61 protein-coding genes and 3 pseudogenes (1 of these 64 running past the window's edge) are annotated in these 54,574 nt (G+C 59.3%); 31 read left to right on the top strand and 33 right to left on the bottom strand.

All coding sequences use genetic code 11. The features are described 5' to 3' along the window. Positions 1-79: 79 nt before the first annotated feature. From CAI21_RS14825 to CAI21_RS14850, 7 genes are read right to left on the bottom strand one after another with little or no spacing between them, the layout of a single operon-like run. Complete coding sequence (locus CAI21_RS14825; protein ID WP_147305133.1) at positions 80-508, bottom strand: hypothetical protein; 429 nt, start codon at positions 506-508, stop codon at positions 80-82. Beyond that, a complete protein-coding gene (locus CAI21_RS14830) occupies positions 436-1,098 on the bottom strand; it encodes a response regulator (RefSeq protein WP_116303002.1) in 663 nt (220 codons plus the stop codon). The genes CAI21_RS14825 and CAI21_RS14830 overlap by 73 nt, the downstream gene beginning before the upstream one ends. Continuing rightward, entirely contained in the window at positions 1,079-1,267 is a 189-nt protein-coding gene (locus CAI21_RS26055; RefSeq protein WP_116303003.1) for an ATP-binding protein, read from the bottom strand. Before CAI21_RS26055 ends, CAI21_RS14830 begins: the two co-directional genes overlap by 20 nt. Next, a complete protein-coding gene (locus CAI21_RS23240; RefSeq protein ID WP_181919453.1) occupies positions 1,224-1,373 on the bottom strand; it encodes a hypothetical protein in 150 nt (49 codons plus the stop codon). The genes CAI21_RS26055 and CAI21_RS23240 overlap by 44 nt, the downstream gene beginning before the upstream one ends. A gap of 20 nt (positions 1,374-1,393) precedes the next feature. Next, positions 1,394-4,144, bottom strand: coding sequence for a coiled-coil domain-containing protein (locus CAI21_RS14840; RefSeq protein WP_116303004.1), 2,751 nt, complete (start codon positions 4,142-4,144; stop codon positions 1,394-1,396). Then, positions 4,141-4,731, bottom strand: a complete 591-nt coding sequence (locus tag CAI21_RS14845; RefSeq protein ID WP_116303005.1) for a condensin complex protein MksE — start codon at positions 4,729-4,731, stop codon at positions 4,141-4,143. The genes CAI21_RS14840 and CAI21_RS14845 overlap by 4 nt, the downstream gene beginning before the upstream one ends. Further along, a complete protein-coding gene (locus tag CAI21_RS14850; protein ID WP_116303006.1) occupies positions 4,724-5,947 on the bottom strand; it encodes a hypothetical protein in 1,224 nt (407 codons plus the stop codon). Before CAI21_RS14850 ends, CAI21_RS14845 begins: the two co-directional genes overlap by 8 nt. A 155-nt stretch (positions 5,948-6,102) precedes the next feature. On the opposite strand from CAI21_RS14850, the gene CAI21_RS14855 reads away from it, so the two are divergent. The 3 genes from CAI21_RS14855 to yfbR are packed head-to-tail and all read left to right on the top strand — an operon-like array spanning position 6,103 to position 7,753. Continuing rightward, the gene (locus tag CAI21_RS14855) at positions 6,103-6,654 is read left to right on the top strand and encodes a permease (RefSeq protein WP_116303007.1); all 552 of its coding nucleotides are present in this window, start codon (positions 6,103-6,105) and stop codon (positions 6,652-6,654) included. Then, complete coding sequence (locus CAI21_RS14860; RefSeq protein ID WP_181919454.1) at positions 6,651-7,148, top strand: hypothetical protein; 498 nt, start codon at positions 6,651-6,653, stop codon at positions 7,146-7,148. The genes CAI21_RS14855 and CAI21_RS14860 overlap by 4 nt, the downstream gene beginning before the upstream one ends. A gap of 14 nt (positions 7,149-7,162) precedes the next feature. After that, positions 7,163-7,753, top strand: coding sequence for a 5'-deoxynucleotidase (gene yfbR / locus CAI21_RS14865; RefSeq protein ID WP_116303008.1), 591 nt, complete (start codon positions 7,163-7,165; stop codon positions 7,751-7,753). 51 nt (positions 7,754-7,804) lie between these two features. Here the strand turns inward: yfbR and CAI21_RS14870 are convergent, their stop codons facing one another. Continuing rightward, complete coding sequence (locus tag CAI21_RS14870) at positions 7,805-8,608, bottom strand: DUF3014 domain-containing protein (protein WP_116303009.1); 804 nt, start codon at positions 8,606-8,608, stop codon at positions 7,805-7,807. 169 nt (positions 8,609-8,777) lie between these two features. Between CAI21_RS14870 and CAI21_RS14875 the strand changes: the two genes are divergently transcribed. Beyond that, positions 8,778-9,017 (top strand): DUF2795 domain-containing protein, encoded by a 240-nt coding sequence (locus CAI21_RS14875; RefSeq protein WP_116303010.1) that lies wholly within the window; start codon positions 8,778-8,780, stop codon positions 9,015-9,017. A 43-nt stretch (positions 9,018-9,060) separates the two neighbouring features. Here CAI21_RS14875 and CAI21_RS14880 read toward each other — a convergent pair whose 3' ends face one another. After that, entirely contained in the window at positions 9,061-9,960 is a 900-nt protein-coding gene (locus CAI21_RS14880; RefSeq protein ID WP_116303011.1) for a DMT family transporter, read from the bottom strand. 407 nt (positions 9,961-10,367) lie between these two features. Here CAI21_RS14880 and CAI21_RS14885 point away from each other — a divergent pair, with 407 nt between their 5' ends. Continuing rightward, a complete protein-coding gene (locus tag CAI21_RS14885; protein WP_116303012.1) occupies positions 10,368-11,234 on the top strand; it encodes an NAD(P)-dependent oxidoreductase in 867 nt (288 codons plus the stop codon). 17 nt (positions 11,235-11,251) lie between these two features. Next, the gene (locus tag CAI21_RS14890) at positions 11,252-12,046 is read left to right on the top strand and encodes a TIM barrel protein (protein ID WP_116303013.1); all 795 of its coding nucleotides are present in this window, start codon (positions 11,252-11,254) and stop codon (positions 12,044-12,046) included. Between the two features lie 277 nt (positions 12,047-12,323). On the opposite strand, the gene CAI21_RS14900 is transcribed toward CAI21_RS14890, so the two are convergent. Beyond that, positions 12,324-13,244: a nucleotidyl transferase AbiEii/AbiGii toxin family protein gene (locus CAI21_RS14900; protein ID WP_116303014.1), complete on the bottom strand. Its 921-nt coding sequence runs from the start codon at positions 13,242-13,244 to the stop codon at positions 12,324-12,326. Continuing rightward, positions 13,241-13,978: a type IV toxin-antitoxin system AbiEi family antitoxin domain-containing protein gene (locus CAI21_RS14905; protein WP_116303015.1), complete on the bottom strand. Its 738-nt coding sequence runs from the start codon at positions 13,976-13,978 to the stop codon at positions 13,241-13,243. Before CAI21_RS14905 ends, CAI21_RS14900 begins: the two co-directional genes overlap by 4 nt. A 172-nt stretch (positions 13,979-14,150) precedes the next feature. Between CAI21_RS14905 and CAI21_RS14910 the strand changes: the two are divergent. After that, positions 14,151-14,343, top strand: a pseudogene (locus CAI21_RS14910) (MutS N-terminal domain-containing protein); the annotation flags it as partial. Positions 14,344-14,404: 61 nt separating this feature from the next. On the opposite strand, the gene CAI21_RS14915 reads toward CAI21_RS14910, so the two are convergent. The 10 genes from CAI21_RS14915 to CAI21_RS14960 form a co-directional block, all read right to left on the bottom strand. Next, positions 14,405-14,584 (bottom strand): hypothetical protein, encoded by a 180-nt coding sequence (locus CAI21_RS14915; RefSeq protein WP_116303016.1) that lies wholly within the window; start codon positions 14,582-14,584, stop codon positions 14,405-14,407. Continuing rightward, positions 14,581-14,718 (bottom strand): hypothetical protein, encoded by a 138-nt coding sequence (locus tag CAI21_RS14920; RefSeq protein ID WP_220348412.1) that lies wholly within the window; start codon positions 14,716-14,718, stop codon positions 14,581-14,583. The genes CAI21_RS14915 and CAI21_RS14920 overlap by 4 nt, the downstream gene beginning before the upstream one ends. A gap of 273 nt (positions 14,719-14,991) precedes the next feature. Further along, the gene (locus CAI21_RS25055) at positions 14,992-15,117 is read right to left on the bottom strand and encodes a hypothetical protein (RefSeq protein ID WP_258868133.1); all 126 of its coding nucleotides are present in this window, start codon (positions 15,115-15,117) and stop codon (positions 14,992-14,994) included. Continuing rightward, positions 15,114-15,323, bottom strand: a complete 210-nt coding sequence (locus CAI21_RS14930) for an addiction module protein (RefSeq protein ID WP_116303017.1) — start codon at positions 15,321-15,323, stop codon at positions 15,114-15,116. Before CAI21_RS14930 ends, CAI21_RS25055 begins: the two co-directional genes overlap by 4 nt. 321 nt (positions 15,324-15,644) lie before the next feature. Then, positions 15,645-16,355: a hypothetical protein gene (locus CAI21_RS14935; RefSeq protein ID WP_116303018.1), complete on the bottom strand. Its 711-nt coding sequence runs from the start codon at positions 16,353-16,355 to the stop codon at positions 15,645-15,647. A gap of 107 nt (positions 16,356-16,462) precedes the next feature. After that, positions 16,463-16,816 (bottom strand): hypothetical protein, encoded by a 354-nt coding sequence (locus CAI21_RS24055; RefSeq protein WP_220348422.1) that lies wholly within the window; start codon positions 16,814-16,816, stop codon positions 16,463-16,465. A 38-nt stretch (positions 16,817-16,854) separates the two neighbouring features. After that, positions 16,855-17,547, bottom strand: a complete 693-nt coding sequence (locus CAI21_RS24060) for a hypothetical protein (protein ID WP_220348424.1) — start codon at positions 17,545-17,547, stop codon at positions 16,855-16,857. Positions 17,548-17,674: 127 nt separating this feature from the next. After that, positions 17,675-18,022, bottom strand: a complete 348-nt coding sequence (locus tag CAI21_RS14945) for a hypothetical protein (RefSeq protein WP_116303019.1) — start codon at positions 18,020-18,022, stop codon at positions 17,675-17,677. A gap of 59 nt (positions 18,023-18,081) precedes the next feature. After that, positions 18,082-18,273, bottom strand: coding sequence for a hypothetical protein (locus CAI21_RS14950; RefSeq protein ID WP_116303020.1), 192 nt, complete (start codon positions 18,271-18,273; stop codon positions 18,082-18,084). 450 nt (positions 18,274-18,723) lie between these two features. Then, positions 18,724-19,638 (bottom strand): HEPN domain-containing protein, encoded by a 915-nt coding sequence (locus CAI21_RS14960; RefSeq protein ID WP_116303021.1) that lies wholly within the window; start codon positions 19,636-19,638, stop codon positions 18,724-18,726. Positions 19,639-19,972: 334 nt separating this feature from the next. On the opposite strand from CAI21_RS14960, the gene CAI21_RS14965 reads away from it, so the two are divergent. The 4 genes from CAI21_RS14965 to CAI21_RS25060 all read left to right on the top strand — a co-directional run bounded on the left by CAI21_RS14965 (position 19,973) and on the right by CAI21_RS25060 (position 22,911). Then, entirely contained in the window at positions 19,973-20,890 is a 918-nt protein-coding gene (locus CAI21_RS14965) for a DMT family transporter (protein WP_116303022.1), read from the top strand. Between the two features lie 88 nt (positions 20,891-20,978). Continuing rightward, positions 20,979-21,512: an SMI1/KNR4 family protein gene (locus CAI21_RS14970; RefSeq protein ID WP_116303023.1), complete on the top strand. Its 534-nt coding sequence runs from the start codon at positions 20,979-20,981 to the stop codon at positions 21,510-21,512. Positions 21,513-21,560: 48 nt separating this feature from the next. Next, positions 21,561-22,160 carry a Crp/Fnr family transcriptional regulator gene (locus CAI21_RS14975; RefSeq protein ID WP_116303024.1) on the top strand — a complete coding sequence of 200 codons (600 nt, stop codon included), beginning with the start codon at positions 21,561-21,563 and terminating at the stop codon, positions 22,158-22,160. Positions 22,161-22,239: 79 nt separating this feature from the next. Continuing rightward, positions 22,240-22,911, top strand: coding sequence for a cysteine hydrolase family protein (locus tag CAI21_RS25060; protein WP_258868134.1), 672 nt, complete (start codon positions 22,240-22,242; stop codon positions 22,909-22,911). Positions 22,912-23,139: 228 nt separating this feature from the next. On the opposite strand, the pseudogene CAI21_RS26060 reads toward CAI21_RS25060, so the two are convergent. Then, positions 23,140-23,982 (bottom strand): annotated as a pseudogene (locus CAI21_RS26060) (LysR family transcriptional regulator); the annotation flags it as partial. 136 nt (positions 23,983-24,118) lie between these two features. Between CAI21_RS26060 and CAI21_RS14990 the strand changes: the two are divergent. From CAI21_RS14990 to CAI21_RS15000, 3 genes are all read left to right on the top strand, one after another. Further along, complete coding sequence (locus tag CAI21_RS14990) at positions 24,119-24,334, top strand: hypothetical protein (protein WP_116303025.1); 216 nt, start codon at positions 24,119-24,121, stop codon at positions 24,332-24,334. A gap of 97 nt (positions 24,335-24,431) precedes the next feature. After that, complete coding sequence (locus CAI21_RS14995; RefSeq protein WP_116303026.1) at positions 24,432-25,133, top strand: type 1 glutamine amidotransferase domain-containing protein; 702 nt, start codon at positions 24,432-24,434, stop codon at positions 25,131-25,133. 281 nt (positions 25,134-25,414) lie between these two features. Then, positions 25,415-25,957: a trimeric intracellular cation channel family protein gene (locus CAI21_RS15000; RefSeq protein ID WP_220359388.1), complete on the top strand. Its 543-nt coding sequence runs from the start codon at positions 25,415-25,417 to the stop codon at positions 25,955-25,957. A 52-nt stretch (positions 25,958-26,009) separates the two neighbouring features. Here the strand turns inward: CAI21_RS15000 and CAI21_RS15005 are convergent, their stop codons facing one another. Continuing rightward, complete coding sequence (locus CAI21_RS15005) at positions 26,010-26,426, bottom strand: ester cyclase (protein WP_181919455.1); 417 nt, start codon at positions 26,424-26,426, stop codon at positions 26,010-26,012. Positions 26,427-26,534: 108 nt separating this feature from the next. Further along, positions 26,535-27,389, bottom strand: a complete 855-nt coding sequence (locus CAI21_RS15010; RefSeq protein ID WP_116303028.1) for an SDR family oxidoreductase — start codon at positions 27,387-27,389, stop codon at positions 26,535-26,537. Between the two features lie 283 nt (positions 27,390-27,672). Between CAI21_RS15010 and CAI21_RS15015 the strand changes: the two genes are divergently transcribed. The 6 genes from CAI21_RS15015 (at position 27,673) to CAI21_RS15035 (ending at position 31,062) form a co-directional block, all read left to right on the top strand. Next, complete coding sequence (locus tag CAI21_RS15015) at positions 27,673-28,425, top strand: HEPN domain-containing protein (RefSeq protein ID WP_116303029.1); 753 nt, start codon at positions 27,673-27,675, stop codon at positions 28,423-28,425. Then, positions 28,422-28,562 (top strand): hypothetical protein, encoded by a 141-nt coding sequence (locus CAI21_RS23245; protein WP_181919456.1) that lies wholly within the window; start codon positions 28,422-28,424, stop codon positions 28,560-28,562. Before CAI21_RS15015 ends, CAI21_RS23245 begins: the two co-directional genes overlap by 4 nt. Before the next feature lie 6 nt (positions 28,563-28,568). Then, positions 28,569-29,030, top strand: a complete 462-nt coding sequence (locus CAI21_RS15020; RefSeq protein ID WP_258868142.1) for a glyoxalase superfamily protein — start codon at positions 28,569-28,571, stop codon at positions 29,028-29,030. Between the two features lie 115 nt (positions 29,031-29,145). Then, a complete protein-coding gene (locus CAI21_RS15025) occupies positions 29,146-29,784 on the top strand; it encodes a glutathione S-transferase family protein (RefSeq protein WP_116303031.1) in 639 nt (212 codons plus the stop codon). A 125-nt stretch (positions 29,785-29,909) separates the two neighbouring features. Continuing rightward, positions 29,910-30,278, top strand: coding sequence for a DUF3703 domain-containing protein (locus tag CAI21_RS15030; RefSeq protein ID WP_116303056.1), 369 nt, complete (start codon positions 29,910-29,912; stop codon positions 30,276-30,278). Positions 30,279-30,378: 100 nt separating this feature from the next. After that, positions 30,379-31,062, top strand: coding sequence for a hypothetical protein (locus CAI21_RS15035; RefSeq protein ID WP_181919457.1), 684 nt, complete (start codon positions 30,379-30,381; stop codon positions 31,060-31,062). 86 nt (positions 31,063-31,148) lie between these two features. Here the strand turns inward: CAI21_RS15035 and CAI21_RS15040 are convergent, their stop codons facing one another. The 5 genes from CAI21_RS15040 to ptsJ all read right to left on the bottom strand — a co-directional run bounded on the left by CAI21_RS15040 (position 31,149) and on the right by ptsJ (position 36,903). Further along, the gene (locus CAI21_RS15040; RefSeq protein WP_116303032.1) at positions 31,149-32,336 is read right to left on the bottom strand and encodes an efflux RND transporter periplasmic adaptor subunit; all 1,188 of its coding nucleotides are present in this window, start codon (positions 32,334-32,336) and stop codon (positions 31,149-31,151) included. A 198-nt stretch (positions 32,337-32,534) separates the two neighbouring features. Further along, positions 32,535-33,635, bottom strand: a complete 1,101-nt coding sequence (locus tag CAI21_RS25070; RefSeq protein ID WP_258868136.1) for an ABC transporter permease — start codon at positions 33,633-33,635, stop codon at positions 32,535-32,537. Then, positions 33,614-34,702 carry an ABC transporter permease gene (locus CAI21_RS25075; RefSeq protein WP_258868137.1) on the bottom strand — a complete coding sequence of 363 codons (1,089 nt, stop codon included), beginning with the start codon at positions 34,700-34,702 and terminating at the stop codon, positions 33,614-33,616. Before CAI21_RS25075 ends, CAI21_RS25070 begins: the two co-directional genes overlap by 22 nt. Positions 34,703-34,707: 5 nt before the next feature. Further along, positions 34,708-35,442 (bottom strand): ABC transporter ATP-binding protein, encoded by a 735-nt coding sequence (locus CAI21_RS15050; protein WP_258868138.1) that lies wholly within the window; start codon positions 35,440-35,442, stop codon positions 34,708-34,710. Positions 35,443-35,604: 162 nt separating this feature from the next. After that, positions 35,605-36,903 (bottom strand): MocR-like B6 salvage transcription factor PtsJ, encoded by a 1,299-nt coding sequence (gene ptsJ, locus CAI21_RS15055; protein WP_116303034.1) that lies wholly within the window; start codon positions 36,901-36,903, stop codon positions 35,605-35,607. A 63-nt stretch (positions 36,904-36,966) separates the two neighbouring features. On the opposite strand from ptsJ, the pseudogene CAI21_RS25080 reads away from it, so the two are divergent. From CAI21_RS25080 to CAI21_RS15075, 4 genes and pseudogenes are all read left to right on the top strand, one after another. Then, positions 36,967-37,620 (top strand): annotated as a pseudogene (locus CAI21_RS25080) (YggS family pyridoxal phosphate-dependent enzyme); the annotation flags it as partial. Positions 37,621-37,744: 124 nt separating this feature from the next. Next, entirely contained in the window at positions 37,745-38,635 is an 891-nt protein-coding gene (pdxK, locus tag CAI21_RS15065) for a pyridoxine/pyridoxal/pyridoxamine kinase (RefSeq protein ID WP_116303035.1), read from the top strand. Beyond that, a complete protein-coding gene (locus CAI21_RS15070) occupies positions 38,632-38,898 on the top strand; it encodes a cytoplasmic protein (RefSeq protein ID WP_116303036.1) in 267 nt (88 codons plus the stop codon). Before pdxK ends, CAI21_RS15070 begins: the two co-directional genes overlap by 4 nt. A gap of 34 nt (positions 38,899-38,932) precedes the next feature. Then, positions 38,933-39,799, top strand: a complete 867-nt coding sequence (locus CAI21_RS15075) for an AraC family transcriptional regulator (protein ID WP_220348436.1) — start codon at positions 38,933-38,935, stop codon at positions 39,797-39,799. On the opposite strand, the gene CAI21_RS15080 is transcribed toward CAI21_RS15075, so the two are convergent. The 4 genes from CAI21_RS15080 to CAI21_RS15095 form a co-directional block, all read right to left on the bottom strand. Beyond that, positions 39,785-40,378 carry a LysE family translocator gene (locus CAI21_RS15080; protein ID WP_116303037.1) on the bottom strand — a complete coding sequence of 198 codons (594 nt, stop codon included), beginning with the start codon at positions 40,376-40,378 and terminating at the stop codon, positions 39,785-39,787. The genes CAI21_RS15075 and CAI21_RS15080 overlap by 15 nt on opposite strands. A 211-nt stretch (positions 40,379-40,589) precedes the next feature. Further along, complete coding sequence (locus tag CAI21_RS15085) at positions 40,590-42,344, bottom strand: methyl-accepting chemotaxis protein (protein ID WP_116303038.1); 1,755 nt, start codon at positions 42,342-42,344, stop codon at positions 40,590-40,592. 272 nt (positions 42,345-42,616) lie between these two features. Then, a complete protein-coding gene (locus CAI21_RS15090) occupies positions 42,617-43,429 on the bottom strand; it encodes a metallophosphoesterase family protein (RefSeq protein WP_181919458.1) in 813 nt (270 codons plus the stop codon). Further along, entirely contained in the window at positions 43,426-44,394 is a 969-nt protein-coding gene (locus CAI21_RS15095) for a diacylglycerol/lipid kinase family protein (protein ID WP_181919459.1), read from the bottom strand. The genes CAI21_RS15090 and CAI21_RS15095 overlap by 4 nt, the downstream gene beginning before the upstream one ends. A 233-nt stretch (positions 44,395-44,627) precedes the next feature. Here CAI21_RS15095 and CAI21_RS15100 point away from each other — a divergent pair, with 233 nt between their 5' ends. The 7 genes from CAI21_RS15100 to CAI21_RS15130 all read left to right on the top strand — a co-directional run. Next, positions 44,628-46,859 (top strand): NADP-dependent isocitrate dehydrogenase, encoded by a 2,232-nt coding sequence (locus CAI21_RS15100; RefSeq protein WP_116303041.1) that lies wholly within the window; start codon positions 44,628-44,630, stop codon positions 46,857-46,859. A 344-nt stretch (positions 46,860-47,203) separates the two neighbouring features. Beyond that, positions 47,204-47,599, top strand: a complete 396-nt coding sequence (locus CAI21_RS15105; protein ID WP_116303042.1) for a GFA family protein — start codon at positions 47,204-47,206, stop codon at positions 47,597-47,599. Positions 47,600-47,798: 199 nt separating this feature from the next. Beyond that, a complete protein-coding gene (locus CAI21_RS15110) occupies positions 47,799-48,401 on the top strand; it encodes a biliverdin-producing heme oxygenase (RefSeq protein ID WP_116303043.1) in 603 nt (200 codons plus the stop codon). Then, the gene (locus CAI21_RS15115; RefSeq protein ID WP_116303044.1) at positions 48,398-50,620 is read left to right on the top strand and encodes an ATP-binding protein; all 2,223 of its coding nucleotides are present in this window, start codon (positions 48,398-48,400) and stop codon (positions 50,618-50,620) included. The genes CAI21_RS15110 and CAI21_RS15115 overlap by 4 nt, the downstream gene beginning before the upstream one ends. 124 nt (positions 50,621-50,744) lie before the next feature. Further along, on the top strand, positions 50,745-51,458 hold the full coding sequence (locus CAI21_RS15120) for a response regulator (RefSeq protein WP_116303045.1): 714 nt from the start codon (positions 50,745-50,747) through the stop codon (positions 51,456-51,458). Between the two features lie 10 nt (positions 51,459-51,468). Further along, complete coding sequence (locus CAI21_RS15125) at positions 51,469-52,863, top strand: ATP-binding protein (RefSeq protein WP_116303046.1); 1,395 nt, start codon at positions 51,469-51,471, stop codon at positions 52,861-52,863. Positions 52,864-53,042: 179 nt separating this feature from the next. Then, positions 53,043-54,574 carry the 5' portion of a TonB-dependent receptor plug domain-containing protein gene (locus tag CAI21_RS15130; RefSeq protein WP_116303047.1) on the top strand. 757 nt of this gene lie beyond the right edge of the window, so the window shows 1,532 of its 2,289 coding nt (coding positions 1-1,532); the start codon lies at positions 53,043-53,045; its stop codon lies beyond the right edge, outside the window.

Below are 54,574 nucleotides of genomic sequence, written 5' to 3' on the forward strand. Positions count from 1 at the left end.
CGATGGTGGCCGATCGCCTTTCACTTTGCCTGCGGGAGTACTAGCTCGCGAAACCGACGATATGGCAGCCACCGCCGCCTTAATCCGCGTGAGCTGCCGCGTCGAGCCAGTCTAGATACTCCGCATAACTGGCAAGCCGCACCATACTATTCCTGATCGGGGCGCTTAAACCGAGATAGTAGCGACGATGGCCTGCAATCGCTTCCGCCGGATGCAGGTAACGCTGCCACTGGCCGAACTCAGGCCGGTAGAACCCGTCCTCCGAGGGAAAGGCCGGCACGACCTTACGCTGCTGCAACTGCTCGGCCAACTCCGACGGGCAGTTTTGATCGGTGGCAATCTCCCACTGCGCTTGCATATCCTCTTCGGTGGCCACCACCAGCCGTCGTATCTCGCCCTCCGCCGTCAAGCAAACAAAACCGGTCGGCTCCGTGGTTAGATAATACTCGACCAGCGCCTGGCGCCGGAGTAAATCCTGAAAGTACGCCTGAAAGGCAGGGTCAAGCAAAAGCCGGCCGGCTCCGCTTGCAGGGTACGCGCCATAAATCGAGAGGTGGCACGCAGATACTCGTGCTGTAGCTCGCGGACGGTGGCGTTGATAAGCGCAGGCGCATTGTCGGCATTCTTGCGGATAAAGCGGTCGATCAGACCTTCGTTAAACGCCTGCACGGCAACTTTCTCGTCGACCACCCCGGTGAACAGTACCTTTTTCACTTTCGACGCGCGCAAGCGCCGGCAGAACTCCAAGCCGTCCATTCCCGGCATATCGTAGTCCACCAGCACCACCGACACTTCGCGAAAACGATCCGGGTTGGAAACCTCCCGCTCTAGACGGGATACGTCGCAGCGAATCAGATGCTCGCACCTCGCCGCATCCTTACCCTCGTAAGACAGCGAGAAGCACCGCCGGTACAGCGGTTCGCGCTGCTCCGACTCGGCCAGGAAATCCAGCGCCAGGCTAGGCGAGCTGAACAGGCGGTAAGCAAGGTCGTCGTCCAGCTCCAGGCTGATCTTGGCAAGAAAATCCGCATCGTCGTCCACCAAGGCAACCGTGGTAGGAAAATGATACGGCAGCACATCATCCGTTTTGCTCGACATCGGCGACCCTCGGCAAAGTCAAAGTAAACTCGGTGTATTCGCCATAAACCGATCGGCAAGCGATGTTACCACCCAGAGTCTGCATCACCATCTTCGAGAACGACAAACCGACACCCGCGCCCTGCTCAGCGCTCAAGCTCGGAGGGTTTAAGACGCGGCTTACCCGCATTCATCAGCAGCATATCGATCATGCAGGTGGAATAACGCGCTTCGCGGTCGACCCGCTCCAATAACCCGCGCAACAGATCGAGATGCGCCTGCCGTACCCGCTTCACCGGCAACCCTTCGCGGCGCGTTAAGCCTCGGCGACTTCCTCGCGGCTGATTTCGATGCGGTGCTCCGGACCGACCACGAGTCGCCCGTTACTGCCTGGGCGCAGCTCGTAAATGACTTCCGCCGCATCCATCTCCGTGGGGCTGGCGAGAATCGGCACGAAATTCAACGAACGGGCCAAATCCACGATCCGCCTTGCATTGCGCTCGTCCAGCGCGGAAACCTCGTCCAGGTAAAACGGCAGCGATACCTCCTGCCGACTCTGGAATAAACCGCGCAGTAGCAACACAAACAGTACGACTTTGATGGTGATGGTCGTCCCGTTACTCTCGACGCCCTCAAGCTGGTGGTACAGATCTTCCCGCCCGTCCTGCCGTACCACCCAGAAGGAAACGGTAAACAAATCGGTCAGCGACAAGGCGGCCTGTTGGCGTAAAATCTCGCCGATCCGCTCCTGCGCCTCTAGCAAGGACAGCGTGTTGCCCTCGCCGAAGCTTAACATGCCCTGCTCCGCCGTCTGCTCCGCCAACACCTCCAAGGGCACCAGGCGATCTCGCTCGGCATTAATCTCCACCCGCAGCTCGCGCAAGTTGGAAATCGGCGTGCTGCCGATTTGCTGGTTCAACTGCGCGACGCGCCGCTTCAAGGCCTCAAGCCCGTCAATCAAGCGCTTGATTTCATGGCTGATATGCTTAACCAAGCCCTGCCAATCTTCCTGCACCGACTGGCGCCAGGCTTCCGCCGCTTCCAAACGCTCGGCAAGGGCGGCAAGAGTGGCCGCCTCGTCGTCGAAATCGCCCATGAACTGCTCGTGGTACGGGCTTTCCCGCAGCAAGCGCAGGCCGTTGTGAATGTTCTGCGTCAACTGCATCTCGTCGAGCAGCGCCTGCTTCAAAGCCGCTTCGGCCGACTCCAACGTCTCCGGCAGATCGCCCTCGCCGTTCGGCTGCCAGTCGAACATTTCCCGCCGCCGCTGACACAGTTGATCGATTTCCTGGTTACGGCGATTTAAAGCCGTCAGGCGGCCCTCATGCTCTTTCACCGCCGCACCCAGCTCGGCGCGGTGTGCAAAGGCTTGATTGCGTTGCGCCTCCAGTGCCTCAATGGCCGCCTTAATCGCGGCTTCCTGCTCGCGCAAGCCCTCTAACTGCTCCTGCCACTGCGGCGCCTGCGCTAAATCGGCCTGCAAGGCTTCGTACTGGCGTAACTGTTCCGCCTCGACGTCGATGCCCGCTTCCAACTCAGCCACTTCCTGCTCCAGCGCTTCTCGCCGCTCCGCCGCTTCCAGCGCTTCGCGATCCCGCTGCACGGCCTGCTCCAGCTCGGCGATTTCCTCACGGATAATCGCCGGATCGCTATAGCGGGCAAGATCGGGCGCTTCCAGATCGGTGAGCGAAACACTCAACACCTCGTCGCTGTAACGCTCCGCTTCGATGCGCGCTGCCAGCGCCTCGACACGAGCAGTCAGCGCCGCCTCATCGTGCAGCTCCAGCGCTCCGTCGGTAACGCTTTGCCCCAGCAGATCGGGGTTGGCGAGGGTAAACACGCGAGCGAGCGTTGCATCGTCGAAACGCTGCCGCAAGCGGCTCGCGAGCGTCGAGCTGACCTGGTTTAAACGTTTCTCCGACTCGGCCAAACGCCGCTCGTTCTGCGTCAAGCGGCGGCCGACACTGGCCGCGCCTTCGCGCTTGCCCACGGCAATTTGTTCCCGCAACTGCAAGGCTCGCGACTTCATATTGGCAAGCTCTTGCTTGACCAGCTCGACGACAAAGTGCTTAAAGCGCTCCCGCCGCTCGGCAAGCCCGGCCAGATCTTTCTCCACCGGCCCGAGTTGCCGGCCGATTTCGGTCAGCCGACCCTGCTGAGCGGTAATCTCCCCGCCCAAGCTCTCGATACGTTCGCCCACGGCAGCCAGCTCGGCCTCACGCTCGGCGATACGCTCATATAACAAGCCGCGCGCTTCTTTGTACTTATCGACGTAGCGCTCCCACAACAGCGGCACCCGCCCGCGCACCGCCTGCCGCCGCCGCTCGTCTTCCAGCACCGTGAGCACCTGCGGCCGGGCGGCCTCAAATTGGCGCAGACTCTCGCTGCGTTTGCGCAGTTTGTCGTAAACGCCGGCATAGTCGCGATACAGGTCGATGCGCGGCACCGGGATTTCGTCCCGGTTCACCTCAATCAAGAGGTCCTTGAACTCGGCCTGGGTCATTCGCTCCAGATTGATCAAATAGCCGAATAACTGAATAAAGTGCTCGTACTGCTTCGCCTCGCGCACCGGCACGATACCGAGCTTGGGCAGTTCGCGCCGATTACCGACGCCGGTGAGCACCTGGCGGTATTCGTTCGGCTCCAGCTTACGGACATTACGCTCGGCCAGCGCCGCCTTAATAAGCTTCGGATCGCGAATCTGCTTGCCGTCGAGAAAGTCCTCCGGGCGGTATTCGCCGTCGAACACCCAGCGCTCGAAGTCGTAGCCCTGCATCTTGCCCAAACCGCGGATAGCTACCGTCTTGATACCTTCCGAGGTCATGCACTCGAAGATGACGAACGAGCGATCCGTCGTGAAGTAAAAGCGTCGCGTCTCCTCGCGGCTTTTAGAAAAACTCCACTTGGTTTGGCGGTCGATGTAGAGAAATTGCAGGGTCGCGATCAGGCTGGTTTTCCCTGCGTTGTTATGCGCCACTAAGTGCCCCGAACGCCAGAGATCGATCTCGGCGTAGTCGTACACCCCGCTATGGATCAGAATCAAACGCAGCGGCCCGTTGATCGTCATGCTTCATCCTCCTCGGCCAACTGCGCCTCGATCGCTTCCACATCGGCTTCCCGATCCGCCTGGTCGGCCGCTTCGGCGACTTTCAGGCAATGGTCGAGGAAGCGATAGGCCGGCGCGAGGTACTGAAACCGCTCCCCTTCGAGCTTTCGCACGAACCCAAAACGCTCCAGGCTGTTGACGATACTCGCCAAACCCTCCCGCGTCAGCTCGATGTCGAGCTGTTTGAGGTAGCCGATATAGCGCTCGCGCTGCAAATGCGGCAATTGATCCAGCACCCAGCTGCGCTCGAAAAATTCGCTCTCGACGTTATCCACTTCTTCCGCCAGCGCTTCGACAATAATGAAGGTAAATACCGCCAGCTTGCGCACCTGCGGAGTCAGCGGCTGATCGGTCTGCCCCTCGAAGTAGTAAAACCCGCGGGAATCGGACACCAGCCGAAAACCCAGGTGTCGAAACAAGTCGACAAAGGCGCGCTCATGCTCGCGCAGCGCCTGATAAAGATTGCCGCTATCGGCGGTAATATGCCCGCCCCGCGCCAGGCGCGGAAAAATCTGCTCGAGATGGGGCAAGGCGAAGGGGCTATCCATGTGCAGCCTCCTTTTCTAGGTTGATCTTCCAGGGCACCGCCTTGAAGACGGTTTGGCCGTGTCGGTATTCGCGCGGCGCGGTTTTCGGCTCGCTATTCAAATACCGCACCACATCGCCAAAGCAGCGCAGCACCTCGGCGGTACTGGCATCTTCCAAACGCTGTAGCAGCCAGTCGAGCGCGTCCTCCACCGGCGCTTCGGCCGCCAATTCCTTGCGGATCGCCGCCGGGCTGATCCGCTCCCGCCGGGCCGCCGTGTCCGCCTCGCCGAGCTTGATTTCCTCGGCCGCATCGTGCTGCGACACTTCCCATAAGTAGGCTTCCAGCTGAACTTGGTTAAACTCGGCCTCACGCCGAAACACCGGAATCGCGAACTGCTCGACCAGCGCCAACGCCGTCACGCCCTGGCGGCCGACCTGCTCTAACAACAGGCTCGCGCCTCGCGCTAGCCGGCTTTGCCGCTGGTAATGCTGATGCAGCGGTTGCAGCTCGTTCATCGCCTCAAAAAAGTGCTGCGCGATCATACCGCGCATGCGGTTAAGGCGCTTGCGCGTCTGCATAAACCGCTGTTCCACCAAGGCATGCCCCTGCGCGGCCGCCTCGCCGCGCAACAACACCGCGTTGAGCGCATCGAACTGATGCTGAATCGGCTGCGTGGTATCGATGAGTACGCGCATCGGCACCAAAAAGCGCTCCCACAAGCGCAGAATCGTGTCATAGCGCTCTTTTAACGGCGTTTGTCCGTGATTGGCCCGATGCCGCATGACTTCGTTAACAATCGCTTGCTGGTTACCGGCAACGTCCTGACGGATCTGCTCGATCTTGCGCGCAGTTTCGTCGAGCAACGGCAAACTGCCGCTCAAGCGGCCGGCTTCGATCAAGCCATCGATCTCCTGCCGCAGGCCTTCCAGCTCCGTCACGTAACCCTGAATCTGCTGCACCGACGTCAGGTGATGCTCGCGCCGCACCCAACGCAGAAAATCGGCGACCGGCAGCGGCACTTCCAAGCCGGAGCCGTCCGGTAGACGCTCCAGCAAACCGTACTCCAGCAACTGGCCGGCCAAGTACTCGGTCTGCGGCGTATGCTCGGTGCGGTGCCGCTCGATCAAGTTCACCAGTTCCGGCTCATGCAAATCATCCGCCGCCAGGAGATCCTCCAACAAGCGGTAATGCTCGGCCACAAACCGAAAGAACGACTGGGGATTGCGAACTGCCATTAACGACTACTTATAACTGTGTGGGAACAGAAGAATATCTAATGTTAACGAATACTGCAGTTTCTCGCTGCGCGGACTTCCGTGTTCGTGATCGGCTTGACTCCACCGCCCCGGCCTAACACCATCGTTTCTTTCTCTAGGCAGTAAGCAACGCGATGGCAGACACCTCGGAGCGCAGCGACTCGCCGTCGCGGCCGCGACTGATCGACAAGACAACGGTCTTCTTCACCCTGATCGCACTGGCCTCCGGGGCCGGGGTATGGTGGGTACACGGCCCATCGACCTTTCAAGCCACGCTTAACGAAGGGCTTATTCTACTCGCCTTAATCCTGCCGGTAATCGCTGCTGCAATGCTGATCGGCAGTTACGTGCAACGGTTGATTCCGCAAGCGATCATCGAACGCTGGCTTGGCAGCCGCAGCGGCCTGCGCGGTTACCTCGTCGCCACCCTGGCCGGCGTCGTCACGCCCGGCGGCCCGTTCGCGGCCTTCCCCTTGGTAGTGGCGTTGTATCGCGCCGGCGCGGCCTTCGAGATCTGCATCGTCTACCTTACCGCCTGGGCCTTGCTCGGCATCCACCGCATTCTGATTTGGGAAATCCCCTTGCTGGGCTTCGACTTCGTTGCCGTGCGCGTTATCGTCTCGCTGCCCTTACCGCTGGTTGCCGGCTTGCTTGCCCGCCGCATCGTCCGAGGGCCACGCCCATGATCACGGCTTATGTGACTGTTTTTATCGTCCTCGGCCTGTTAATCGTTGCCGAACAACGCCGCCCCGCGCCGGATCACCGCGCTGCCGTCCACGACGGCTGGCGGCAAATGCTACCGATCTTGCCGAAGCTGCCGCCGGCGATACTCGCCGGCATGTTCCTCGGCGCTTTATTGCCCGAGGAATATGTCGGCGCGGTATTGGGCGAGAGCAGCGGGCTGCTCGGTATCGTCGTGGCGACGATTATCGGCGCGGCGCTACCCGGCGGCCCGATGATCTCTTTTCCGCTCGCAGTCGCCCTGTTTAGCGCCGGGGCCGGTATGCCGCAAATGGTGACACTGATTACCGCCTGGTCCGTCCTGGCGCTACATCGGGTGCTCGTCTTCGAACTACCGCTCATGGGCGGCGCCTTCGTCAAGCAACGCCTGCTGGCCAGCGTCTTACTGGCGCCGCTAGCCGGCCTATTAACCGAACTCATTATCCGCTTAATGCCATAACCGAGAGACATCGCATGAGCAGCCACTTTTTCGCTTATTTAAGTAAACTGCGCTGGATTCGCCGTTGGGGTCTCAAACGCAATGCCATTGACGAGAATGTCATGGAGCACTCCTGGGAAGTCGCCACCCTTGCCCACGCTTTGGCGCTGATCCACAAACGCGACTTCGGTGGTCAGGTCGATCCCAATGCAGTCGCCACCGCCGCGCTCTACCACGATGCCTCGGAAGTCATCACCGGCGACCTGCCAAGCCCCGTCAAATACCACAACCGCGACATCACCCAAGCCTACAAAGCACTGGAGCGCGCCGCCGAGCGCGATTTATTGAACTTACTACCCGAAAGGTTGCGGCAGGACTACCGCGAACTGCTACTGGAGGATGAGCTTCCGGCTTTGCACCACAAGCTCATAAAGGCCGCCGATACCTTAGCCGCCTATATCAAATGCCAAGCCGAATTGCGTGCCGGCAACCCGGAATTTGCCGACGCCGCCGAAGACCTTCGGCAACGCCTGAGCGCGCTGGACATGCCAGAGGTACACGTCTTCCTCGACACCTTCCTGCCAAGCTATCAGCTGACCCTGGATCAGCTCCTGAATCGGAAATAAGCCGACACCTACGGCGGCAAAGCCAATCCGCCGCCGTAGGCTTCGCTACTATTAATAAGCCGCCTCCGGCGCCGGCTGCCGAACAAGCTCAGCCCGCACCTCGCGGAGCTTGGCCTTAATCCGCTCGGCGTTCTCCGGCCCCATGCGCAACAACACCTTCTGCCCCGCCGAGAGCGATTCCAGCTCCCGGTCCGCAAAACGAAAGCGCACACTCGGCTGCACCAACCTCAACTCGCCTTCCGGCAGCGGCGTTTCCAGCAAATGATCGATAACCTCGATCAGCCGGTTGTTGAAATACGCCTCGGGGAAGCCGATTTCCTCATACGCTTTTTGAAACAGCGGGTAGTACCGCACATAAGCCGCCACCAGTTGCTCGGTATCCAGGGCTTCTAGATTTTCCACCACCGGCCGGTAACGCTCGAAGTTAGCGGAAGCGATACGGAGGGTTTCATCCTCGCCCGCGGTGGCAAATTCGCCTTCCACCGGACGCGCGGGCAGAAACCGCTGCGGCAGCTGATCGTTCGGCAGGTTATCGACCGTCACCACCACTCGACGGACGAAACCGCGCAACACCAACTCCAAGGAGCCGTCGCCCACTAGCTTCGCCAGCGCACGCTCCATCTCCGGGTCGCTCTCATCGAGCTCCGGTAACGCCTCCTCCTCTTCGCCCGGCGCCTGGGCAAGCTCCGGGACCGGATGACGAATCTGCGGCACCGGCTCTTCGGCCGGCACTATCACTGCCCCGCGTGTGGGCACATAGTCAATAAGATCCTCGTCCGAGTCGGAAGGAAACAACCACCAGCCGACACTGACCAACAATACAACTACAACGACGGAGAACAGGCCTTTTTTCATGGTGACCCCACCGTAGATTTAACGCCACAACTACTCAGCATACCTCAGACCAACGATACAAACGGTGCGGCAGCAATCACAGTTTGAACAAAGGCGTTGAGAAATGCCGACCGACACCTAACTGTAAGAAACCTCTGAGCAAGCCAACAGGTAGAGGAGTAAGGACGCCATGTTCGGCAAAGACACCGATCTGGGCACAGATTTAACCAAGGCCCTGCAAGGAATGAGCTTTCCGGCGAACAAAGACGACGTCGTCAAACAGGCCGAGTCGAATCATGCCGACAACGAGCTAATCAACATGCTCAAGCAATTGCCGCCCGACGTTTACCAAAACATACCGGACATCGTGAAGCGGGCGGCCAGCTCCGATGCGGCGGGGTCGATAGCCGGCAAATTCACCCGCCATTAAGGGGACACCGAGGGGCGGCTAGAACAGCCTCCCCTCAGGCCTGTCAGGCGCGCCGCAACAAACGGCTTTTAATCAGCTTACGGACCCAACTCCAGCGGTTAATCACCAATGCCAGAAAAATCAGCAAACAGCCTCCGAATTGCGCCCAGCTCATCACCTCGCTGAACCAAACGGCCGCCAGCAGCGCCGTCCAAATCGGCTCCAGCATCATAATCACCGCCGCGTGGCTAGGCGTCGTCAAGCCTTGCGCGTACACCTGAATGAAAAAACGCAGCGTCGTCGCCAACAACGCGCTGGCCAACAACCAACCAACCACCGCCAACGGCACCTCCGCCGGCCAGGTTTCCACAAACGCCGACACCAGCAAGGCCACCACACCCACCACCAACAACTGAATCGCCGTCAGCGGCACAGCCGGCACCCGCGCAGCTACCCGTGAGTTGATATTGAAAAGAAAGGCGAACATCACCGCCGCGGCAAGGAAAAACGCCTGCCCCAGCTCAATCCGAAACCCCTGATTCAGTGACAACAACCCGAACCCTGCCACCGCCACCGGCAGCGCGACCCAGGTACTCGTCGGCGGCGTATCGCCATACACCCAACGAGCAATCACCGGCACCAGCACGATCCCCAAGCTGGTGATAAAGGCACCCTCCCCCACATGCGTGGCGAAGAACAAGCCCATAATCCAGCACATCATCGCCCCGGAGAACAAGACCCCAACGGCGAAGGCTTCCAACAACGTTCGTCGCGGCAACGCCCGCAACGCCGCCCAACCAAATGCCACCAACACCACACCGGCCAGAAGAAAGCGTAAGCCGAGAAACAACAAAGGCGGCATGCCAAGCAACGCCTCCTTCGAAAACACCCAACCGGCCGCCGCCAATAGCGTGACGACAAGCAGCAACACGTCGGCCTTAACGTGGCGATCCATGGTTGGCATAGAGACTCCCGCCCTTTCGCAGTAGAGGCAGTACCTTACCGCATTCTGCGTTTCGAAAGATTAAATACCCGATTCAACGTAGGCGAATTACCTACAAGAAGATCATCCATTGCTTACAGACTAATTCTCGGGCCGGTGCCACACTTGCCAACATGAATGGTGACCCGAAGGACCGGGAAAGGAAGCGCACCGCCAAGGCTGGCTTAGGGACAGGAAGCCCACAGGGAATCGATCAACAATAAGAAGCGGTGGGGTACTGCCGCCGTTCTTTCAGGCCAGGGTGTTTTACACCCTGGCCTTTTTTATGTAATCCGGCCGCAGCTACTTTTCTATACTTGAGGCTCCATAAGCGAAGGGGCAAGATAACCGCCTTACGGGTATTCTGCCAATCGTAAGGAACAGCAAGCATGACTAGCCAAGTGGCTTTCCTCGGCTTAGGCGCCATGGGTGCGCCCATGGCCAGAAACCTCGCCAATGCCGGCTTCGCCACAAGGGCCTGGAACCGAACGCCAAAGCCTGTCGAACACCTCGAAGCAAACGGCGTCGCCGTCACCGCCGAACTGGCCGCAGCCGTTGCCGGGGCCGAGTTCGTACTTATGTGCGTGCTCGACGACGCCGCCTCCGAAACCGTGCTCTCTCAAGCCCTGCCCCACCTGCAGGCCGACACGATCGTACTCGACCACAGCACCATCGGCGTCGATACCGCCCGCCGCCTCGCCGCGCAAGCCGCCGAAGTCGGCGTTCACTATTTGGATGCACCCGTCAGCGGCGGCACCGCCGGCGCCGAAGCGGGCACGCTCAGCATCATGCTCGGCGGTGCCGCCGCCATCGTCGAACGTTGCGACGCCGTCCTTAACGCCATCGGCGCCCGCTACCAACGCATGGGTCCAAGCGGCAGCGGCCAAGCCACCAAACTCGTCAATCAACTCCTAACCGCCGTCCACTCCGCCGCCGCGGTCGAAGCCCTGAACCTCGGTCGCCAACTCGGGCTGGAGCTCGACGCCTTGCAGGACATTCTCAGCCGCTCCTTCGGCGCCAGCCGCATGCTTGAGCGCACCGTACCGGAATTACAAAAGGGGCAATTCCAATCTGCCTTTACCGTCGACGTACTGAGTAAAGACTTAGGCTTGATCGAACGACTCGGCAAAACCACCGGCACCCCGCTCCCCTTTGGCGAAACGGCCTACCGCCTCTACCGCTCCGGCCAGCAAGCGGGCCTCGGCGGCCTGGACGCAGCCGCCCTCGTGCGCTTACTGGAACCGAAGAAAACTTAAGACCTATAGAGACCCCCATGCCGCACCTCATCGCCAACCTCAGCCTGCTGTTTACCGAACATCCTTTTCTGGAGCGCTTCGCGGCCGCCCGCCGCGCCGGGTTCGATACCGTCGAGGTGCAATTCCCCTACGAATTCCCCCTCGACGACGTGCGCCACGCCCTCGCCGACAGCGGCCTTCGACTGCACTTGATCAACCTCCCCGCGGGCGACTGGGCAGCGGGCGATCGCGGTATTGCCGCCGACCCCAACCGCATCGAAGCATTCCACCAAGGCGTCGCGCTCGCCCTGCTCTACGCCGAAGCACTCGGCGTCCGCCACCTCAACTGCTTAGCAGGCCGGCAGGTAACCACTCCCAGCCGCAAGGTGCAATGGCAAACCCTGCTCGCCAACCTACGCCATGCCGCCACCGAGCTGGCCACCATAGACGCCACCTTACTTGTCGAACCCATTAACCGCCGCGACATCCCCGACTTCTTCCTCGGCACCAGCCAAGAAGCACTGCAACTCATCGCCGAAGCCGAGGTCGACAACCTCCGCCTGCAATACGACATCTACCACATGCAGCGCAGTGAAGGAGAACTCGCCGAAACCCTACGCCGCGCCCTCCCCCGGCTCGGCCACATCCAGCTCGCCGACAACCCCGGTCGCCACCAACCCGGCACCGGAGAAATCAACTTTCGGTTCTTGCTAACGGAACTGGACCGGATGGGCTACCGAGGCTCTGTATCGCTGGAATACAACCCGCTAGGCGACACGGAAAGCTCCCTGAGCTGGATCGCAGAACACGGCTTTGCCCTGCCGGGCAACTGAAACCGGCGCGAGATACGCCGTTTATCGATCCGCTTCCTTCCGCCAGCGCTCAAGCTCCTGCTCGCACAGCACTGCGGAATAATTTCGGTATCGGCTTAGCTATTTCCGCCGCCCTCTGGTTCTGTGGCTGGCTTCAAATTTGGACAAATCGTGCGTTCACACAGCTTGCGGCAAAAAATCTCGACGTCCTAAGTTTGGTTGCGCGGTGACGGTTTCCAGGCAATATTGGAACGTCACAGAATCAAGCAGATATGTTGTCTGCTCGCATGGTGCCCAATTAGGCGACAATGGCTAGCCGGGAGGCCAACCTATCGGCCTGCTCAGCGAATTTCTTCGCATTGGACTTCCGCAACTGCGCCAGATTGTGCAGCTTCCAACGGATGCCCGGCAGTTGCTCAAGGTGCGTAACGCCCATCAACGGCCAATCCGGCTCGCCGGAAACCAGCGAAAGCAGGAATTGCCTTTCGTTCTCATCCAGCCCTTCCGGAAGTTCGCGCATCAAGCGCTCGCGTGTGGCAAGCAAGGCATCGAGCGGTACTGGTTCGGCGGTCATGCCCTCGAAGTTGCGCCGGTAGTCATGCCGGATATCCCGCAGTTGCGGAAACAGCACCTCGTGCACGGGCCGGTTGTGACTGACCAGGTAAACGACGAAGGCACGCCGGATACCGGGCGTGATGCCCTCGTGCTCGAAGAGCTGCATCACGTCAAACAAATCGCGCGGATGCTGTCGGTCCAATGCGGCGACCAGCTTGCCGCCATAGAGATCCTCCAGCGACACCACCGGAATATCCAGATCGGCCATCAAGACATCGCGAGCAATGGGCGCCAGAGAAGCTTGACGCACAGGTTGCACAGTACCGCGCAGCACGAAGTTCGCCTCGATCTTGACCTCAATGCGGTCTCGGCGCACGAGGAGCTTGGTTTCTCCCGCTTCGGCGATCGGTGCGTACGTCTGGAATCCGCGCTTATTCAAGCGTTCGGCGGCCTGCCGGATGGCGTCGTTAATACGTGTCAGCGCCTGGTCACGCGGCAGAGTATGGTCGGTGAAGACCAGATCGATATCCACTGACAGGCGCGGCATGTCGCGCACGAACAGGTTGATCGCCGTGCCGCCTTTGAGTGCAAAGGTACCATCCACAAATACCAGCGGCGCAACTTGCGTCAGCAGACGCGCGGTGTCGAGATAGACCGGGTTCATGGCTTGAGCACCAGCAGGCCGTCGCCGGACCGGGACACCCAGGGGCGGTTACTGCCCGTCGGCAGTTCGTCAGGGTCAAGTTTGGCGGCCCAAGGCAAAGAACTTTCGCGACCAAGCTGGAGACACAGCCGGACAGTCTTGACACTCTTGCAGTGTTGCAGCAGCTCACGAAGCACATCGGCGCGCAGGCTGTAGGCGCTCTCGATGAGCTCCCCGGCCTCCTGCAACGACTGGCGTACCCCAACTTCGCTCAACAGCTCCAGGAGCGCCCTTTCCGGCGACGAGACCTGCGGCGCCCCGCTGCGCTTCTCGAATGGACTGACGTGCAGCAAAGCGTCAGGATGTTCGTCAAAGAGGCGCTTGCGGTGGTACTCGGCCGGAAAGCGCTCGGTGAACCAACCTGGCAGATGCCCAGGAGCCCAGCCATACAGTTGCAACACGGGCTGTTGCGATACGTACTGGCGTACGCCATACCAGTCGAGGGCTGTCTTGCCGCCGACATGCAAGCCAACAAGCTTGCGTTGCAGCAGCAGAAGGCTGGGATGCAACGCCAACGTGTCGTTAGGACGGCAATACACGCCGCGTGCGAGCCGCATGAGCCAGCCCGACCGGACATAGTAGACCGCCAAGTCCGCGGAAATGCCCAATGCAGCCAGGTCTTCTGACATCAACGGCGCCCCTGGTGTCGACCGGGTATAGAGCGCATTTAGTTTACTTCTGTTAATCGTAGTCATACCACGATTAATACACCTTTTCCAAAATCAAGTCTATTTAACTTAGACACAAATGTCGTAGCTAAGACACGATAATAATAACTTTTCCCAAAAGCCAAGCCCGCTCCCTATCCCGCCGGGCGAGAAGAAACCGAATTACCATGCTCTCCTCAGCCGAAATCCGTCCGGGGCCATGAGCGCCTTCGGCATGGGCGATTTCTACGAGTTGTTCTACGGGGACACGCGGCGTGCGGCAGACTTGCTCGACATCACCCTGACCCAGAAGTGGCGAGTCGGTGGCCATCTGTGAGCAGATCGGTGATCCAAGTACTGCGAAAGGGCCGGTGGAGCGCAAGGTGGTGCGTATCGTCCGCCTCGGTCACATCCAGCTCGCCGGCAGCCGGGCAAGCGCTTTGGTCACGTCCAACAAACGCTGCACTTTGGAAGCTAAATAATCGAGGCCTTTTTGGGTAACGTTGAAGTCCAGGTGGTAGCGGGCGGCAATCGGTCCTTAACGGGTAAGTCTTTCGGTTCGATCAGCGGGCCGATGTTGCTGCCTATCAACACGCGCCCCTCACGCTTGATGTCGAGGAAGAAATACCGGCCTTCCCACAGGCTTTGATTCACGTGGCTAAGGCGATGAACAATCGGCCGGACCGACGCCGAGAAGTTCTGCGCGTTCGTGCCCAGTACGGCATCGCCTGATCAATATCGCGGACGACGAAAGCGATCTGGCGTATCTCCCCGAACAGCCGACTCATTATTCTTCCTTCAGTGGCCACCGCAGACATTCATTCTTCATGCATAACGCGGTGTTGAGCCGACGGCCCGCCGCAGGTGGGCCGGTCGGCTCGAACGCCTGGTTATGCTCTTCGCTGCCACCGCTCTGGGTGACGACTGCCATGCATGACGGCTAGCACGATGACCATTGTTTCGTGTATTCGGTAGTAGATGCCGAAGGGGAACTTATGGATCAGCGCTCGCCGGGTGTTGCGGTGGATGACGGGATAAAGATCCGGCTGCTCGCCAATGCCCTACAGCGTGCGAAGCACTTCGTCGAGAAACTGCTGGCCAAGCCCCTCGCGTTGACGTTCATACCACCGTGCAGCCTCTTCGACGTCGCGCTCCGCCTCGCGACGCAACCGGACGTCAAAGCTCATAGCCGCTTGCGGATCCCTGCAAGCACGTCCGCGGCGGGCCGACCAAGGTCACCATCCGCTTCGAAGGTATCAAGGCGCCGGTCCAGCTCGGCGCGCTGCTCATCGGTAAGCGGCAGTGCCGCTTGGTCAGCCGCGATGCTGTCCCACAGCTCTTCGACAAGCCGTATACGTTGCTCGATACTCAGATCTCGTAGGGTAGGATTCATACGCGCCTCCTAGTTAATCCTACAATAGCTCGACAGAAGCGAAGTGGGAACATAACGCAGGACAAACTGGAGCCGAACAGGGTCAGTTCTCACATTGCCACATCACACATCAGGAGTGTTGGATTGTGAGAACTGACCCCGAGTTACGGGCCTCCTCCAGACCCCGCCTCACGACAACGCCCTTGCCCTTCTCCTAGCCTTCGGCTCTGCGATTACCTGGCAAGAGGACTTCCACATCTCTAGTTCCGTGCCATGCTCGGCACACACGTCAAAGCTGAGCCGCGCCAGCTTGCTGGTGTCGGCTCAAGCGGCTTGTTGGGCTCACCTCAACAACACCGACACGACCAGCGAAGCAACTACTGACACTGCTATACCAACAATCACGACCCAGCGGACCTTCTCATCTAACTCATAGCGACCTTGGCCTTGACCTAACGCGAAGACTGCTATCGGGAAGAACCGCGTACGCAACATGTTGAGTATCCACACAAGAGCCGCAAGGCCCGCAAACACTGCTATGACGGCGGCTGTAACAAGAATAGCGCGCCCGACTTCCACTGGCTGTGATTCGCCGGAGCCGCCGCTTACCGTGAGGTTTAGGACTGTGAACGCGAAGAACACGACGGCCAAGACTAAATAAAAAAAGTCGATGCGGGAAATCGGGGAGTACCACGGTTTGATGCCATCGAAAACCTCACCTAGGGTGTTCTTCGCCGAAACGACAACATCTTCAGGGCCGTCTATGGAGACCACAATGGACGATGAATACCGCGCGCCGAGGGTTATAGACGCGCGACGCTCAAACTCCTCGTCGCGAGCGCTAAACGTCAGCGAATTAACCGAGCGTGCGCGAGGATTTTCATAACTAGTCAGCTGATCACGAGAAGTAAAGGTCCGCTGAATACCATCTGCACACGATGCTTCTGCCGTAGTCGGCCCACAGGCCTGCTCAAGAATATCCCACAGCCGGCCCGCGTACTTGGGACAAAGAACAAAAGCATGTTTTTCTTCAAATTTTGCTGAAACCGTCATTATATCCTTCCTACCCAACGCCAGCCACGAGCCGTGGCTGCGAAGCAGCCGTCGCACTCCAGGGCTTTGTTAGGCCTCTTGGTTCTGCTGTTCTTCATAACCCGAGGTCACTCTGGCAAAACCTTCAGAAGTTGCTCCTCAAGATGGGCAACGGCTCCGTCGATTCTCTCTAACAACTGATCGACTTCACCGTAGCCCACCTGCTTTCTATGCAGAAGCACGTCCAAGGCCATACGATCTATGCTACGCCAGTAAGCTGAGGCCTCAAGCTCGGGCTCGCGAGAGAATGCTAGGACCTTCATCGTTGAGCCTTCCCTCGGGACAGAATGAATGTCCCTCGAAATCCGGTAGAGCTTGATGTCATTGGTCCCCACCCAGTTGTCTACCGCGAGTTCGAGGTTGCCGACTTTTAGAGTCGTACCAAGGTCTTCCGAGAGGTTAGCGCCGCTGAGCCAATGCAAGTCCATAGCGCCGTTGAAAGCGAACTGTTTGCACTTGCTTAAGCTGCCCTGCAGCTTCTCGTGAAGTTTTCCTTTATGTCCTTTCTCCCCACGCGTACGCGCTCGGGAAGTCGATTAATTTCGCCATCCGTCAGGTCCCAGAAGGCGTACTTCGCTATCTCAAGCTCAAACGCGCTGACGATGCCAAGCATTCCGATGATGCTGTGGAGGTAAGCTTCGAACTTCGCCTCGGGGCTCAAGGACGAATAAGTTCGATTTATGCTCTGCATTTGTAAGAGAGCGACATACGCCCCGCCGTAGGTGCATCTGGCTCCTTCATTAAGCTCGGAAAACTCGACCTTTCTTTCGGTCGACGACCCGTCATACGCCCTGTGGGTAGCCTCTATGTCGTCCTTGTGGCCCGGCCAGAAGACAGCGCAGAACCGCTCGTACGCCAGTTTGGCGCCCCCAACTCGGCAATCTGGCATCTCATTAACGCCAATGGCAGAGAGAGCGACCGGCGCGCTTTGCAGGATCTGAACGAGAGGAAGAAGCCCAACCTCTTCGGCGTCTCGCAATGTCGGCTCAGGCGGCAGCTGCTCCATCCTTTGGAGCGAGCAATTATCGAGGTTGATTTGAGCCACACGCCCGGTCGTCAGTAGGCTGGCCGCGTACTCCGGCGTAAGTGTCCGATGGACCTCTTCAGGATGACGGCAAGGCTTTATGAAGCGTATTTCTTTGTTCTCTGGCAATGAAAGCACTCCGTGAGGCGATGTCATCGAAGGGCCTAACGCTGCCAACACGCGCAGCTTTGGAGTGGAGGCGAAGCCGCAACGGAAAAGCTGTCGCCGTGCTTGGCTTGGTTAGCGCAGCCCATATTCACAGCTCAAGTTTGCCAATCTTCTTCTCCAGTGCCTGAATATCTTTTAACCAGTCGTCTGGAGAGTGTAGATTGTTGTGCTCTCTGTACTTTAGAAACCCATCTCTGGCAGCCTTGTATGCTTCCAGTGCACTATCTTCCTCACCTACTTTCTCGTAAGCTGCCCCCATCTCTTTAAAGAACAACGGCGTCATGATCTGAATAAATTTGGCCGATCTATCTAAGCCTATGATTTCCTTGCATAGACCTATAACTTGCTCATAGGCCTTTGAACGCTTCGCTTCTTTTAGGTTTTTTCGAAGCTCCTGCCATTGGTCAAACTTCTCCTGGTCAAATTTAACTGCCACATGCTTCAGCCCAGTTTGTAATCAGAACACTACCATCTATATGGCAGACCTCGGCGGCATTAAATCCTTTTATCATAGGGCTTAAGGTTGCCGCTTTCCTCTCGGATCTTGTACTGACGGCGGATCATCTCTTTGCCTTCTTCTAGCGATATCCCGAGTTCTGCACAGTGACCAGGCAAAATGGATTCACCGCCTCCGTCTCGATATGCTAAGTAAACGCTCTCTTCAGTCGTCAATTCAATATCTGGCATTGTCCTTACCCTCAGCTCGATATAGCTCGTTAACAGTGATTAGGCAGTGCGCTTTATCATTGCAAAAACCGCGCGCTTCATGATTCCGCGCTTTTGTTGCCACAACGCCCTACTTATATTTTTTGATTACCAACACTTTAGCGAACTTCCGCGCTCAGCACCATGTGTTCGGCTGACGGCTATGATTCGCGCCAATAATAATACTGTACATTCAGATAGCCACTAAAACAGGAAGCATAGAAATGGCAAGGAAGGCACAGCCGCGTCTGCAAGATCAAGTTCGCGCTGTGATGCGCGTCCATCGCTATCGCATTCGCACAGAAAAGACGGACTGGTGGGATTCGTTACTTCATACGCTTTCGTAACAGGAGGCACTCCAAAGCGTTCCAGAGCGAGTGGGCAGCCAGTCGCTTCAGTTCTCTTCACGCCTCCAGCGAGGCTGGCCCACGCTTATTCCTGAGCTTCCTTTCGCAAGCGCTCCAGCTCCTGCTCGCACAGCGCTTTCGTTACGTCCAGCAGACGCTGCACTTTGGGGGCTAGGTAATCGAGGTCTTCTTGAGTAACGTTGAAATCCAGGTGGTAGCGGGCGGCAATGTAAGCATTGTCGAGTAGCTGGAACATATCCCGCTCTAGCTGCGTGGTGCGCGGGAAGATCTCTTCAAACACCGGGCCGTATTTACGTGCGCTGAGGGCAAGGTAGTCCAGCAAGTGCTCGTTGGGGCAGTACAAGGTATGGACCAGGTGAATGCACTTGTAAGCGGACTCGGTAGCTTGGTTAAGTAAAAAGGACGCGTGGCGGAAATCACCTTCGGTTACGTAGAACTCATAGCCACGGAAAAACTTCTTGCCGGACCCATACCAGTTATCGAAATACTCCCGCGCGATCCGCAGTCGATCCTTAACGGGTAAGTCTTTCGGTTCGGTCAGCGGGCCGATGTTGCTGCCCAACAGCACGCGCCCCTCGCGCTTGATGTCGAGGAAGAAATACCGGCCTTCCCGCAAGCTTTGGTTCACGTGACTGAGGCGATGAACAATGGGCCGGACGGACGCTGAGAAGTTGTGCGCGTTGCAAAACTCATAGAGTTGCCGCCCCAGTTCTGCATCCGATTCCGTGGTGCTATCCGGTACCACGACCAAAATATCGTAATCCGAGGCGTGTCCCGACCACCGCTGCGGGGCTAGGTCTTTCTCTTCCTTGTAGTCCCCTCGGGCATAGCTGCCGTAGAGAATCACTAGTTCCGGCTGCACGGCCTTGTCAATTAGGCCGGCGATCTGCTCTAGTTCCTGCTGTTTCTCGGCCGGCAAGTGGCTTAGCGACGTGCGCATATCCTTATGGCCCAAGCGGTTATATTCCAGCGGCGGCATACCCTCGCCCTCTTCCTTTTTCGTGGTATGGGGGAAGCATTATGTAATAGTGCCATAGGCAAGGGGAGAGGCACAGACCGCAAGCGGAAGGAAGCAAACTGTAAGGCTTTGCTTCCGTTCGACGCCTTAGTGGCCATTAGTTGAAGAGACCGCGCATCATGACGGATAAATTGAGCACTTAAGCACTGAAAGCAGATAACACTCCGCTCCAGCTGATTTCCGGCGGGAGGAACGGGGTCTGAACAGTCAAGTTGGCGACCCAAAGCAGATGTTGTCCACCAGAAGGTTCTACGGTTCGGCAACCGATTGAATTCGAAGGCATAGGACTTGCGAAATGGTACAGCACTCGTCGCCCCCGAGGGGGTTACGTTCAGCAGGAAGCACGGCGGGCTTGGGTACGGTGTTCGTGGTGCTGGCGGCACTCTGCTGGGGGCTATCGGGCGGGATCGGCGGGATTCTTACGGCCGAGGGTTGGAGCCCGGTTGTGGTCTCGTTCTACCGGGGCGCGATCGGGCTGTTGTTCGTTCTCCTCTGGCTAGCGTTGCGCCCAGGCGGCAGCGGATTGGCAAGTAGCCGGTTATGGTTCTGGTCAGTGATCGCCGGGGTGGGCGTAGCTGGCAACTTCTCCTTCTATTTCTTGAGCATCGCGGAGGGCAGTGTCGCGGTTGCGGCGACCCTGATGTACTCCGCGCCGGTGTTCGTCTATCTCGTCTCCTTCGCGTTCAGGCTCGAAAAACCCACGCTATTCAAATGGGCCGCGATCGCAACGGTGATGCTTGGCGTCGTATTGCTGACGGGTATTTACGAGATTGGAGCGGGCGACGTCACGCCCATCGCTGCCGGAGCCGGGCTGCTTTCCGGACTGTCCTATGCGGTATTCATTTTCGGCTTCAAGTATGCAGCACCGCACGGCAGCCCCCAGGCGATTCTCGCGATAGCGTTCGCGGTACTCGTTGGCATACTTGTCTGGTTGGGCGATGCCGAGCAGACGGTGGCGGCGTTGGGCACGCCGAGTTGGCCGCTGTTCGTGGTGTTGGGAGTACTTGGCGCCGGATTATCCTTTATTTTCTACATCGTCGGCCTCAACCGTACCGCACCCGCCGTAGCGTCAATTGTGGCGATGGTCGAACCGGTAAGCGCTTCGCTCTTCGGCGTGGTGGTTTTAAACGAAAGCCTGACCGCAGTACAGATTTGCGGTATGGGACTGATTTTGGTGACGGTTACAGCGCTGAGCGTATATTCGAGCGATTAGAACGAGACTCATACGACCAGAGAGCACGAACGGCCTATATACTTAGGCCCTGCTAGTTAAACGTCTACTCAATCTCTACGGGGAGTTCATGAGGCGAATTTTTGGCGACGTTGACCTGACCGCTTTCTGGAATGAAAGCGAGTACTACGCTCGCGAGTACACCGACGATCCGCTCACTCCCGAGAAGATCAGTTTGGTCGAAGCAGCGCTTGGCTACAAACTTCCGGCGGCTTATATCGAACTGATGAGCAACCGCAATGGCGGAGCGCCGGTAAAGAACTGCCATCGCACGGCCCACCGCACCTCCTGGGCCTCCGATCATGTCGCCGTTACTGGATTCCTATCGATAGGCGCCGCCAAAAGGTACTCGCTCTGCGGTTCGTTTGGCAACCCGTCCATCATCGAGGAATTGGGGTACCCACCCATTGGCATTTACTTCGCGGACTGCCCGTCGGCGGGACACGACATGCTCTGTCTGGATTACAGCTCTTGCGGCCCAGAGGGCGAACCCCGCGTCGTACATGTCGATCAAGAATGGGATTATGCTGTTACTCATGTCGCCGCAAGCTTCGAAGCTTTCGTACGCGGTCTCGAAACAGCAGATGGCTTCCCTTTGGATTAGGGCTGGATGACAGCTGAAGGTTATGCCAAGTACTGAGAGCTACTCCGCATGAGAAGGATGGAAGCGTTAACGCAAGCTATGGCTGAAGACCTTTCCAGCATCCTGCTTGCCAATGGCGTAATCGCTGCGTTGCTCCCTGACGTAGTTCCGCTCTTTCGCCAAGCTCGCATTACCTCGGGTTCGGTAACGTTATCTCCAGGCGAGCGCTGGCACGAACTGATGGTGATCCGTCAAGGCATTTTCAGGCTGTACTACTTGAACTCCGCAGGCAAGGAATCCAATAAGGGGTTTTTCAGCGAAGGACAAATTCTTGCTCCAATGACTCGATCGGCCATTGAGGAACCCTCGCTCTTCTTCGTTGAAGCGCTGACCGATGTTGAAGTCTATAGATGCTGTTATGACCAACTGGCTGCGCTTCTGAATCAGCATCCTGACGGCAACGACTTTTTCCACCGTCTGGCCGAAGGCCTGCTAGAAGACAAAATTCGACGCGAAGTCATGTTTCTTCAGTTAGATGCGAAGGGCCGATATGAGCGGTTCGTAGCCGATTTTCCCGATCTTCACGAGCGAGTACCGCTCCGCCACTTGGCCTCTTACCTTGGCATGACGGATGTAACCCTGTCTCGAATCCGGCACGCGAAAGGCTGACTTATCAAATGTTAAGGTGCCAACCATATGTCTCTATGGAGAATGCTCCTGCCAACCTCATGAATCAGGAGCTTTACCAATGGCATTTCAACGTATTGTCCAAGTACTTATGGCGGGGGTGGCGCTCTCAACTTCCGCTTTGTACGCCGAACCTGTTGAACAATCCAAGTCAGCTTTAGTGATGATTGAGTATCAGAACGAATGGGTTTCGGAAGAAGGCAACCTGCGAAACCTTCTCGTTGAGGACGAGGAGCGTTTCAAGTCAGCCATCCATAGCTCGAAATCTTTATTGGCGGCCGCTCGAAAACAGGGAATAGCAACCATTCACGTGACGCTAAAACCTGATACCCATTACCGTATTTTTGGCGATGCGGCCTTTGGCCTCAGAGCCGCAATACCTGCCGCCAATACCTGGCAAGATGATATGCAGGCTATCCATGCCGATTTCGCGCCGCTTCCAAATGAGCATGTTATAACGGAGAGGACGGGGGCTTCAGGATTCGCTGGCAGCAACCTGGATAGCTTTCTCCGGAATAACGGGATCGATACTTTGTTTTTGGCTGGGTTTGCGACTCACGTGTGTGTGGAATCGACGCTGAGGGAAGCCCACGATAGAGGTTATCGGACCTTCGTGGTCACTGACGCCACTGCCGCCTTCACCGCGGCGCAGCAAATCTATTTTGAAAATGAGGTGCTTCACCATTTTGGCCGCGGGATTAGCGCGAAGCAATTTGGAGAAGTGTTCGAATAATAGCGGTGACAGCATTATAGGGTCGCGTGTCCAAATGTGCCGGCTAGCATGGGTTCCACATATGGACACCGGCCGCATAGCTTTACGGTATCTCCCGGGTAGCAATAGTGCGCGCTCAGCTCTTCGCTGCCCTGATGGCTTCGGCTTCGGCACCGCCTCGGTTCGAACCGCTGCGATTAGATAGTCGACAAACGCTCGAACCCGCGCCGACAGATGTCGGTTCTGCGGGTAGAGCACGTAGAATGGGCGCGACCGCCCTCCTGCTCGCTGCATGACTTCAATCAACCGCCCCTGCCGGGTCGCTTCTGCGGTCACGAAATGGTAAATCTGGAACAGCCCTCCGCCGGCAATCGCCCATCCGACACCGGCCAGGACGTCTTCGTGCACGCGTTGCCTGCTCTGGAAGCTAAAGTCGATGTCATCGCCATTGGCACCACGAAAGATCCATGGCATGGGGCGGCCTGTGCTGGGCATGACGAACTGGATCAAATCGTGCTGGCGTAGATCTTCCAGTGTCTGCGGCCGGCCTTTGCTCTTCAGATAGGCGGGCGCGCCAAAAACGCCTACGCTTGCATCTTCGAGTTTGCGTGCGACAAGCCGCGAATCGCGTGGCTCGCCCAGGCGTATAGCTAGATCGTAACCGTCTTCTACAAAATCGATATTACGATTGGAGACGTTGAGCTCGATCTCAACGCCAGGGTATGCCGACCTGAACCCAGGCAGCAGCGGTACTAAGCGGTGATGCCCGTAAACGGTGCCCACGCTTACTCGCAGTAGACCTTTCGGCTGACTCTGCTGCCCGGTGATAGCGCGCTCGGCTTCGGCGATCTGGTCAAGCGCCTGCTGACACTGCGCGCGGTAGAGTTCGCCGTCGCTCGTGAGCCGAACACTGCGCGTTGTACGATTAAAAAGCCTCACGCCCAATCGAGATTCAAGTCTGCCGATGGAGCGGCTGACCGAGGCAGGTGTCACGCCAAGCGCCTCGGCAGCCGCCGTGAAGCTGCCTAGCTCGGCTGCTTTGCAAAAGAGCTCGATACTGCCGAGCTGAACGGTGTCGAACGCACGCGCCACTTATTCCCTCGTGTAATCAAAGAAGTTCACTTATGTCAGTTTACCCGCTCCCGATGAATCAATAAATTACTCTTGCGACGCGGCACAGTACATTGCCGCCTAAACAATCGCTTGCAATCCACCAGGAAAAAAGAAGATGAGAAAGCTGATCCGGGGTCTTTTGGTTTCATTTATATTGGCGACTTCAACTGCGGCTGGTGCGACTCCCAAGGCTGAAGTCCTCGTCCTGCTCTCCGGCGAGACGGCCCTGCCTCTAAAAGACGGGCAGGCTTCCCGATTCCCGGCCCTGACTGAAGTGGAAAGGGCTGCTACAACTAAAGCGGATACCTCGCCATTTATTCGTCTGAGTTAACGATTAACTTGCGCGAGGAGGCCTTGTTACCCAACAACCAACTCGTTGGCTGCCAATCTACGCGCTCAAAAGCGCAACATTACCGGGAGAACTCGACATGACTCCGAATATTCTGATGATCGTAACCTCCAACTCCCGCATGGGCGAAACCGGCAACCCGACTGGCCTGTGGGCCGAAGAGCTGGCCGCGCCCTATTACGCGCTGGTCGATGCCGGTGCGAAAGTCACCTTGGCCTCCACCGCCGGCGGACCCGCGCCGGTCGATCCGGGGAGCATCAAACCGAAAGGGGAAAACGACCCGGTCGTCGAACGTTTTCTGGAGGACACCGTATTACAGGCCCTGGTTGCCGACACCTCTAAAGCTTCGGACTTCGATGGTGCTCAATTCGATGCTGTGTTCTTCCCGGGTGGCCACGGCACGATGTGGGATCTACCCGTCGACGCGGGGGTAACGGCCGCCGTCGAGCGCGCCTTCGCCGCCAACAAGCTGATCGCCTCGGTCTGCCATGGTGCCGCCGGTCTGGTCACGGCAAAACGCCCCGACGGTCGGCCTATCGTCCAAGACCTGCGCGTGAATGCGTTCACCAATGCCGAAGAAGTAGCAGTGGGCCTGGAGAACGTGGTGCCCTTCATGCTGGAAACTCGCCTGCGCGAGCTCGGCGGCCAGTTCGAGGGAGCTGCCAACTGGCAGGCGTTTGCCATTCATGACGGCCCGTTGATCACCGGGCAAAACCCACAGTCTTCGCACCTAGTCGCCGAATTGCTGCTGAAGGCACTGGGCACGGACTCGAACGCATGATTTCCTGAGCCTGTAGCGATATGCTAATTCGCTATGCATGTGCACCCGTGCCCCCTTCAAGCGAGCCGAGGTTAGACTAGCGAATGGGTATCCCTTCCTGCTTGCGCCGCCTTCGCGGCCAAAGACCGGGGTCGTCCGCCCTCGTTGTAAGGAGCTGACGGCATGACCCTAGACGGCATTCTCTCGCTTGTGCCTGAGTATGTGCAGGTGGTTACCGAGCGGCTGGCAGTAGCGATCTTCGCAATCACCGGCGCCCCAGGAAATTAATCAGCGTCTCCCTAGTGGCCGCGCGCAAGGAGATGGACCCGATCGGCTTCGTTTTTCTGGGCACCGTCACGGGCATTGGCGGCGGCACTTTCCGCGATTTGGTGCTCGGCGCCCCGGTGTTCTGGACCCAAGAAACGGCCTATCTGTGGACCTGCATCGGCGCGTCGCTAGTAACCTTCTGGGCGGCGCGGCTACTGGCCAGCCGCCTACGCGCCCTGCTGTGGTTGGATGCCGTCGGGCTTGCTATGTTTGCCGTGGGCGGCACGCAAAAGGCCGCGCTCCTGGGCGCGCCGGCCGTTGTCTGTGTGTTAATGGGAGTGATGACAGCCACCGTCGGCGGCTTGCTGCGCGACATCATGGCGGGCAGTAAGCCGCTACTGTTCCACCGCGAGATTTACGCTACCGCCGCTATCGCCGGCGCGGCGACCTATCTGGGGCTACGCCATGCAGGCCTGGATGAGATTGTCGCTGCGCTGGCCGGCTTTGCCGCCGCCTTCGGCGTGCGCGCTTGCGCCATCGCCTTCGGCTTGTCGATGCCGAACTACAAGCAAAGCTAATCCTGAAGGCGAAGAGCGACGGAATCGTTTGCTGTCCGCCCTCCGGCTCTGGTCAGTGCGTAGTGGCGAGCTGTGCGGCAATGCTGCTCAGGTCATAGTAGCGACGCTCCTCGGCAATCCTGTCGCCGTCGAGCCGGCCGAACAAACCGATGCTCATAGCCACCCGCTTGCCGCTAGGGGCAAGTTCGCCGTCAGGCGTGATGAGCGGCCCCTTGTGCGTGCCGGTCATAGCGATCTCGCAGGCGTAGCGGTCGCCCTCCTCCAGTATCGCTCGCATTTCCACCTCCAGATCCGGGAAGGTGCGGAGCCAAGCGGCTAAGTCGTCGCGGATAGCTTCGCGGCCCCGGAGGGGTTCGGAGTACATGGGATCATGGACGACGGCATCCTCGGTATAGCGATCTGTCATATCGGCAAGGCTATGCCGTTTGAGCGCCTCGACTTCCTGGCGCACGACGTCTGTGGTGGACATGTTCGGCCTCCGTGTCTGCATGTACGCCCGCGCCGGTTGGCCACGGACAGGTTCTCAGTGCGGACGGCCATGCATCACGGCAAGCGAGGAAGCCGAAGCGATAGCCGTTTATTGGAATCGCTCAAGGTGATCCGCCACAAACCTCTCGAACGGGATCGGAGGATGCCCGGTCACCGTCTCGACGCCCAAGGCTAAGCCACGTCCGCTCCCCTCCCGGTATGCTTGGAATAGATCAATCAGGGCACTTGCATAAAAGTCCGGCACTCCTGCCGAGGTCATCGCCTTGAAAGCGGCTGCATCAGGAACAGGAACGTAGCTGACGGGTTTCCCGAGGGCATGAGAAAGGATCGCGGCCGCCTCAGCATAGCTTATCGCCGCGGGTCCGGAGAGTTCATAGGCCATTCCATCGTGGCCGGGGGTCGTCAGAACCCGTGCGGCAACCCGCGCGACGTCTCTGGCGTCGACATGACTGATGCGTGCGTCCGCGGCAGGTTGATAGATGACGCCGTGCTCCTTAATGGTGGCCGCATCGTGAATGAAGTTTTGCATGTAGCCGTTAGGACGGAGAAACGTCCACCCGAGGCCGGACTCTTCGATCGCGCGTTCCACCGCGCGATGCATGGATGCGATCTGATACTGCTCGAGCGGCGCGCCCCACGCCGACAGCTTGACGACTCGCCTGACGTTGGCGGCGCGAGCGGCATGCAGCAGGTTCAGCTCCCGTTCGCCCTGTCCGCGAACGCCGGTGCCGAGCAAAAAGACCGTGTGGATGCCGTCGAGCGCCGGCGGCAACGTGTCGGGTACAGCGAAGTCTATCGCCACGCTGTCGATGCCGGCACGATGGGCCGCTTCGGCTTTCTCCGGCGAATGATAAGCGGCGCGAAAGGTACACCCGTCCGCCCGCAGGAGTTCGGTCAAGATGCTCCCGATCGTGCCACCCGCTCCCGTGATGAGTATGGACATAAGGCCTCCAGTAAAATCGACGCTTCAACGTCGTGACGCTTGGCGTCATAAGCCTGGACAGTTTTTCGCGGCCGAACCATATCTAAACGTGCGAATTTCTGACCCAATCGTCCGAGCGATGGATTTACTCAGCGGTCTTCTATCCGATTTGCGCCTCCGCGAGAAGGCGAGCGCAACGATGCTCTTGAGCTCCCTAATTCTTGTTTGTCAACGAATAGCCGTATCGGCCAATGCTTAACCCACTATTATTTCCTTAAGATCTTCAATCTGTAAGAATCGAGGCTTGTTCTTATCGAGAGACCCGCTGGACATCATGAAAACGGATATTTCCCACCTGCCGGATAATAAGCAGCGCGAGCTGCGCTTGGTCGTAGAAACCATCACTGCCTTGGTGGACGTGGAACTGATCATCCTGTTCGGTAGCCACGCCCGCGGTAATTGGGTAGAGGATAGCTACGTCGAAGGGCACATCACCTACGAGTACCGCAGCGACTACGATTTGCTGGTGGTCACCGATCTGGTACGGACGAAGAAATCCAAACCGCTATGGAGCAAGGTCGAGCAACGACTGCATAAACATCCGGCCTTAAAGACCTGGCCGAATCTGATGGTGGAAGACTACCGACCGCTGCAAAAACGCTTGCGGGAAGGGCATTATTTCTACTCGGACATTTACCGGGAAGGTATCTTGCTCTATGAGAGCGGGCGAATTGAGCTAGAGCCACCGGGCAAGCTGGATGCCGAAGGGCGCCGAGCGCAAGCCGAGGAGGACTTCGAGTTCTGGTTTGGCAGCGCCCAAGGGTTCTTTAATCAGTTTCGGCTTGCCCTCGATAGCGGAGAGCTGGCCATAGCGGCTTTTCTGCTTCATCAGGCTACTGAGCGTTTCTATAACGCGGTTATCCTGGTCTATACCGGCTATAAGGCGAAAGAGCACAACTTAGAAAAACTTATTTCGCACGTCTCTCGTTGCGATCCGCGTTTTTACCGCTTTTCCCACAGGTTACCGACGACGATAAGCGGCGCTTCAAGCTTTTGAAGAAAGCCTATATCGATTCTCGTTATGACAAAAAGTACGCGGTTACCCGCGAGGATCTAGATTGGCTCGGCGAACGTGTGGAAAAGCTGCAAGCATTGGCGGAGCAGTCTTGCCGGGAGCGGATTCAAAACTTTTAACGCAGGCTGAGGCATAGCTGGTTATCGGTAAGCGCAAGGCGTTCGGCCGCTCGCGGCCGGACTCCTGCGCGCGCCACAGAGGCGAGGAGACTCGGTGGAATGAACTTCGGAAAAACGACGCCGATCCTTCGTATCTTCGATGAAACGAAGGCGAAGGAATTCTATGTTGGATTCCTGGGCTTTAAAGTGGATTGGGAGCACCGGTTTGCCGAGGGAATGCCGCTGTACATGCAGATCTCGAAGGATGGCTGCATTCTGCACTTGTCGGAACATCATGGCGATAGCTGTCCGGGCGCGGCTCTCCGCATCGAAACCGGCGAGGTCGAGCGTTTCCACCAGCAGCTTGTCGCTGCGGGTTATGCCTACGCCAAGCCAGTACTTAAGGAGATGCCCTGGGGGAGCAAAGACATGTCGGTAACCGATCCGTTCGGGAACAAGCTTACCTTCACCAACTCGATCGGCACCTAAGGCGTGAAACCAGAGCCCGATCTTAATCGGCGGGCTTCGGCCCAAATTGTGCTCGCCCCGTTTACCGCTCTGGCGGAGCACGCTAACTAATCGCCTTAACGAGAGAAGACACTCTATGACCGAGCTGGTCCTCACCACTTTCGATTGGGTTCCCGAGATGCCGCGGGGCTATGTGCGCGATATACGTGTACGTTGGGCATTGGAAGAGGCCCGGTTGCCCTACAGCGTCGAGAGCGTGCCTTTTCGCGCTCGCGCTGCCGCGCATTTCTCAAAGCAACCTTTCGGGCAGGTACCATGGCTAACCGATGGCGACATCTCAATCTTCGAAAGCGGTGCGATCCTGCTCCATCTGGGCGAGCGTAGCGACGCGTTGATGCCTACCGATCCGCGCAGTCGCAGCGAGGTTATAGAGTGGCTCTTCGCTGCGCTCAACTCGGTCGAGGCGGCAAGCCTGCCCTGGTCCCTATTCAAGTTCTCCGGCGACACCACCGAAACGCCGGGGCGAACGCATCTGGATGAGTTCCTCAAGGCCCGGCTGCAACATATGGAAAAGGTATTGGCAGAGCGCGAATGGCTAGCCGCTACTTTTTCCGTCGCCGATATACTGATGGCGGATGTACTGCGCCTGGTCGACCGATTCGACGGGTTGGCGAGACACCCTGCTTGTCGCGCCTATATCGCACGCGCCACGGACCGCCCTTCCTTCCAGAAGGCGTATGCGGACCAGATGGCGCATTTCGCGGCGGCAGACTAAGAAAACCGGCACCTGTTTTCACTACAGATTACGCATCCTAATGAACACAAAGCACTAGACCGCGGCTACGGCGGACAATTTCGCCACCATTGAATTTCGCGTTGTTGCCTACCGAGGAGATCAAGATGCATCGTCGTTTTTCGCGAAACATTGCTCCCTACGTCGAAGCGGAGTTGGCTAATGCCCGCCAGGCCAGGCTAACCGACGATACGGCACGGGAGTTTGCGCATTTGGAGCGAGCCCATGTGCTTGGGCAAGAATCCACCTACTGGCACGTCAAGGTTCATCTGCTGATGCTGACGTGGGCCATACGCAACCGTTCAATTAGAGAAATGCTCGGCCAGATAGTGCGAGTCGTTGGCGCGGCCACTAAAACGGCGCTCGGGCTAGTGCCACAAGGTAATACCGGTGGCGCGAATGTCAGCCCGTTCAGGAAAATGCCCATTACCCCGGATTTAGCCGCTTTGCTTCGCAAGGCGAAGTCCGGCGTATAGCAAGCGCTCGGACGTCCCGTTTTAGTTCCATGCGGTTTAGATGGGGGCATTAAACAGCCCCATCTAAACGCCCCCCCAAGCCGAGCGCACTGACAATAAAATGAATCAGGCCACGAATTCTCGTGCCTCACTTCCTGCCTCGGGGCAACCGGTCCAACTCTCCCCCTTAGCGCAACAATTAAGCGAAGCCGCCCAACGCTCGGCGGAACGCGACAGCACCTTAAGCCATCGCGCGTTAGGAGAGCAGGGCGAGTCGCTGTTAAACCAGATCCACGGCAATCATTACCATACCAACAAGGCTCGGCACGACAGCGAGGTGCCGAATACCGACGGCCCAGCGCTGCTGGAACGTGCTCGACAGGCCACGGAGTTCGTCAATAGCGCCAATACCGACGCCGAAACGCCCAACCCGTTTGCAGGCTTATCGCGCGAACAGCTATCGCTGATCATCTATGACGACAGCGGTACGTTTACCGTTAACGAACGCCGGGCGGCTCATCACGAAGCCTATCGGCAAGAACAGGCCTGGAAGCGAGCCGTCGTCGATAAGGCTATGGACGAATATAATCGCACCGGCAAGATGACCAACTTCTATACAGAAGTCCTCGCGCATTATGAATCCCTGCCGCCTATCGAGCAGGCGCAACTACCAGCGAATTACAAAGCCGATCTGCAAATGCGAATTGCCGATCAGACTGACCGGCGACCGAGTGCCGAGAACAACCCGGACAATCTCTTCTCGCTGTTAAACACCGTCTTCGCCGACACGTTCGTACGACGCTAAAGTCCGGGATACACAAGCAAGGATCGTTGGGCCGTCCGCACAGGCAGTCCGCCATCCGCGCCATGCACTCCCGGCTATGCGGGCTCCTAACGTGGGGCGACCCGACTGCCAGCCTCTATTGCTGGAGCCGGGTGAACGATAACGACTTCGCCTGGCTCCAGCCCATCGACGATTTGCGCCCGCAAGTCGGCGCGCCGACCGATACGCACCGGTCTTAACTCGGCCCGCCCGTCGATAACGACGAAGCTTGCCCAACCCTCGGCCCGCCGAAACACAGCCCCTTCCGGCACTTGTAGCGTCTCATCGTCTTGCCAAAGAATGAAACTGGCATCTACGTGATAATCATCGCCTAACCGCTCCCACTGCTCGCCTGGCGAAAGCAAGTCGGCGATAACCGTGACGCGCTGCTCCTCGACGCCCAAGGCAGAGACTTCGGTGAAGCCAGCCGGCTCAATGGTGCGCACCGCTGCTTGCAGGTCCTCCCCACCCCATCGCAGTATCCGTACCGCCATGCCCGGACGCAGCCGAACGGCATCCGCAGACAGTACGTCAACGGCGATCTCCAACACAGCCGGATCGCCAATATCCAGTAGCGGCTCCCCTGCACTCACCACACCTTCGCTCTGTCGCCGCAAGGCGAGCAGCCTTCCCCCTACCGGGGCGGTGATCGTTACCGTTTTGCGGGGGCCGCTCGCCTCCGCCGGCCATTCGCGCAGGAGTGCTTGCGCAGCGGCAAGTTCATGGCGGGCAATATCGCGGTTGAATTCCGCCGAACGTAGGTTGGCACGGGCTTCCAATACCGCCGCGCGCGCTTGTTCGAACTCGATTTCGGCAACATCGTCGGCGGCGAGCTGCCGACGAACGCGATCGTAGCGGCGCTCGGCGAGCTCTGCCACAGCAGCCGCCGCCTCGCGCTGGGCACCGGCTTGTTCGACCCGCGATTCGGCGCGGTCCAGACTCGCTTCGGCCTCCGCACGCGCTCGCGCATCAAGCGGCGCTGGCTGCGCGGGCGCAATGCGGGCCACTACCTCGCCCTGCTCCACGCTGTCGCCAACGCGCAGGCCGATTCGCTGCAAGTGTCCGGTGACCGGCGCTGACACCACATAGCGGTCCTGCACTCGGCTCACGCCTTGCCGATCAACGGTGACGACTAAAGGCGCACGTTCAACCACCGCCGTATCGACCAAAATCGGGCGCGGACGAAACGCTAATGCCAATAGCAGCACGACGAAGGCGCCAATAAGAAAAATCACAATGCGCTTGCGCGAAGACACGTTATTACTCCCGAGCCTTAAGGGCGGACACGATGTCCAGCCGGTCGAGCTGGCGACCTACCAACAGAGCCGACAAGAGGGCCGCTGCCAACACTGTTGCCGCGGCAATTCCGTAAGTCGACGGTTCAATGATCACAGGTATCCGGTAAAGATCGGATTCAAAGCCCGCTAGCATCCAATGCGTCAAGCCTATACCGATCAAAAACCCGGCAGAATCGCGAGCACGGTCAACAACATCAACTCCCCCAACAAGATGTAGGCTACTTCGCCTTTGCTATATCCAAGCACACGCATGCTGGCCAATTCCCAAGCCCGCTCCGCCAAGGCAATACGTGCGCTGTTGTAGACCACCCCGAAAGCGATAATACCGGCCAGCAGAGTGATCACCAGGTCGAGCACCCCGGCCACATCGCCCATGGTCTGCTCGAAGTTCTGGATCGCCAATTCGCGCCGACTCACTGAGGCGATCCGCGGCATGTCCTCCAGGGCTCGGAACAGCGCATCCCGCTCAGCTGGATCAACCGCTAGATAGGCCCCCGAAATGGCACTCCCTTCACCAAGCAGTCGGTTCAGCCCATTCAGGCTCATATACCCATTCGCGCCGAAGTACTCGTGCACCAGCCCGGCGACGGGCACCCAAAGCTGAGGACGGGTGCCCTCCAACACCTGAATCTCGACCAGGTCACCGCTTTCTACACCCAGCATGCGACCCAGAAAATCAGTCAATACGATGCCCTCATCCGGCATTCTGATCGATTCGCCGTCAGCGTCGAGCGCACGGTGTAGCCGCGGCTCAGCCGTGAATCCCTGGATCGCGGTGCGGAAGCTACGGTGCCCGGTACGCAGCTCGACCGGGACCGTGCGAAACGGCTCTGCGTAGAGCACGCCAGGCAAACTGTGCAGGCTGAACAAGGCTTCGTGCGAGGTCGGTTGGACGAAAGTCACGGTCATGTCTTCCCGCGCCGCAACGCCGAAGTGAAAATCGATCACATAGGTAATCGAGTCCTGGCTGAAGCGGCCGATCATGACGATGCCCACGGCAAACGCGATACCCATTACCGACAACGCCGACTTTACCGGTTGCCGCTCAAGGTGGCGGACGATCATTCGGGTCGGTTGGTCGAGATAACGCCTGACACCAAGCCGTTCGAGTAGCGTTTCCCGGTAATTCGCGGGCGGCTCCGGCCGCATGGCTTCGGCCGGCGGCATACGCACGGCACGCCAGACGGCGCTTAGGGTGCCAAGAAACACCGCAGCCGCCGTCACCATGATCCCAATCAGTACCGTATTCGGCCGCAAAGCGTAGTCAAGATAAGGGAAGGTAAAAAATCGCCTAGCATCTGGCTCATTCCCCGACCTAACCAGATACCGAACACGATGCCGAGCGCACCGCCAAGCACGACGATCACCGCCACCATCGCCATATAGTGCAGACCGACGGCGAGATTACTGTAGCCAAAGGCTTTGAGGATGGCTATTTGGTCGCGCTGGTTGCGGATCAGTCGGCCGACGACCACATTAAGAAGAAACGCCGCAACAGCGAGAAAAATCAATGGGACGGCGCCAGTCATGTTTTCGATCTGCTCGATCTCGTCGCGCAGAAAACGGTGCGAGAGCTGCAAATCTCGGTCATGAGCGCCGAGTCCGCCGTAGGGCGCGAGGACAAGATCGAGTCGCTCGATGACTTCCCGTGCCGACACCTCGGGCGCATGCGTCAGCACCACACTGTTGAACGCCCCCTCCATGTCGAAGGCGGTCGCCATCGGCGTGCGATTCATCCATATGACGGTGAAGTGGCGAAAGTCGGGGAACAGGTCGCCGGGCCGAACCTGGTAGATATACTCGGGGGACAGCCCGATGCCTACCACGCTAAGCGGCTGTTCGCGACCGTTGAGAATGGCGTTAAGCGTAATGCCCGGCTCAATGCCGTGTTCGGCAGCAAAGGCCTCGCCCAACACCACTTCGTCAGCCCGCCCCGGCAGCGGCAAGCGCCCGGCCGTCACATAGACTTCATTAAGGCGTGATACACCCTCGTCCGGTATCGAAACGAGTTCGGCGGTGATCGGCTCGGAATAACCGGCGAGGCTGATTCTCGCTTGTTCCACTACGCGCGTCTGCACGGCGGTAACGCCCGGGAGGGTTGCGATACGCTCGGCTACCGTCTCAGGTGCTCGGTTCAGGCGAGCGAAGATATCGGCGAACCGGGCTTCGGCGTAAAAGCGTGTCTTGGTCGATTGCAGCGAATCGAGCGTACTCGCCAAGCCGATGAAAGCGCCGACCCCGGCCGCCAATACTAGAGCGATCGCGGCAATCTGACCTTTCAGCCCCCACAAGTCCCGTAGCAGTTTACGGTTTAGCGTACGCACCGGCGCTACCAGCTCAACTCCGAAGGCGGTCGCCGTTCGGCGTTCTCGTGTATGGCGCGAATACCGCCGTTACTCATGTCGATAACGCGGTGCGCCATGTCAGCAATGCTCGCATTATGGGTGATAACCACCGTCGTCGTACCCAGCTCGCGGTTGACCCGATCCAGCGCCTCTAAGACTACGACACCGGTCTTGGAGTCGAGCGCTCCGGTGGGCTCGTCGCAAAGCAATACGGTGGGATTTTTCGCGATAGCCCGTGCTATCGCGACCCGTTGTTGCTCGCCGCCCGAGAGTTGAGAAGGGAAGTGATCCAGACGTTCCGCCAGCCCGACCAGTTCGAGCGCCGCCTCCGGTTGCATCGGGGCACGGGCGATTTCTGTTACGACTTGTACGTTCTCACGCGCCGTAAGGCTGGGAATGAGATTATAGAATTGGAACACAAAACCGACGTGGTAGCGGCGATACGCCGTCAACTGGCGTTCGGAAGCTCGGGTCAGTTCTTGGCCGCGGTAGACCACCTTGCCGGCACTGGGCACATCGAGCCCGCCTAAGATATTCAGCAACGTCGACTTGCCGCTTCCGGATGCACCCAGCAACACCACGAACTCGCCCGCGTACAGCTCTAGATCAACACTACGCAGCGCGTGTACCGCCACCTCGCCTACTTGGTAGACCTTGGCAAGCCGCTCAGCATGGAAAACTACTTCCCTTTCCCGCGGACCACTGGCCTGTAAACTCAATGGAAATGCTCCAATAGCTAACTCGAAGTGCGTCACACACCACCGATGATACGTGAGAAAACCGCGAAGTTCTTCACGGTAAAGGCGCATCGCCGTATGAGTCTTGAGCTAAACTCGCTAGAGGAGCGGAAGGGACAGGCTCGGGACCAAGGCAGGCACCGTTCACTCCTGCAGGCAGCCGCGCAATTCGCGGACGAAGCGTTTGGAGACCGCAGCATCCAGACCGGACGCCGTGACCCGCAGCGCCCGCACGGGGCTGCCGATCGCGAAGACATCGCCGCGCCGAACAAGCCAGCCCTGGTGCGCCAGGTTTTCTACCACCGAATCCGGATTGGCTGTTATAGGTATCCAGACGTTTAAACCGTCGCAGGGCGCCATCGCCTGTATACCCTCGTCGGCCAGCGCGGTGACGAGTAGCCCGCGCCGGCGCGCGTAGGTACGCCCGGCCGCACGTATGCGATCCATCGCCGTCTGAGATTCGAGCAAGGCTCTGACAGCCGTCTGCAGCAAGTGGCTCACCCACGTCGTTCCAGGCGCAAGCCGCATTCCAAGGCGACGGGCGGTTTCTTCGTCGCTGGCGACAAAGGCCAGCCTCAGATCCGGGCCGAACACCTTCGACACCGAACGTACAAGCGCCCAGTGCACAGTTTCCGGCGGTACGATGGAATGAAAAGGCGTCTGCGCCAACAGGGCGAAGTGATCGTCCTCGATCACCAGCACATGAGGGTAACGCGCAAGGATGCGGCGCAGCTCGCCGGCGCGGGCCTCGCTCGTGCTACACCCGGTAGGATTGTGGGCACGAGGCGTACAGATAACGGCCTGAACACCCTGCGCAAGCGCCGCTTCCAGAGAGTCCGGCTGCATGCCCTCTGCGTCCACCGCCACACCTATGGCCTCTAGCCCCGCGGCTCGCAGCGTATTGATACTGCCTAGAAAGCAAGGGTCCTCGACGGCCACCTTGTCGGTCGCGACGAGGTAGGCAGCCAGCAATCTCTCGATAGCGTCGACGGCGCCGTGCGCAAGCGTGAACGCGTAATCCGGCCGGCAATTCGGCCCGAGACAGCGACGCGCCAAGGCCTCCAGCTCGGGGTCGATGGTCGGCTCGCCATACAGTCTCGGTCGATAGCCACGCCTTTCGAGCGCCTCTAACGGATCAGGCAACAACGCGGGATCGGGATTACCTCCGGCCAGATCTGCAAGCGGCGAGCCAGGGGAAACGCCTTCCTGCTCGCCAGCTCCCGCCAGCGACCGAATAACGGTCCCGTTACGCCCCTGAGTTTCCGCAATTTTCGCCGCCACCAACCTCCTGTAAGCGGCAGCCACCGTATTGCGGTTAACGCCCAATTGGGATGCCAGCTCCCGCACCGGCGGCAATACTTGGCCCGCCGTGAGGCGCCCGGCGTGCACCTCACGGCGGATACCCTCGAATATGTCGGCAACAGTTTTTCCAGCGATGTTCATTTGTCCTATGACAATGTATAGTTCGTCCTAGGACAATCATAACAGCTTGGAGAGACGATCGTCGTGCCGGCTTTTTCCTCCTACCCTACCGCCAGCAGGCTGGACGAGTTAAAGCACAACGTTGAGGCGATCCGCTCCCGTATCGCCGCGGCTTGTGCGCGTGTTGGGCGCGATCCGGCGGAGGTCCGCTTGCTCCCCGTGAGCAAGACGGTGCCGATCGACCGCCTTCGTCTTGCCTACGCCGTCGGTTGCCGGGAATTCGGGGAAAACAAGGTGCAGGAAGCCCACCACAAGGCGGAAGCAACGGCGGACCTGGAGGAGGTGCGCTGGGCGGTCATTGGCCACCTGCAAACCAACAAGGCCAAATATGTGGCACGGTTTGCCAGCGAGTTTCAGGCGCTGGACAGCCTACGCCTAGCCGAGGCTTTGGAGCGTCGCCTTCAGGTGGAAGGACGTGCGCTCGATGTTTTCGTGCAGGTCAACACCTCCGGCGAGGCGAGCAAATTCGGCCTTCCTCCTGAGGACGTAGTCGGCTTTGTGGGCAAACTGTCGGCCTATCCGGCGCTGCGTGTCCGCGGCTTGATGACGCTGGCGCTGCTCTCTGGCGATCCCGCACGCGTGCGTCCCTGCTTTGAGCGCCTCCGCAGGCTGCGCGAGCGCCTGCGCCAGGAAACAAGTATAGGGCTGGAAATGAACGAGCTGTCCATGGGTATGTCCGGCGATTTTGAGCTGGCCGTCGAGGAAGGTGCCACAACTGTGCGCGTCGGCCAAGCCATTTCGGTGCGCGCACCGTACCTGATAGCCACTACTGGCCTGAAGCATCCCCAAGGGAGAACGCCTCATGAATACCGGCTGGACACTCGGGCCTACCGCCGCAGCAGCTACTCCCGGGAGCGTACCTGTTCCTGTCGATGTAGTCAGCGTTCAGTCGCAGGTGGTCTATGGTCACGTGGGAGGCAACGCGGCAATTCCGACGCTAGAAAGCTGGGGGCTGCGAGTCGCCGCGGTACCTACTGTCTTGCTGAGCAACACGCCTCATTACGAAACAATGCATGGCGGCCCCGTTCCTCTCGCTTGGTTAACAGGATGGCTGAACGATCTTGAGGCCAGGGGCGCTCTGGCCCAGACCCGCGCCGTACAGGTCGGGTATCTTGGGGAGCCCGAGCAGGCGGAAGCTCTGGCGGCGTGGTGGTCGCGCATCCATCCCCGCTATCCGAACATACGGTTGCACCTGGACCCCGTTATCGGCGATGTCGACAGCGGCGTGTATACGCATGCCGGCGTTGCCGAGGCCGTCCGCGCATGCCTCGTACCTCAGGCGCACGGTCTGACGCCCAACCATTTCGAGCTGGAACAACTCGTCGGGGAGGAACTCTCTACCATTGCGGATTGCCGGCGTGCCGCACGCACACTGCTACAGGGGCCAACCCAATGGGTGGTGGTCACAAGCGCCTGTCGCCGCGACGACCAACCCCAAATGCAAGTGCTACTTGAGAGCCGCGACGGCGGCGATCACCTCTTCTCTCATACCGTAATCCCTTGCGGCGCCAAAGGAACGGGCGACCTTTTCGCCGCTGCTCTCACCGGCAACCTGCTTGCCGGCGTCGCGCTGCCGGCGGCGGTGAAGCGGGCATGTTGGACTGTCGTATCGGCCTTACAGCGAACGCACGACCTTGGCTGGGAAGAATTGGCGTTACAGCCAAGACTTGCCGCCCAGGAGGTAAAGACATGACAGCTTATCGCCTTGTCATCTGGCGCAACGACCGCCTGCTGGGACAGTTCGAAACGGAGGTACCATGGGCACGCGAAGCGATACGGGATATGCTGAAGCGGCTGCCGACAAACGAGGGATACCGAGTTAAAGCCTTTATCGCGCACGATGAGCAGCGGATTCTTGCAAGCGCCCAGGCGGGCATGAAGCTGCTTGGTCGGGAGCTGATTTTCCAGGAGCTGCCGCTCGCAAGGCTTAGTAGCAATTGTCAGGATCGGGAGTAACAATATTGGCTATAGTATAGGCCGGAGCTGCAAAATGGCACGGAAACGGCCCGATGATGACAAGCCCATGATGAATAACAGCCAACCGAAGTTTTGGCGTGACCCCCGCATGCCCCATATGGAGCTACGTCAGGTCGAGGATGGCCGGAACGTCTGCTATGCGCCGCACAGCCATACGCAGTGGTCCTTGGGCGCTATAACCGAGGGCGAAAGCACCTTTCGCTATCGCGACGACGAATACGCTATTCGCGCCGGTACGTTAGTGCTGATCAACCCGGACTGGGTCCATGCCTGCAACCCCGTCGATAATCAGCCTTGGGCTTACTCGATGCTGTACGTCGATACTGCCTGGTTGACTACCCTGCGATATGAGGCTGGGCTAATACAAGAACCGCGCTGGCAGGACATCCCCACCGCTGTGCTATCGGACGCTGCCTGGTTTGCCAGGTATTGCCGCCTAGCGGTTTGCCTAACAGAGTCGGGGCGAGACTTGCTTGAGAAACAGACGGAAGCGGTCGAGTTCTTGACGGCCTTGATGCAGGAACTGGCCGGCCAGTCTACGCAGCCGCCTCCGAGGGCACCGGGCGTTCTACAGGACTTAGCCGCTTACTTGGACCGGCATGCCGCAGAGGAGATCTCGCTGGACGACTTATGCAGCCGCTCCGGTTACAGTGCCGGCCACCTCATCCGCGCTTTTAGGCAGCATTTTGGCTTTACCCCGCATAAGTATCTAATCAACCGCCGGATTCAGCTCGGCCAGCAGGAACTCAAGCGCGGCAAACCCATCGCGGAAGCGGCGTTGACTGCCGGCTTCACCGACCAAGCGCACTTCCAGCGTACCTTTAAGCGACTCGTGGCCGCGACGCCTGACCAGTACCGGCAATCCTTACTCAACAAGTAGGTAGATACAACTTGCGGCGAGCATCGCCGCCAATATCCGGTTGATCGTCCTTAGAACCGCCGGCCGGCGGATGTACTGGCGCAGGAAAGCGCCTGCGTAAACCCAGCTCCCCAGAGACAACCAGCAGATGGGGAGATAGAGCGCAGCGAAGATGACAACCTCCTCTAGGTCCGCGCCACGGGTGTAGGCGCCGATGCCCGAGGCCGACGCCAGCCAGGCTTTCGGGTTGGCCCACTGCATTAGAGCGCCGGCCACGAAGCCCGGCGCTTTGCGAGCCTCGCCTTCAGCCAGACGGCCGTCGTCTTGGACTAACCGGAAGCTCAGGTAAAGCAGAAACGCGACACCCGCCCACCGCAGCGCTTGCGTAAAACCCGGGACAACGGCCAGCACCGAATAAAGCCCCAGGCCCACAGCGACGAATAAGACGATAAACCCGAGCGTAGCGCCAGTAGCAAAAATAAGGCCTTGAGAGATCGGATAGCGGGTACCGCTGGCCAGGCATACCAAGTTCACAGGACCTGGCGAAATAGACGATGCGAGGGCAAACGCCGACATTGGCAGAATCATGGCAAGGCTCATCGTCAGTCTCCTGAGTGACAATGGCCGGATTCTGCAAGGGCGCTTGGTTGCCGTATTGAACAAAATTGAGGTGCGCCTCCCAGCGCCGTCAGGCCGCATGGGAGGCGGGAGGGTAATCAATGACGCCCGAGACACTGCACGCCGCCCGCCAACAAAGGCTGGGGGGGACCACGTGCAGTACTGGGCTATCTTACGAGCAGCCTTGGTTCGGTTAGGTCTTGAATCGCCCTGCATGGCTCTGGAGTTCCGCCGCCAGCCGAGCCAGCTCGTTGCTAGCACCGGTGACCTGTTCCGAGCCGCTAGCCGCATCCTCCGCCAGCTCTCGGATGCGGATAACGCTCCGATTCATTTCCTCGGTAGCCGCGCTCTGCTGCTCTGCCGCCGAGGCTATCTGGGTGTTCATCCCATCGACTTCGGCTACGGACCGCGTAATGGCATCCAATGCATGGGCGGCCTGGTTGGCTTGATCCACACCTGCTTGCGCTTGCGTCTGGCTTCTTTCCATAACGCGCGCCGATTCCGCCGCGCTGGTTTGGAGCTGTTCGATCGTTTTTTGAATCTCCTCCGTCGATTCGCGGGTCCGCTCCGCGAGCGCCCGGACTTCGCCGGCGACAATGGTAAAACCGCGTCCTGCATCGCCTGCGCGCGCTGCTTCAATAGCCGCATTGAGTGCCAGCAGGTTAGTCTGCTCGGCGATGCCATTGATCACATCCAATACTGTGCTGATATTGTCGCTATCGGTCGAGACTTGGCGGATCACCTTAACGGCGTTCTCGATTTCCTCGGCCAGCTGCCCGATCGTCTGAGATGCTTCTTGCGTTACCTGCAAACCTCGTTTGGATTCGGTATCGCTATGGTTGGTGGCTTCCGCCGCGCCGGCGGCGTTACGCGCGACCTCCTGCACGGTCGCTGTCATCTCATTCATAGAGGTGGCGACCTGATCGGTTTCCTTACGTTGACGTTCTACGTTTTCCGAACTCGCTCGAGCAGCAGTAGCCAACTCCTCCGAGGCCGAGGCGACGCTGTCGGCTCCGGACCTAACCCTGGTAATGATTCGGCTGAGGTTATCGCGCATCTCGCGCATAGCCAGTAAAAGCTCGCCGCCTTCGTCGCCGGTCGTGGCTTCGATTTTTGTGGTCAGGTCGCCATCGGCAAGCTTGCGAGCAATATCTCGCGCCTGTTGCAACGATCCGCCAAGCCGCCGATATACCAGCAACAGCGACAGCGCCACGACAAGAACCATAATGAAAAGCGCCGCCAGAGCACCTGCTAGTGCTCGGCCCTGAGCAGCTTCGGCCTGGTCGATAGCGGCCTGGGTACGCTGCTCGACAAGCTGGTGGAATTCGTCCAACGGCTGCATCACGGCGGCGGTTCGTCCATAGTACCACTCGTTATAGAGCATCCCCTGCGCTTCCACCTGATCCGCCCGAGCTTGCGCTTGGACTTCCGCATCCGGATGCTCCAGGTTGTTCATCGCCCGACGGACCAATCCCATGGCCTCCGCCTCTACGTTAGCGAGGTCGTTGGACTCGGCCAGGGCCTCGTTCAAGCGCGCAAACTCATCGCTGGTGAAGCCGGCCTCCTCATACATCGTCAGCAGCGGAATCCGCTGATCGGAGTCGGGGCGCGGCCTTTCTCCAGCGGCAACGAACTCCCAATAGATTCGGTGATAGTCCTGCGGTCGCGGCTTCTCGCCATTGCGAATGGCGATGATGTCGTTGTACATGCGCTCAAAGCGTGGCTCTGCGGTAATGACGAAAGCACGCGCGAAACGCGTTAAGTTAACCGAGCTTTCGCGCATTTCATTGGCCATCGCGATTGACTCGCGCTTTAGAATCTCCGCGTTTCGTAAGTCGTCAGCAGCAGTCCTGAAACTGAGTACCGCGAGAATCGTTACCAGAGCAAGGCTTGCGTTGATTGCCGCCAAAGCGATGAATATTGCCTTGATTTTCAGGTTGCGCAGCATGAGTAACTCCTGCCTAGCGATCGTCTCAAGTTAAAGGCAACACCGAGACACCCATCCGATCGCATCCGAGCGTGGCTTAAGTGGATGACGGGATGGACGCCTCCCCTTCACATGGCGTCACGATGAGCCTGGCTTTTAATTAGGACACTAAAGCCCAGATGGGCGTCCTTGTTTAACCATAGACAAGATGGAGAAGTACGTCCGTGACTTGTTCTCACTTGGCCAGGTCATGGACGAGTCGGACAAGCCTATTCCTGCTTACACGCCGCGAATCAGCCGTCTCGCTCCCAAGCGCCGCCATTGCGGCGATAACGCACGCGGTCATAGTCCGCAAACTGCCGGCCGGCCCAGCGGCGCACGGTAATCCGAATGCAGTCCGCCGTTATCTCGATCAGGTTGTAACCGTTGGGTTCGCGGCGTATCCGGTGGGAAATCGCGGTGCCCGCCTGCGCCACCACGACGGAGCGCGTCACCGATGGGTAATAGGTCCGCACGTCGCCGGTATAACCGTGGTGCACATGCCCGGCCAGCAAGAGATCTACACCCTGACGCTCGATGACCGTCAGCGCTTGCTTGGCTCTTCCCACCAAGGCAACGCCGGCCCCTTCATCTCCCGGCGGAGGGATAAACGGATGATGCGTCACCACCGCTTTAATCAAGCCCGACGGTACCGAGCCCAGGGCATGCGACATCGCGCCGATCTGCGCAAGCGATACGCGCCCTTCTTTCCAGGTCGACGAGCGGGCGGTATTCAATCCCAGGACGGCAATCTCGTCATCGCAAAATAGCGGTGCGAGGTCGTCGCAGATGAAGCGACGGTAACGCGTCAACGGCGTCAGAAAACGGCGCGCGACATCAAAGAGAGGAACGTCGTGATTCCCGGGCACGGTAAGCTGCGGGCTTGGAATACGGCGCAAATATGCCGCAGCCGCTCGGAATTGACTCCGACGCGCACGTTGGGTCAAATCGCCGCTATTGACGACGAGGTCTGGCCGGAGCGCTGCCAGCTCGCTCACGAGCCCCTCCGCAACAACGGGATCCTCGCGGCCGAAATGGAGGTCGGAAATATGAGCGATCGTCCTCACGGGGCAATCACCTGTAGCGCCCCTGGCAGACTGCGCAGCCTTAGCGGCGAGGCTAGGTGCCGCACTTCGCCATCGACCGCTACCAACATCCGGCGACGCCTCATAGTCACTGTGACCGCATCGACCTCCTCGGCATCCAGACCAGGGATCTCGTCTCGTCTGCCAAGCAGAAAGTCGCGGCACATCCGCATCAAGGCCAGGCGGCTATCCGTGCGAGCCACGCAAACCCAAAGCTTGCCAAGATCTAGCGCCGGGCGGCGTGCGTCTGCAAGAAGCCCGTCTCGGCAAACGTTATTAGAGACAAATACGATTGGCGTTTTCGCCATCATCAGCCTTCCTTCCACCTCGACGCTGACGCGACTCAACGGAAAGCGCCGCAATACGTACCCGGCAGCAGCCGCGTGTGCCGTCAGTTTCCGCCACCCCCGAGAGCGCTGAAACTTCTCCCGGCGGGCAACCAGTTTCGGATACAGACCGAGCGAAACGTTATTGATGAAAGTCGTCCCATTCACCTCCCCAAGATCGATCCTGCGGAGGCGAAAGTCTTGTAGCGTCCGGATAGCATCGCCGACGTCTGCCGGAACGCCGAGATCGCGGGCAAAGTGGTTACGAGTGCCTAAAGGCAGCACACCGAGACACACACCGGCTGCCGCAGCCACGCCCGCAACCGCACTAATCGTACCGTCGCCGCCGCCTACGACAAGGCCTTGCGCTCCCTTTTCGATCAGCTGCTTAGCTTCCTTCTCCGCATCAGCCCCACTCACCCAGCGCACCCACTCCGGCCGCACTACAGAGCACAACTCCGCCTGCAAACTCTCCCTAGCAGCCGACTCGACCCTCGCAAGACTCCCAGCCGAGGCATTGATCACTGCTCCGAGCTGATTCAACTGAATACCCACCGTTAGCCTAGTGGTCGCGGTGACGAAACGCGCCGTCACTGTAATTAAGAGTTGCGGCCAAGCCATCGGGATTTGAAGCCAGCGATGTCGCCTAACGCTAGCTGCCGGATTACGCGAGAAACAGTGCTTATTCGGCCCTGACTCCGCTTTCATGTTGCAACGCAAGAACCCAAGGCATGTAAAATACCGTACAATTCGCACGGCATTGCTAATCCTTGTGCTCAGGCCCGCCCGAAGCAGCCAAAAGCTGCTTCAGGCCGCAAGTCCTTGGCTACCCGCCGGGAACCATAGGGGACATCATGACTAAAACAGTTAACACCATTTACTACACCCTCACCGACGAAGCACCCTCGCTGGCAACCTACTCTCTGCTCCCGATTGTCAAGACCTTCGCCAGCGCCGCCGGCATCGACGTTAAACTCACCGATATATCGCTGGCTGGACGCATCCTGGCGGCTTTCCCCGAAAAGCTTAGCGACGATCAAAAGGTCGAGGACGGTTTGGCCTTCCTGGGCGAGCTAACCCAGGATCCCAACGCCAACATCATCAAGCTGCCCAACATCAGCGCCTCCGTACCTCAGCTCAACGCCTGCATCAAGGAACTCCAGTCTCAGGGATACGACATCCCCGACTACCCTCAAGAGCCCAAGAACGACGAAGAAAAGGCCATTCAGAAGCGCTACGCCAAGATTCTGGGCAGTGCGGTTAACCCGGTGCTGCGCGAGGGCAACTCCGACCGCCGCGCACCCAAAGCCGTAAAAAACTTTGCCCGCAAGCACCCGCACTTCATGGGCAGTTGGAGCAAAGCCTCGCGTACCCACGCCGATTACATGCGCGGTGGCGACTTCTACTCCGCCGAGCAGTCCTACACCATGCCCCAAGCCGGCGACGTACGTATCGAGTTCGTCGACAAGAGCGGCAACGTCACCCTCAAAAAGAAATTGCAGCTCGAAACCGGCGAGATCATCGACAGCATGCGCATGAGCTGCAAAGCGCTGCGCGCTTTCTTGGAAGAGACGATGGAGGATGCCCGCGAGTCCGGCGTGATGTGGTCCCTGCACGTCAAGGCCACCATGATGAAGGTCTCCCACCCCATCGTCTTTGGCCACGCGGTCACCGTTTATTATAAAGACGTGTTCGAGAAGTGGGGCGAGCTGTTCAAGGAGCTTGGGGTTAACCCCAACAATGGCCTTAGCAGCGTCTACGAGAAAACCGCCAGCCTACCTCAGTCCCAGCGCGACGAGCTACATCGCGACATTCTCGCCGTGTACGAGAACCGTCCCGAGATGGCTATGGTCGACTCCTACAAAGGAATCACCAATCTGCACGTGCCCAGCGACGTAATCGTCGACGCCTCCATGCCGGCGATGATCCGCAACGGCGGCAAGATGTGGGGGGCCGACGGCAAGCAGAAGGATGTCAAGGCAGTGATGCCTGAGAGCACCTACTCCAAGATCTACCAGGAAATGATCAACTTCTGCAAAACCAACGGCGCCTTCGACCCCACCACTATGGGTTCGGTCCCTAATGTCGGTCTGATGGCGAAAAAGGCCGAGGAGTACGGCTCCCACGACAAGACCTACGAGCTAGAAGCCGACGGCATCATGCGCATTGTCGATCACAAAGGCAAAGTGCTAATGCAACATGAGGTAGAAAAAGGCGATATCTGGCGCGCCTGCCAAACGAAAGACGTGGCCGTGCGCGACTGGGTCAAACTGGCCGTCACCCGTGCCCGCCAGTCCGACACGCCGGCGATCTTTTGGCTGGACCGCAATCGTCCGCATGACATCGAGCTGATCAAGAAGGTCAACTGTTACCTTCAGGAACACGATATCGAGGGGCTCGACATCCGGATACAGACCTACGAAGAAGCGATCCGCCGCTCTATGGAGCGCATGCTCCGCGGCCGCGACACCATCTCTGTTACCGGCAATGTCCTGCGCGACTACCTCACCGACCTCTTCCCCATCATGGAGCTGGGCACCTCGGCGAAAATGCTCTCCATCGTCCCCATGCTCAACGGTGGCGGCATGTACGAGACCGGTGCCGGCGGCTCTGCGCCTAAGCACGTCCAGCAGGTGCAGGAAGAGAACCACCTGCGCTGGGATTCTCTAGGCGAATTCCTGGCTCTGGCGGTATCGTTGGACGAAATGGGCATGAAGCAGAACTCCCCCCGCGCCCGCGTACTGGCTAAGTGCCTCGACCAGGCCACGGAAAAACTGCTGGAAAACGACAAGTCCCCATCGCGCAAGACCGGCGAGTTAGACAACCGCGGCAGCCACTTTTACCTGGGTCTGTATTGGGCCGAAGCCGTTGCCGCTCAGACCGACGACAAAGAGCTGGCCGAGCAGTTTGCGTCGCTCGCCAAACAGCTGGCGGAGAACAAGCAGCAGATCCTTGAAGAGCTGAGTGTGGTTCAGGGCAAGCCTGCCGAGCTGGACGGCTATTATCATCCCAAGCGCGAGACCGTGGAGAAGGTCATGCGCCCCAGTGCAACGCTGAACAACCTATTGGCCGGCGCCACGCACTGAGCCGACGCCCGACTGTAATGGCCTGGCGGGATCGCCGCCGGGCCATTGCGACAGGCCAAGAGCCAGCTATGCCCCCTACCCGCGAGTCGGGGCGCCCCCATCCGTTACGATCAGGTTACGCTTCGAATCAGCGACCGCCATATAGTTGCCATTAACCAGCCTCAACTCCCCCTCTATCGTCCTTTTCCAATAAGCCGCTCGACAACCGATTATTGCGGTAGACGGCGCCCCCCGCTCTCATTCCGGGAGAACGGCGTGATGAGAGCGCGAAAAACTTCGTTGGCGCTGTCGATCCGCACGCACGTCGAACGACTAGTGATAAGGTTGAATTTGTAGGAGAAGCCATGAAAATCTATCACGGGAGCTGCCACTGCGGTGCCGTTCGGTTCGAATGCGGTGCCGATCTCGCCGCTGGCACCAGCCGGTGCAACTGTTCGATCTGTAGCAAAACGCGCTTCTGGAAGGTGATCGTCGGCACCGACGCCTTCCGGCTGCTCTCCGGCGGCGAGGCACTCACGGAGTATCATTTCGGCAGCCGCACGGTCGCCCATCTTTTCTGCAGTCGCTGCGGCGTCAAACCATTCGGCCACGGCGAAATCGACGGCAACCGCTTTTATGCCATTAATGTTGCTTGCCTCGACGACGTTGCGCCGGAACAACTCGCTGCCCTTCCCGTCAATTACGAAGACGGTCGACACGATCGCTGGGACGCACCGCCGGCCGAAACCGGCTATCTGTAATCGCCGGCAAGAAGCGAAACGGACCTGCTCCGACGAATAGCGGAGCAGTCATTTACTGTTAGCTCACATGGCCGATCACAGTCGAAGGCAAGTCCTCGTACCCGGCGTCCGGCGGACCTATAACTCGCGATAGGTATCTCAAAGTTCGCGCGCCGACACCGGGCGCACCGTCGACCACCAGCGCTACACATCGATCACCATGGAAGACGCTCGTCACAGTCCACTGCGAAACGAACTGCGCGAGGCCACCGCCGATACGCATCGTCGCCTGGAGCGACGCTTACTTCTGCTGGCACCCAACCTGGATCTGCCAGCTTATAAGCGCGTGCTACAAGCCTATTACGGTTTCTACCACCCTCTGGAACAGCGACTGACGCCCGTAGCCAACACCATCCCCGGGCTGGATTGGCCGCACCGGGCGAAGACACCTTGGCTGTGCCGGGATCTCGCCGTCGTGGCACCTGAGCAAGCCCCTGTCGTTCTGGCTGCCTGCGGCCACCTACCCACTGTGGACCACGCGGCTCAGGTGTTGGGCTGCTTGTACGTGCTGGAGGGCGCCACCCTTGGCGGCCAGGTTCTGTGCCGTCATGTCGCCACACGCACCGGCCTATCACCACACCGCGGCCTCGCCTTCTTACATAGCTACGGCAACGCCACCGGACGCCGCTGGCGCGACTTTGTGAACTGCTTAAACGCCTTCGAGACATCCGCAAACACCGAGCGGCAAAGACTCACCGCCGCCGCCGAGAACACCTTCCGCACCTTTGAAAACTGGCTGGAATTACGGGAGTGCCTACGGTGAAAGACGAACAGCAACCGCTCACGCCGGAGGATATGGCGCACTGCGCCGAGGAGCCGATCCACATACCCGGCGCCATCCAGCCACACGGCATCCTACTAGCCTGCCAGGGCCCCGAGCTGCGTCTGCTACAGGTCAGCGCAAACCTCGGCGAATTCGTACCGGCAAAGATCGAAGAACTGCTGGGGCAACCGATCGCGTTGCTATTGGGCGAGAATCAGTCCGCCAAGCTTCAGGCCCTGCTGCAAACCCAGGCTTTCCCCGCAGCCAATCCGCTGCACGTTGAACTCGGCGAGCGTGCCTTCGACGGCATCGCGCACGACAGCGAGGGCGTCACAGTCCTTGAACTCGAACCCTGTAGCGCCGATCAGCCCGCCGCCGCAACGGACCTATTGCAGGCAGTAGGACGGCTGCGGACCAGCGGCAACTTAAACGAGCTACACCGTATCGCGGTGGAGGCCGTGCGAGAGCTCACCGATTTCGATCGGGTGATGCTGTATCAGTTCGACGACGACGGGCACGGCGAAGTCGTCGCCGAAGCCAAAGCACACGATTTGGAACCCTACCTCGGTCTGCACTATCCGGCCGCCGACATTCCGGCGCAGGCGCGCGAGCTTTACCGTCGCAACTGGCTGCGAATCATTCCGGACGCAGCCTACACACCGGTCCCGCTGATCCCCGCCCAGCGCCCCGACACCCGCCGCCCGCTCGACATGAGCTGCTCGGTGCTGCGCAGCGTCTCGCCCGTGCACCGCGAGTATATGGCGAACGCGGGGTTCCGCGCCTCCATGAGCGTCTCGCTACTACGTGGCGACAAGCTCTGGGGGCTAATCGCCTGCGTCCACGGCAGTCCACGCCGGGTACCCTACGTCACCCGACAGGCGTGCGAGACGATAGGCCAGCTGATGTCGCTTCAGACCAGCGCTCTGCTGGAGCTTGAGGAGCGCGCCGCACGGCAGCAAAAGCAAGCAGTACTCGAACGATTACAGCGCGCACTGACGAGTTCGGAAGAGGAAATCCCGGCGGCTTTGCTGCGGGAACCTGTCGCCCTACTGGAACTTACCGGAGCTCGCGGCGCAGCACTGGTTATCGACGGCCATATAGACACTGCTGGCACCTGCCCGCCTGAGCACGAGCTTGACGGCATCGTCGAGCTAGCACTGGGTCAGCAGCGTGAGGGCCTGTTCCGCACCGAGCAACTGCCTTTGCTGCACCCTCCAGCCGCTCGCTATGCAGATGTGGCCGCGGGGGTGCTCGCTGTCGTCATCCCTAAACCCGGGCGCAATGGCGTGGTGTGGCTCCTGCCCGAGCAGCAAACTCTCGTAAATTGGGCGGGTAAGCCGGTAAAGAAGGTGGAACCGACCGCCGACGGCATCCGGCTGCATCCGCGCCGCTCGTTTGCACTTTGGCAAGACCAGGTCCGCGGCCGCTCGCGGCGCTGGCACCCAGTCGAGATCTGGGCCGCGACCGAACTACGCCGGCTGGCAATGGAGTTGGATCTCGGCCGCCAGGTAAAGCGGGAGCGCGTCGCCGTGCAGGCGCGCGAGGAACTGCTAGGCGTGGTATCCCACGATCTGCGGACACCGCTGAGCGTAACGTTGATCCAAACGGCGCTGATCAAACGCATGCTCGCAAGCGAGGCCAGCAACCGAGATCGGCTCTGGCACGCACTAGAGCGGATCGAAGCCGCCGGCAACCGGATGCGCTCGCTGATCGAAGATCTACTGCTGGCGAACCGCTTCGAGACTGGCAGCTTCGCTCTTGAAGCCCGCCCGATGAAAGCCCGAGAGGCTATGAACGAGACCCTGCAACTGCTTCGCCCGATCGCCGAAGCCAAGGGTGTCGCGCTGCTTGACAACCAGCACAGCGAAACAGTGATTAATGCCGATCCCGACCGCCTGTTCCAAATCCTGCTAAATCTAGTCAGCAACGCCATTCGCTTTACACCCGAGGGCGGACGGGTAACGCTGACGACGGACGATCTAGCCGATAGCGTCGAATTCAGCGTGCAGGATACGGGCCCAGGGATACCCGCGAGCGAGCAGCAACGCATCTTCGAACGCTTTCACGGCAGCGGCGTGGCTGGAGGCCTCGGCCTAGGCCTTTACATCGCCCGCAACATCGTCAAGGCCCACGGCGGCGAGATCGAGGTCGAAAGCGAGCCCGGCACGGGCAGCACCTTTCGCTTCCGAATCCCGCGCGGCGAGCCGCATCCGAGATAGGCGCCTCCCGTCGCTATAGTGACGCGGTTCCGGCGCCAGAGCGTTGTAAACACAAGCTGCGACGGGGGAGACAAGCGCCGCCGCAGACGCCATAATTGACCGGGGAAAACAGGGGCGGGGATAGATGGATTCGAACGCGCGCATTCTGCTGGTCGAGGACGACGAGCGGCTCGCAAACTTAATGCAGCAATTTCTTGCCAATCAAGGACTGACCGTCACGGCGGTGGGCGACGGCCCAGCCGCTACCAAAACGATTCTGGCAACCTCGCCGGACTGCGTAATCCTGGATATGTTGCTACCGGGCTACGACGGTATAGAAGTCTGCCGCCGAGTACGACCTGCGTACAACGGTTGGATTCTCATGCTAACAGCGCAGGATGACGAGATCGACGAAGTCGTAGCATTGGATACCGGTGCCGACGACTATCTCACCAAGCCCGTACGACCACAGGTGCTGCTAGCCCGTTTACGGGCACTGCTGCGGCGGGCACAACGTAGCACCGACCAAGCGACCGCCCCAGTTACAAGCCATGACAGCATTATTATCGAGCGCGATGTAAGCATCGACGGTAACCGTCGCAGCGTAGTTCGCGCCGGCAATCCGGTCGAACTTACCGACGCCGAGTTCGACCTGCTATGGTTACTCGCCAGCCGCGCGCCTGAGATTCTCACCCGCGACGGCATCATGGCGGAACTGCGGGGCATCGAACACGATGGCGTCGACCGCTCGATCGACATGCGGATCTCCAAACTGCGCCGAAAATTGGGCGACGACTCGCCACCACACCGACTCATCAAGACCGTGCGCGGCCGCGGCTATTTGTTCGTACGCACTTAACCCACCGCCCATGAACGTCAACACCCTTTCTCTCAAACGCTTGCGCAATCCGTTTCGCAGCCTGTTCGTACAGTTCTACCTTGGCGCGGTGCTGGCGACGGTCGTTGCTTCCATTTTGATCGTGGCGATTTACCACCGGCTCGACAACGCCGGCTACAAGATTGCCTCGGCGGAAACGACAACTGCCTGGGTCGATGAGTACCACCGCATCACCACCGGCTGGCACTTGCTGTTGATCGAGGCGTTAACGGAACATCCCCCGGCAGACTGGCCGGACCAGGTATCGCGCTTGCAGCGGCAATTCCCCTTCGCCGTCGACCTGCGAACTCGCGACCAACTGCAATCCATGAACCTGCCGCCGTTCGTGTTCGAGCGACTGGCCACGGGCAAGCATGCAGCGTGGTCGAGGTCCGCCGTCCCCTTGAACGGCGGCGAGATCATCGAGCTGTTCTCGCCCCTGCCCGACAGCGACCTGGTAGTGGTGCAGCGACTAGAGGTAGAACTGCCCGGCGACACTCTTACGATGGTTTGGCAGATAGCGATCATCCTGCTGGTATTCGGCCTGGTGATCTTCGCGCTCACTTATCCGCTCTATCGCCATGTGCGCCGACTTGCGGCGGCCGCCGCTGCGTTCGGCGCGGGCGATCTACAGGCGCGCGCCAACGTCCCCAATGTACGGCCAATCGGCCATCTCGCGAATTCTTTCAATACCATGGCCGAACGTATCCAGCGCATGACCCAGGAGCGTCAAGCAACATTGCAGGCAATCTCCCACGAGTTACGCACGCCGATCGCCCGCCTCCACTTCGCACTGGAGATGGCGCAACAGACCGACAACGCGGCCGACCTGCCGCGTCAACTCGGGGATATGAGCGGCGATCTGGAAGAGCTGGACCAGCTCGTCGATGAACTGCTCGCCTATAGCCGCTTGCACAGGGATGCCCCGCCGCTAGAGATGGAGCGATTCGATCTAACCGCCGTGGTCGACGAGCTGGTACGGCAGGTAGCGCCGCTGGCACCGAGCATCGACTTACGTCTGCAAAGCCGCCGACCGGTTATCTGCATAGGCTCCCCGCGCCATATCCGGCGAGCAGTCAGCAATATTATTCGTAATGCTCAGCGCTATGCGCACACAGCAGTCGAGATCCGTTTGGCAGTGGCACCGGAGCATTTCACCGTCACCGTCGACGACGACGGTTGCGGCATTCCAGCCACCGACCGCGAGCGCGTGTTTGAGGCCTTCGCCCGACTCGATAGCAGCCGTAATCGCAGCACCGGCGGCTACGGGCTTGGGCTAGCCATCGTCCAACGGGTGATGCATGCACACGGCGGCGAGGCGGTCGTCAACGATAGTCCACTCGGTGGCGCGCGGCTGATCCTCAGTTGGCCGCAGCCGCGCAGTTAGCGAAGGGAGATAAGACCGCCCAGTGCGGACCTCCCGGGGCACCGCTCCCGCCGGTCAGCCGCTGCCAATAGCAGTTACATTTCTTCTACAAAACTAATAAAGACCGCTTCTCAGCTTCTCGCTAGACTCAGTCTAGCCTCCCTCGGCGGTAGGGTTATCAACGGGTAAAAAGAATCAACATGAAACTAGCAACGAGTCTGTTGTGTGGGGTGTGCGGCCTAGTGCTCACAGTACCAGCAACCGCGACCGAGCTGTCGCTACGCGTACGCGAGCGCGGTAGCGGGGTTGCGGTTGCCGACGCCACCGCCGTACTGAGCAGTGGCGACTATGCGGAAACCGACGCGCAGGGGCGCGTCCGGTTGGAAGCCGGCGAGCTTCCGATCACCGTGCGCATCCTCGCTCCCGGCTATCAGCCCTACAGCAATACACTGCACACTGGCGGCCACCACGACCTCTTTATCACCCGCCAGGCCTATGACTTAGACGGATTAGAAGTGGTCGAAGACCGCGTCGCAGAGCGCATTTCCAAGGTCGTCCTGTCGAGCGAAGAACTGCGCCACGCCCCAGGCAGCTCGGGCGACCCCATCAACGTCGTTCACGCCTTACCAGGAGTGGTCACCGCCCATGAAGGGTCGGGCCAAATGTACATGCGCGGCAGCAGCATGGACGACAACGACACCCGCATCAACGGCATCCCGGTGCCTTATCTGTACCACTTCGGCGGCCTGCGCTCGACCGTCAACCCGATGCTGGTAAGCGACTTCAACGTCTTCCTCGGCGGCTTTCCGGTCGAGTACGGCGACTACCTAGGCGGCGCCATCGACGTCAAATTGCGCGCGCCGCGCCGCGACCGTCTGCACCAGCACTACAACCTCGGCACCTACGACTCCTCGTTTCTCATCGAGGGGCCGGTGTTCGGCTCGGCGACCGATAGTTTCTATATTGCCGGCCGACGCAGCTACATCGACGCCGTGCTCAGCCCAGAGCGCATGACCAAGCTGATCGAAGACGATAAAGACGACCGCGAGCCGGACACCATCCTCACCGTACCGCGTTTCTACGACGCCCAGCTCGGCTGGCACCGACAGTTAGCCAACGGCTCGGTGGAGCTGATGTACATGACCGCCGGCGACGAAATGAAGATGATCAGCAACGATCGTCTGGAAACCGACCCTGCCTTGGCGGGCAAATTAGGCCTAGAGGTTGGCTATCACGTAGTGGGGATCAACTGGCAATCGCAGCTCGCCGATCGCTGGCACCAGCGCACGGTGGTGTCGTACAGCGAATACCAGGAGAACATCCACTTCGGCACCGACCCCGAGGGCGACTCGTTCTATTCGGATGCAAAAGTACGCACGGTGCGCGCCCAACCAGAGCTGCACTGGCAACGAACAGCGGATTCCCGCTACACCGTCGGCGCCGAACTTCAGCACCACAACTATCCGATAAAACTCTACACGCCGGAGCTGCCGGCACCGGATGACTACGACCACGACTACACCGATGCCGACCTGCTGGCGGTTAACCGTACCCTCAGCGGCTACTCGGCCGCTCCCTTCGCTAAGTACAACCGACGCTTCGGCGACCTGACGCTAGGCCTGGGACTTCGCTATACCCAAATGCAATTGGACGGCGGCTTCGACGACCACGGCTTCTCGCCGCGCGCCTCGCTTGAGTACGAACTCACACCCGCCACCACGCTGACGGCGAG

Origin of the sequence: Alkalilimnicola ehrlichii (genome assembly GCF_003399765.1) — a bacterium.
Lineage (GTDB): Bacteria > Pseudomonadota > Gammaproteobacteria > Nitrococcales > AK92 > AK92.

What these genes read in the sequence shown, in the direction of transcription:
- CAI21_RS14830 (WP_116303002.1), bottom strand. Translation starts at nt 1,098, where the DNA reads ATGTCGAGCAAAACGGATGATGTGCTGCCGTATCATTTTCCTACCACG.
- CAI21_RS26055 (WP_116303003.1), bottom strand. Translation starts at nt 1,267, where the DNA reads ATGCGGGTAAGCCGCGTCTTAAACCCTCCGAGCTTGAGCGCTGAGCAG.
- CAI21_RS14840 (WP_116303004.1), bottom strand. Translation starts at nt 4,144, where the DNA reads ATGACGATCAACGGGCCGCTGCGTTTGATTCTGATCCATAGCGGGGTG.
- CAI21_RS14845 (WP_116303005.1), bottom strand. Translation starts at nt 4,731, where the DNA reads ATGGATAGCCCCTTCGCCTTGCCCCATCTCGAGCAGATTTTTCCGCGC.
- CAI21_RS14850 (WP_116303006.1), bottom strand. Translation starts at nt 5,947, where the DNA reads ATGGCAGTTCGCAATCCCCAGTCGTTCTTTCGGTTTGTGGCCGAGCAT.
- CAI21_RS14855 (WP_116303007.1), top strand. Translation starts at nt 6,103, where the DNA reads ATGGCAGACACCTCGGAGCGCAGCGACTCGCCGTCGCGGCCGCGACTG.
- CAI21_RS14860 (WP_181919454.1), top strand. Translation starts at nt 6,651, where the DNA reads ATGATCACGGCTTATGTGACTGTTTTTATCGTCCTCGGCCTGTTAATC.
- yfbR (WP_116303008.1), top strand. Translation starts at nt 7,163, where the DNA reads ATGAGCAGCCACTTTTTCGCTTATTTAAGTAAACTGCGCTGGATTCGC.
- CAI21_RS14870 (WP_116303009.1), bottom strand. Translation starts at nt 8,608, where the DNA reads ATGAAAAAAGGCCTGTTCTCCGTCGTTGTAGTTGTATTGTTGGTCAGT.
- CAI21_RS14875 (WP_116303010.1), top strand. Translation starts at nt 8,778, where the DNA reads ATGTTCGGCAAAGACACCGATCTGGGCACAGATTTAACCAAGGCCCTG.
- CAI21_RS14880 (WP_116303011.1), bottom strand. Translation starts at nt 9,960, where the DNA reads ATGCCAACCATGGATCGCCACGTTAAGGCCGACGTGTTGCTGCTTGTC.
- CAI21_RS14885 (WP_116303012.1), top strand. Translation starts at nt 10,368, where the DNA reads ATGACTAGCCAAGTGGCTTTCCTCGGCTTAGGCGCCATGGGTGCGCCC.
- CAI21_RS14890 (WP_116303013.1), top strand. Translation starts at nt 11,252, where the DNA reads ATGCCGCACCTCATCGCCAACCTCAGCCTGCTGTTTACCGAACATCCT.
- CAI21_RS14900 (WP_116303014.1), bottom strand. Translation starts at nt 13,244, where the DNA reads ATGAACCCGGTCTATCTCGACACCGCGCGTCTGCTGACGCAAGTTGCG.
- CAI21_RS14905 (WP_116303015.1), bottom strand. Translation starts at nt 13,978, where the DNA reads ATGACTACGATTAACAGAAGTAAACTAAATGCGCTCTATACCCGGTCG.
- CAI21_RS14920 (WP_220348412.1), bottom strand. Translation starts at nt 14,718, where the DNA reads ATGAGTCGGCTGTTCGGGGAGATACGCCAGATCGCTTTCGTCGTCCGC.
- CAI21_RS25055 (WP_258868133.1), bottom strand. Translation starts at nt 15,117, where the DNA reads ATGAGCTTTGACGTCCGGTTGCGTCGCGAGGCGGAGCGCGACGTCGAA.
- CAI21_RS14930 (WP_116303017.1), bottom strand. Translation starts at nt 15,323, where the DNA reads ATGAATCCTACCCTACGAGATCTGAGTATCGAGCAACGTATACGGCTT.
- CAI21_RS14935 (WP_116303018.1), bottom strand. Translation starts at nt 16,355, where the DNA reads ATGACGGTTTCAGCAAAATTTGAAGAAAAACATGCTTTTGTTCTTTGT.
- CAI21_RS14950 (WP_116303020.1), bottom strand. Translation starts at nt 18,273, where the DNA reads ATGCCAGATATTGAATTGACGACTGAAGAGAGCGTTTACTTAGCATAT.
- CAI21_RS14960 (WP_116303021.1), bottom strand. Translation starts at nt 19,638, where the DNA reads ATGCCGCCGCTGGAATATAACCGCTTGGGCCATAAGGATATGCGCACG.
- CAI21_RS14965 (WP_116303022.1), top strand. Translation starts at nt 19,973, where the DNA reads ATGGTACAGCACTCGTCGCCCCCGAGGGGGTTACGTTCAGCAGGAAGC.
- CAI21_RS14970 (WP_116303023.1), top strand. Translation starts at nt 20,979, where the DNA reads ATGAGGCGAATTTTTGGCGACGTTGACCTGACCGCTTTCTGGAATGAA.
- CAI21_RS14975 (WP_116303024.1), top strand. Translation starts at nt 21,561, where the DNA reads ATGAGAAGGATGGAAGCGTTAACGCAAGCTATGGCTGAAGACCTTTCC.
- CAI21_RS25060 (WP_258868134.1), top strand. Translation starts at nt 22,240, where the DNA reads ATGGCATTTCAACGTATTGTCCAAGTACTTATGGCGGGGGTGGCGCTC.
- CAI21_RS14990 (WP_116303025.1), top strand. Translation starts at nt 24,119, where the DNA reads ATGAGAAAGCTGATCCGGGGTCTTTTGGTTTCATTTATATTGGCGACT.
- CAI21_RS14995 (WP_116303026.1), top strand. Translation starts at nt 24,432, where the DNA reads ATGACTCCGAATATTCTGATGATCGTAACCTCCAACTCCCGCATGGGC.
- CAI21_RS15005 (WP_181919455.1), bottom strand. Translation starts at nt 26,426, where the DNA reads ATGTCCACCACAGACGTCGTGCGCCAGGAAGTCGAGGCGCTCAAACGG.
- CAI21_RS15010 (WP_116303028.1), bottom strand. Translation starts at nt 27,389, where the DNA reads ATGTCCATACTCATCACGGGAGCGGGTGGCACGATCGGGAGCATCTTG.
- CAI21_RS15025 (WP_116303031.1), top strand. Translation starts at nt 29,146, where the DNA reads ATGACCGAGCTGGTCCTCACCACTTTCGATTGGGTTCCCGAGATGCCG.
- CAI21_RS15030 (WP_116303056.1), top strand. Translation starts at nt 29,910, where the DNA reads ATGCATCGTCGTTTTTCGCGAAACATTGCTCCCTACGTCGAAGCGGAG.
- CAI21_RS15035 (WP_181919457.1), top strand. Translation starts at nt 30,379, where the DNA reads ATGAATCAGGCCACGAATTCTCGTGCCTCACTTCCTGCCTCGGGGCAA.
- ptsJ (WP_116303034.1), bottom strand. Translation starts at nt 36,903, where the DNA reads ATGAACATCGCTGGAAAAACTGTTGCCGACATATTCGAGGGTATCCGC.
- pdxK (WP_116303035.1), top strand. Translation starts at nt 37,745, where the DNA reads ATGAATACCGGCTGGACACTCGGGCCTACCGCCGCAGCAGCTACTCCC.
- CAI21_RS15070 (WP_116303036.1), top strand. Translation starts at nt 38,632, where the DNA reads ATGACAGCTTATCGCCTTGTCATCTGGCGCAACGACCGCCTGCTGGGA.
- CAI21_RS15075 (WP_220348436.1), top strand. Translation starts at nt 38,933, where the DNA reads ATGGCACGGAAACGGCCCGATGATGACAAGCCCATGATGAATAACAGC.
- CAI21_RS15080 (WP_116303037.1), bottom strand. Translation starts at nt 40,378, where the DNA reads ATGAGCCTTGCCATGATTCTGCCAATGTCGGCGTTTGCCCTCGCATCG.
- CAI21_RS15085 (WP_116303038.1), bottom strand. Translation starts at nt 42,344, where the DNA reads ATGCTGCGCAACCTGAAAATCAAGGCAATATTCATCGCTTTGGCGGCA.
- CAI21_RS15095 (WP_181919459.1), bottom strand. Translation starts at nt 44,394, where the DNA reads ATGGCTTGGCCGCAACTCTTAATTACAGTGACGGCGCGTTTCGTCACC.
- CAI21_RS15100 (WP_116303041.1), top strand. Translation starts at nt 44,628, where the DNA reads ATGACTAAAACAGTTAACACCATTTACTACACCCTCACCGACGAAGCA.
- CAI21_RS15105 (WP_116303042.1), top strand. Translation starts at nt 47,204, where the DNA reads ATGAAAATCTATCACGGGAGCTGCCACTGCGGTGCCGTTCGGTTCGAA.
- CAI21_RS15110 (WP_116303043.1), top strand. Translation starts at nt 47,799, where the DNA reads ATGGAAGACGCTCGTCACAGTCCACTGCGAAACGAACTGCGCGAGGCC.
- CAI21_RS15120 (WP_116303045.1), top strand. Translation starts at nt 50,745, where the DNA reads ATGGATTCGAACGCGCGCATTCTGCTGGTCGAGGACGACGAGCGGCTC.
- CAI21_RS15125 (WP_116303046.1), top strand. Translation starts at nt 51,469, where the DNA reads ATGAACGTCAACACCCTTTCTCTCAAACGCTTGCGCAATCCGTTTCGC.